At 68.8% G+C, this 55,290-nt stretch carries 53 protein-coding genes and 1 pseudogene (1 of these 54 only partly in view); 36 read left to right on the top strand and 18 right to left on the bottom strand.

From position 1 onward, the window contains the following. Both P2T65_RS19030 and P2T65_RS19035 read left to right on the top strand, forming a co-directional pair. Positions 1-289 (top strand): annotated as a pseudogene (locus tag P2T65_RS19030) (hypothetical protein); the annotation flags it as partial. Between the two features lie 172 nt (positions 290-461). After that, the gene (locus tag P2T65_RS19035) at positions 462-1,268 is read left to right on the top strand and encodes a TIM barrel protein (protein ID WP_055459356.1); all 807 of its coding nucleotides are present in this window, start codon (positions 462-464) and stop codon (positions 1,266-1,268) included. Between the two features lie 32 nt (positions 1,269-1,300). Here P2T65_RS19035 and P2T65_RS19040 read toward each other — a convergent pair whose 3' ends face one another. The 3 genes from P2T65_RS19040 to P2T65_RS19050 are packed head-to-tail and all read right to left on the bottom strand — an operon-like array spanning position 1,301 to position 4,441. Further along, a complete protein-coding gene (locus P2T65_RS19040; protein WP_055459355.1) occupies positions 1,301-2,407 on the bottom strand; it encodes an ABC transporter substrate-binding protein in 1,107 nt (368 codons plus the stop codon). Further along, entirely contained in the window at positions 2,404-3,777 is a 1,374-nt protein-coding gene (locus P2T65_RS19045; protein ID WP_276200485.1) for a sensor histidine kinase, read from the bottom strand. The genes P2T65_RS19040 and P2T65_RS19045 overlap by 4 nt, the downstream gene beginning before the upstream one ends. Next, positions 3,764-4,441 (bottom strand): response regulator transcription factor, encoded by a 678-nt coding sequence (locus P2T65_RS19050; RefSeq protein WP_055459353.1) that lies wholly within the window; start codon positions 4,439-4,441, stop codon positions 3,764-3,766. Before P2T65_RS19050 ends, P2T65_RS19045 begins: the two co-directional genes overlap by 14 nt. Before the next feature lie 107 nt (positions 4,442-4,548). Here P2T65_RS19050 and P2T65_RS19055 point away from each other — a divergent pair, with 107 nt between their 5' ends. The 3 genes from P2T65_RS19055 (at position 4,549) to P2T65_RS19065 (ending at position 7,580) form a co-directional block, all read left to right on the top strand. Then, on the top strand, positions 4,549-5,517 hold the full coding sequence (locus tag P2T65_RS19055) for a tripartite tricarboxylate transporter substrate-binding protein (protein ID WP_276200486.1): 969 nt from the start codon (positions 4,549-4,551) through the stop codon (positions 5,515-5,517). A gap of 66 nt (positions 5,518-5,583) precedes the next feature. Next, positions 5,584-6,051 (top strand): tripartite tricarboxylate transporter TctB family protein, encoded by a 468-nt coding sequence (locus tag P2T65_RS19060; RefSeq protein WP_245280526.1) that lies wholly within the window; start codon positions 5,584-5,586, stop codon positions 6,049-6,051. Between the two features lie 17 nt (positions 6,052-6,068). After that, a complete protein-coding gene (locus P2T65_RS19065) occupies positions 6,069-7,580 on the top strand; it encodes a tripartite tricarboxylate transporter permease (protein WP_276200487.1) in 1,512 nt (503 codons plus the stop codon). A gap of 332 nt (positions 7,581-7,912) precedes the next feature. On the opposite strand, the gene P2T65_RS19070 is transcribed toward P2T65_RS19065, so the two are convergent. The 5 genes from P2T65_RS19070 to P2T65_RS19090 form a co-directional block, all read right to left on the bottom strand. Further along, the gene (locus P2T65_RS19070; RefSeq protein WP_071923445.1) at positions 7,913-8,695 is read right to left on the bottom strand and encodes an ABC transporter permease; all 783 of its coding nucleotides are present in this window, start codon (positions 8,693-8,695) and stop codon (positions 7,913-7,915) included. 3 nt (positions 8,696-8,698) lie between these two features. Beyond that, positions 8,699-9,886 (bottom strand): ABC transporter permease, encoded by a 1,188-nt coding sequence (locus tag P2T65_RS19075; RefSeq protein ID WP_055459348.1) that lies wholly within the window; start codon positions 9,884-9,886, stop codon positions 8,699-8,701. Further along, positions 9,883-10,938: an ABC transporter ATP-binding protein gene (locus tag P2T65_RS19080; RefSeq protein WP_055459347.1), complete on the bottom strand. Its 1,056-nt coding sequence runs from the start codon at positions 10,936-10,938 to the stop codon at positions 9,883-9,885. The genes P2T65_RS19075 and P2T65_RS19080 overlap by 4 nt, the downstream gene beginning before the upstream one ends. Positions 10,939-11,055: 117 nt before the next feature. Beyond that, positions 11,056-12,108: an ABC transporter substrate-binding protein gene (locus P2T65_RS19085; RefSeq protein ID WP_055459346.1), complete on the bottom strand. Its 1,053-nt coding sequence runs from the start codon at positions 12,106-12,108 to the stop codon at positions 11,056-11,058. A 121-nt stretch (positions 12,109-12,229) separates the two neighbouring features. Continuing rightward, a complete protein-coding gene (locus tag P2T65_RS19090; protein ID WP_055459345.1) occupies positions 12,230-12,778 on the bottom strand; it encodes a cupin domain-containing protein in 549 nt (182 codons plus the stop codon). 129 nt (positions 12,779-12,907) lie between these two features. Between P2T65_RS19090 and hisD the strand changes: the two genes are divergently transcribed. Beyond that, entirely contained in the window at positions 12,908-14,206 is a 1,299-nt protein-coding gene (gene hisD / locus P2T65_RS19095; protein ID WP_063189373.1) for a histidinol dehydrogenase, read from the top strand. Positions 14,207-14,216: 10 nt separating this feature from the next. Here the strand turns inward: hisD and P2T65_RS19100 are convergent, their stop codons facing one another. Beyond that, on the bottom strand, positions 14,217-16,805 hold the full coding sequence (locus P2T65_RS19100; protein WP_276200488.1) for a hypothetical protein: 2,589 nt from the start codon (positions 16,803-16,805) through the stop codon (positions 14,217-14,219). A 306-nt stretch (positions 16,806-17,111) separates the two neighbouring features. On the opposite strand from P2T65_RS19100, the gene P2T65_RS19105 reads away from it, so the two are divergent. From P2T65_RS19105 to P2T65_RS19150, 10 genes are all read left to right on the top strand, one after another. Continuing rightward, a complete protein-coding gene (locus P2T65_RS19105; RefSeq protein ID WP_063189376.1) occupies positions 17,112-17,774 on the top strand; it encodes a peroxiredoxin in 663 nt (220 codons plus the stop codon). A gap of 163 nt (positions 17,775-17,937) precedes the next feature. Next, entirely contained in the window at positions 17,938-18,501 is a 564-nt protein-coding gene (locus P2T65_RS19110; protein WP_276200489.1) for an isochorismatase family protein, read from the top strand. Beyond that, a complete protein-coding gene (locus P2T65_RS19115) occupies positions 18,498-19,499 on the top strand; it encodes a helix-turn-helix domain-containing protein (RefSeq protein ID WP_276200490.1) in 1,002 nt (333 codons plus the stop codon). Before P2T65_RS19110 ends, P2T65_RS19115 begins: the two co-directional genes overlap by 4 nt. Before the next feature lie 258 nt (positions 19,500-19,757). Next, positions 19,758-20,591, top strand: a complete 834-nt coding sequence (locus P2T65_RS19120; RefSeq protein ID WP_063189382.1) for an ABC transporter ATP-binding protein — start codon at positions 19,758-19,760, stop codon at positions 20,589-20,591. After that, complete coding sequence (locus P2T65_RS19125) at positions 20,588-21,469, top strand: branched-chain amino acid ABC transporter permease (protein ID WP_063189384.1); 882 nt, start codon at positions 20,588-20,590, stop codon at positions 21,467-21,469. Before P2T65_RS19120 ends, P2T65_RS19125 begins: the two co-directional genes overlap by 4 nt. Positions 21,470-21,471: 2 nt before the next feature. Beyond that, positions 21,472-22,512, top strand: a complete 1,041-nt coding sequence (locus tag P2T65_RS19130; RefSeq protein WP_276200491.1) for a branched-chain amino acid ABC transporter permease — start codon at positions 21,472-21,474, stop codon at positions 22,510-22,512. Positions 22,513-22,596: 84 nt separating this feature from the next. After that, positions 22,597-23,757 (top strand): ABC transporter substrate-binding protein, encoded by a 1,161-nt coding sequence (locus tag P2T65_RS19135; protein ID WP_096335358.1) that lies wholly within the window; start codon positions 22,597-22,599, stop codon positions 23,755-23,757. A 23-nt stretch (positions 23,758-23,780) separates the two neighbouring features. Then, entirely contained in the window at positions 23,781-24,590 is an 810-nt protein-coding gene (locus P2T65_RS19140; protein WP_276200492.1) for an ABC transporter ATP-binding protein, read from the top strand. Between the two features lie 14 nt (positions 24,591-24,604). Continuing rightward, positions 24,605-26,431, top strand: a complete 1,827-nt coding sequence (locus P2T65_RS19145) for an AMP-binding protein (RefSeq protein ID WP_071923455.1) — start codon at positions 24,605-24,607, stop codon at positions 26,429-26,431. A 10-nt stretch (positions 26,432-26,441) separates the two neighbouring features. Beyond that, the gene (locus P2T65_RS19150) at positions 26,442-27,089 is read left to right on the top strand and encodes a TetR/AcrR family transcriptional regulator (protein ID WP_055459392.1); all 648 of its coding nucleotides are present in this window, start codon (positions 26,442-26,444) and stop codon (positions 27,087-27,089) included. 284 nt (positions 27,090-27,373) lie between these two features. Here the strand turns inward: P2T65_RS19150 and P2T65_RS19155 are convergent, their stop codons facing one another. Then, positions 27,374-28,252: an alpha/beta hydrolase gene (locus tag P2T65_RS19155; RefSeq protein ID WP_276200493.1), complete on the bottom strand. Its 879-nt coding sequence runs from the start codon at positions 28,250-28,252 to the stop codon at positions 27,374-27,376. Positions 28,253-28,367: 115 nt separating this feature from the next. On the opposite strand from P2T65_RS19155, the gene P2T65_RS19160 reads away from it, so the two are divergent. From P2T65_RS19160 to P2T65_RS19180, 5 genes are all read left to right on the top strand, one after another. After that, complete coding sequence (locus tag P2T65_RS19160) at positions 28,368-29,291, top strand: LysR family transcriptional regulator (protein WP_276200494.1); 924 nt, start codon at positions 28,368-28,370, stop codon at positions 29,289-29,291. Positions 29,292-29,383: 92 nt separating this feature from the next. Further along, complete coding sequence (locus tag P2T65_RS19165; protein ID WP_055459332.1) at positions 29,384-29,668, top strand: helix-turn-helix transcriptional regulator; 285 nt, start codon at positions 29,384-29,386, stop codon at positions 29,666-29,668. Positions 29,669-29,757: 89 nt separating this feature from the next. Beyond that, a complete protein-coding gene (locus P2T65_RS19170; protein ID WP_276200495.1) occupies positions 29,758-30,237 on the top strand; it encodes a hypothetical protein in 480 nt (159 codons plus the stop codon). A gap of 286 nt (positions 30,238-30,523) precedes the next feature. Further along, on the top strand, positions 30,524-30,886 hold the full coding sequence (locus P2T65_RS19175) for a DUF305 domain-containing protein (protein ID WP_276200514.1): 363 nt from the start codon (positions 30,524-30,526) through the stop codon (positions 30,884-30,886). Between the two features lie 59 nt (positions 30,887-30,945). Beyond that, positions 30,946-31,434 (top strand): DUF411 domain-containing protein, encoded by a 489-nt coding sequence (locus P2T65_RS19180; RefSeq protein WP_040405319.1) that lies wholly within the window; start codon positions 30,946-30,948, stop codon positions 31,432-31,434. Positions 31,435-31,443: 9 nt separating this feature from the next. Here P2T65_RS19180 and P2T65_RS19185 read toward each other — a convergent pair whose 3' ends face one another. Both P2T65_RS19185 and P2T65_RS19190 read right to left on the bottom strand, forming a co-directional pair. Next, positions 31,444-32,340 (bottom strand): omptin family outer membrane protease, encoded by an 897-nt coding sequence (locus P2T65_RS19185; RefSeq protein ID WP_055459329.1) that lies wholly within the window; start codon positions 32,338-32,340, stop codon positions 31,444-31,446. A gap of 195 nt (positions 32,341-32,535) precedes the next feature. Beyond that, on the bottom strand, positions 32,536-32,961 hold the full coding sequence (locus P2T65_RS19190; RefSeq protein WP_019404000.1) for an Lrp/AsnC family transcriptional regulator: 426 nt from the start codon (positions 32,959-32,961) through the stop codon (positions 32,536-32,538). A gap of 133 nt (positions 32,962-33,094) precedes the next feature. On the opposite strand from P2T65_RS19190, the gene rocF reads away from it, so the two are divergent. The 4 genes from rocF (at position 33,095) to sugE (ending at position 36,992) form a co-directional block, all read left to right on the top strand. Further along, entirely contained in the window at positions 33,095-34,093 is a 999-nt protein-coding gene (rocF, locus tag P2T65_RS19195) for an arginase (protein ID WP_055459328.1), read from the top strand. Continuing rightward, entirely contained in the window at positions 34,090-35,301 is a 1,212-nt protein-coding gene (rocD, locus tag P2T65_RS19200; RefSeq protein ID WP_071923459.1) for an ornithine--oxo-acid transaminase, read from the top strand. The genes rocF and rocD overlap by 4 nt, the downstream gene beginning before the upstream one ends. 259 nt (positions 35,302-35,560) lie before the next feature. After that, entirely contained in the window at positions 35,561-36,496 is a 936-nt protein-coding gene (locus tag P2T65_RS19205; protein ID WP_276200496.1) for an ornithine cyclodeaminase family protein, read from the top strand. Positions 36,497-36,668: 172 nt separating this feature from the next. Further along, on the top strand, positions 36,669-36,992 hold the full coding sequence (gene sugE, locus P2T65_RS19210) for a quaternary ammonium compound efflux SMR transporter SugE (protein WP_071923461.1): 324 nt from the start codon (positions 36,669-36,671) through the stop codon (positions 36,990-36,992). A gap of 168 nt (positions 36,993-37,160) precedes the next feature. Here the strand turns inward: sugE and P2T65_RS19215 are convergent, their stop codons facing one another. After that, entirely contained in the window at positions 37,161-37,835 is a 675-nt protein-coding gene (locus P2T65_RS19215; RefSeq protein ID WP_055459390.1) for a lactate utilization protein, read from the bottom strand. A 31-nt stretch (positions 37,836-37,866) separates the two neighbouring features. Next, complete coding sequence (locus tag P2T65_RS19220; protein WP_055459324.1) at positions 37,867-39,303, bottom strand: LutB/LldF family L-lactate oxidation iron-sulfur protein; 1,437 nt, start codon at positions 39,301-39,303, stop codon at positions 37,867-37,869. Positions 39,304-39,544: 241 nt separating this feature from the next. On the opposite strand from P2T65_RS19220, the gene P2T65_RS19225 reads away from it, so the two are divergent. After that, positions 39,545-40,291, top strand: a complete 747-nt coding sequence (locus P2T65_RS19225) for a carbonic anhydrase (RefSeq protein ID WP_276200497.1) — start codon at positions 39,545-39,547, stop codon at positions 40,289-40,291. Between the two features lie 346 nt (positions 40,292-40,637). Here the strand turns inward: P2T65_RS19225 and P2T65_RS19230 are convergent, their stop codons facing one another. Next, a complete protein-coding gene (locus P2T65_RS19230; protein ID WP_055459389.1) occupies positions 40,638-41,444 on the bottom strand; it encodes a (Fe-S)-binding protein in 807 nt (268 codons plus the stop codon). A gap of 199 nt (positions 41,445-41,643) precedes the next feature. On the opposite strand from P2T65_RS19230, the gene P2T65_RS19235 reads away from it, so the two are divergent. After that, positions 41,644-42,912: a DUF3422 domain-containing protein gene (locus P2T65_RS19235; protein WP_096335357.1), complete on the top strand. Its 1,269-nt coding sequence runs from the start codon at positions 41,644-41,646 to the stop codon at positions 42,910-42,912. 64 nt (positions 42,913-42,976) lie between these two features. Here the strand turns inward: P2T65_RS19235 and P2T65_RS19240 are convergent, their stop codons facing one another. After that, the gene (locus P2T65_RS19240) at positions 42,977-43,897 is read right to left on the bottom strand and encodes a LysR family transcriptional regulator (RefSeq protein WP_276200498.1); all 921 of its coding nucleotides are present in this window, start codon (positions 43,895-43,897) and stop codon (positions 42,977-42,979) included. 310 nt (positions 43,898-44,207) lie between these two features. Here P2T65_RS19240 and P2T65_RS19245 point away from each other — a divergent pair, with 310 nt between their 5' ends. From P2T65_RS19245 to P2T65_RS19265, 5 genes are all read left to right on the top strand, one after another. Then, entirely contained in the window at positions 44,208-45,644 is a 1,437-nt protein-coding gene (locus P2T65_RS19245; RefSeq protein WP_276200499.1) for an FAD-linked oxidase C-terminal domain-containing protein, read from the top strand. Then, positions 45,641-46,861, top strand: a complete 1,221-nt coding sequence (gene glcE, locus P2T65_RS19250) for a glycolate oxidase subunit GlcE (protein ID WP_276200500.1) — start codon at positions 45,641-45,643, stop codon at positions 46,859-46,861. The genes P2T65_RS19245 and glcE overlap by 4 nt, the downstream gene beginning before the upstream one ends. Further along, positions 46,862-48,181 (top strand): glycolate oxidase subunit GlcF, encoded by a 1,320-nt coding sequence (glcF, locus tag P2T65_RS19255; RefSeq protein WP_071923464.1) that lies wholly within the window; start codon positions 46,862-46,864, stop codon positions 48,179-48,181. Positions 48,182-48,330: 149 nt separating this feature from the next. After that, on the top strand, positions 48,331-48,996 hold the full coding sequence (locus P2T65_RS19260) for a DUF1326 domain-containing protein (RefSeq protein WP_276200501.1): 666 nt from the start codon (positions 48,331-48,333) through the stop codon (positions 48,994-48,996). After that, positions 48,993-49,943: a DUF2182 domain-containing protein gene (locus P2T65_RS19265; protein ID WP_276200502.1), complete on the top strand. Its 951-nt coding sequence runs from the start codon at positions 48,993-48,995 to the stop codon at positions 49,941-49,943. Before P2T65_RS19260 ends, P2T65_RS19265 begins: the two co-directional genes overlap by 4 nt. On the opposite strand, the gene P2T65_RS19270 is transcribed toward P2T65_RS19265, so the two are convergent. After that, complete coding sequence (locus P2T65_RS19270; RefSeq protein WP_276200503.1) at positions 49,944-50,399, bottom strand: nucleoside deaminase; 456 nt, start codon at positions 50,397-50,399, stop codon at positions 49,944-49,946. Positions 50,400-50,608: 209 nt separating this feature from the next. Between P2T65_RS19270 and P2T65_RS19275 the strand changes: the two genes are divergently transcribed. From P2T65_RS19275 to P2T65_RS19290, 4 genes are all read left to right on the top strand, one after another. Further along, positions 50,609-52,150, top strand: a complete 1,542-nt coding sequence (locus P2T65_RS19275; RefSeq protein WP_071923467.1) for a pseudouridine synthase — start codon at positions 50,609-50,611, stop codon at positions 52,148-52,150. An 11-nt stretch (positions 52,151-52,161) separates the two neighbouring features. Continuing rightward, positions 52,162-52,752 (top strand): 16S rRNA (guanine(966)-N(2))-methyltransferase RsmD, encoded by a 591-nt coding sequence (gene rsmD, locus P2T65_RS19280; RefSeq protein ID WP_055459314.1) that lies wholly within the window; start codon positions 52,162-52,164, stop codon positions 52,750-52,752. Between the two features lie 265 nt (positions 52,753-53,017). After that, on the top strand, positions 53,018-53,143 hold the full coding sequence (locus tag P2T65_RS19285) for a hypothetical protein (protein WP_276200504.1): 126 nt from the start codon (positions 53,018-53,020) through the stop codon (positions 53,141-53,143). Between the two features lie 62 nt (positions 53,144-53,205). Further along, on the top strand, positions 53,206-53,385 hold the full coding sequence (locus P2T65_RS19290; RefSeq protein WP_276200505.1) for a hypothetical protein: 180 nt from the start codon (positions 53,206-53,208) through the stop codon (positions 53,383-53,385). 448 nt (positions 53,386-53,833) lie between these two features. Here P2T65_RS19290 and mutL read toward each other — a convergent pair whose 3' ends face one another. Then, a protein-coding gene (mutL, locus tag P2T65_RS19295) for a DNA mismatch repair endonuclease MutL (protein ID WP_276200506.1) crosses the window boundary here: on the bottom strand, positions 53,834-55,290 show its 3' portion. Its footprint extends 379 nt past the window's final position; the window shows 1,457 of its 1,836 coding nt (coding positions 380-1,836); its start codon lies beyond the right edge, outside the window — the gene reads right to left on this strand; its stop codon occupies positions 53,834-53,836.

Consider the following 55,290-nt stretch of genomic DNA (forward strand, 5'->3'; position numbering starts at 1 on the left):
ACCCCGCGGCCGGGCGGTTGCGCAACGTAATCAGCTCCACCGCCCGGCCGCTACCGCCGGCGATGGAGATCAGCTACCAAACCCCTGGGCTCTCACAATGAATGAGGGACCGGCGGGGGGCAGGTCAGATACGCACAATCTGGCGGAAGGCGCCGGCGCGGCGGCGCTCGCCGCCCTCCTCAAAGAACGTCGAATCATGCGCGGCAAGGAAGTTGCGGTCATCCTGTCCGGCGGCAATATCGACCGTGACCTCTATCTCGAGATGATGGCACGCCAACCAGTACGCTGAGATGCGAGCCGCGCCGCGGGCCGACGGCATCGAAGAGGAGCGGGTGAAGGCGGTCTGCCTGATCCTCCTCCCGCCCGGCGAGGACTGGTTGCAGCGGGCGCCTTCGGCGAGAATGATGACGATCGCTCGCCGCCCCTGGCGATGCCTGACGATGCCCTTGACGGGATGCCCCATGACGACACCTCGCTTTGCCCTCAACCACATGGCCGCGCCCCGGCGCGACCTCGCCGGCTTCGTCGCGCTGGCGTGCGAACTCGGCATCGACGCGGTGGAGATTCGCAACGATCTCGATGACACCGCCATTGCCGACGGCACGCCGCCCGGGGTCGTGCGCGCGACGGCGGAGGTGGCGGGCCTGACGATCCTCTCGATCAACGCCCTGCAGCGCTTCAACGACTGGACGCCGGCCCGGGCGGCCGAGGCGGCGGTGCTTGCCGACTACGCCGCCGCCTGTGGCGCCCGGGGCATCGTTCTGGTGCCCGTCTGCGACGGCACGCCAAAGAACCAGGAAAAGCTCGAACGGGCGCTTTCCGCCCTGAAGCCGATCCTCTTGCAGCGCAACCTCACGGGCCTCGTCGAGCCGCTCGGCTTCGCCTTCTCGTCGCTGCGGTCGAAGGCCGATGCTGCCGCCGCCATCGCAGCCGTGGGCGGGGAGGGGGTGTTCCGCCTGGTGCATGACACCTTCCACCATTACCTCGCGGGCGAGTCTCAGCTCTTCCCGGAGCTGACCGGCCTGGTTCACATCTCGGGCGTTGCGGATGACGCGGTTTCGGTCGCGGATATGCGCGATGGGCACCGGGAGCTCGTCGCCGCGGACGATCGGCTCGACAACGTCGGACAGATCGCGGCGCTCGTCGCGGGGGGCTATGCCGGGGCATTGTCCTTCGAGCCCTTTGCACCCGGCGTCCATGACCTTGCCGATCCAGCCGCCGCGTTGCGCGAGAGCATGGCCTTCATCGGGGACCGCCTCAACGGATGAGGACGGGGGCTGGGGCATGATCGGCCCGGCCCCTAGGGCGTACTCATCTCGACGAGGGTGCGTCCCCAGTCGCTGATGAAGCGTCGGCGCCGCTCGTGATCCTGCACGGCGAGCAGCGCCGGGCCGATGGCAATGGGGCGGGCGATGCCCGTGCGCACGATGGAGGAGGCCCCCTCGACGCCCGGCGGCATCTCGCCGCCCGCGCCGAAGAAGAAGGCCTCGCGCCGCGACACCTCCTGCCCGCGAGAGGAGAGGAGGTAGTTGACGAAGCGGGTGCCGGCGTCGGCGCGCGGCGCATGGGCGGGCACCATGGCGCCACGGCTGAGCACCAGGGTGTAGTCGGCAGGCATGACGATGCCAAGGTTGGCGCCGGCCCTCACGCGCGCATAAGCATAGGATGCGAGCATGTTGTAGCCGATCGAGAGGCGGCCGGCTTCGAGCTCGTCGAGGATCTGACTTGTGCAGCAGCGGATCACCGCATGAGCGCGCCCGAGGCTCTCCAGCAAGCGGCCAAAAGTCGTCGTCGTCTCCTGGGAATCGTAGAAGGCGAGCAGGAAACCGATGCCCGATAGGCGGATATCGTAGGTGCCGACCTGGCCGGCATAGGTCTCTGGCTTGAGGCGCAGCAGGTCGGCGAGCTCGAGATGCGTCTTCGGGACGTCGCCCGCGGGCACCTTGCTGCGGTTGTAAACGAACACCACGGGCTCGAAGGTGAAGCCGAAGACGTCGCCGCGCCAGTTGGCCCAGCGCGGCGCCGCGGCCGTTTCGGGCGAGGCAATGCCGCGGGCGCAGCCGTCGTTGGCGAGCTTCACCAGATGGTCGACGGAGGAGGAGAGCAGCACGTCGCCCAGGGCCTTGCCCTGCCGGCAGGCCTCGGCCGCAGCGGCATAGAGGTCGTTGGTGACGTATTCGACGAATTCGATGCGGGTGTTGGGAAAAAGGGCCTGGAAGTCGCGGATCAGCGGCTCCATGGCCGACAGGTCGGTCGCGGCGTGGATCGACAACACCTCGATTTCCGCCGCCACCGCCGGGAAGGTCGTCGCCTCCTGCGCATGCGGCAGCGTGGCCGAGAACGGCACCGTCAAAATCGACAGGCAAAGCGTCGCGAGGCGATGACGCAGAATGGAATGGCGCTTCATGAGGCTCTTCCGGCAATGCGCATGACGACGGCGAAGCTGTTCTTGTTGTCACGGCGGAAGCCGAGACTGCCGCCGTGTGCGGCGAGCACGTCAGCGGCGATCGACAGCCCGAGGCCGGAGCCGCCGGGCGACGGGGCGCCGAAGCGCTCGACGACGCGCGGCCATAGCTCCGGCGCGATGCCCGGGCCATCATCCTCGACCTCGATCTCGACCGTGCCGTTCTCCTCGCGCAGGCGCACCGTCAGGCGCGTCGCGGCGCCGTGGCGCACGGCGTTGTCGATCACGTTCTTCACCGCCTCCTTCAGGCTGATGGCGTCACCGCGCACCTCGATGGGCTGCGGCGGCACCTCCAGCATGGTGAGGATATCGCGGTCGAGGGTATCAGGCACTGCCTCGCGGATGGCGCGGCGGACAGTCTCGGTGACGTCGACCGGGGCGAAGGGCACTGCACCGGCGCGATGGCTGATCATCGCATGGCTGAGCAACTGGCCGACGAGGCGCGACAACTGGTCGACCCGTTCCTCGACGCGCGCCAGATGCTGGCGCGCCTGCGGCTCTCCGAGATGGTGCGAGAGCAGGTCCACCTGAGATTTGAGGGCCGCCAGCGGTGTGCGGATCTGGTGGGCGGTGTCGGCGACGAATTGCTGCATCAGGTCCATGCGGCTCTTCAGGCGCGCGATGAAGGTGTTGATGGCGGATACGAAGGGTCGCAGTTCGCGCGGCGTGGCGACCGTTATGGGCGTGACGTCATGCGGGTCGCGCTCGCGCAGGACTGCGCCGACGCGCGCCATGGGTTTGAGCGCATGGCGGATGGCGAAGATGGTGCCGCCGAGGGCCAGCGTGCTCATGGCGAGGATCAGCCCCACGGCGCGCAGGGTGAGCTCGCGCGCGAGGGCTGTGCGCGCCTCGACGGTCTGAGCCACCACCACGTCGACGCGCCCCTGCACCGAGGGGTCGGCGAAGGCGCGCGATGCCCGGACAAGGCGCACCGGCGCGCCCATGAAGGTGCCGTTGCTGAGTGCCGGCCGGTCGGGTGCGGGGGGCTCGCTGCCGGGCAGCGGCAGATCGCCGTAGCCCGTCAGCGTGCGGCCGGAGGTGTCGACGATCCGATAGAAGATGCGGTCACGCTCGGACAGGGCGAGCAGTTCGAAGGCCGACATCGGCAACTCGACGGTCAGGGTACCGTCCTGCACATGCACTGCCTCGGCCATCTGGTAGGCGGCGCCGACGAGCAGCCGGTCGTAGGCCTCATTCGCCGCAGCCCTTGCGTAATACCAGGCGGCGGTGGTCAGCGCGGCCGCCCCGGTGGCGAGCACCATGGCGATGAGGACGATGAGGCGGGCGAACAGCGACGGTTCACGCCGGACCATCGGCCACCAGCTGATATCCGAAGCCGCGCACGGTGACGATCTGGGCCGAGGCGCCGTGCAGCTTCTTGCGCAGGCGGCCGATGTAGAGCTCGACGGCATTGGCCGACGGCGCTTCCTCGTCCCAGCCGAAGACCTGATCGAGCAGGTCGTCCTTACTGAACACGCGCCCCGGGCGGGTAGCGAGGATCTCGAGCAGTGTCACCTCGCGGCGCGTCAGATGAACCTCGCGCTGGCCGACGCGCACGGAACGGGCCGAGCGGTCGATGAAGATGTCGCCGCAGGCGAGCAGATTGGTGGCGTCGCCGTGGCGGCGGCGCATGAGGGCGCGCGCCCGGGCCTCGAGTTCGCGGAAGTCGAACGGCTTGACGAGGTAGTCGTCGGCCCCGATGTCGAGTGCGCTCACCCGGTCCTCGATCTCGGAGCGCGCCGTCAGCATCAGGACGGGTACCGTGCCGCCGGCATTGCGCAGCCGCTGCAGGACTGAGAAGCCGCTGCCGTCGGGCAGCATCACATCGAGGATGACGAGGTCGTAAAGCGCATCTTCGAGCGCCGCGACGGCGGCATCGACGCTCGTCTCCCAGTCCACAACGTGGCCGATGCGCGCAAAGCGCTCGATGATCGCCTCGGCGACGTCGCGCGTATCCTCGACCAGAAAGATGCGCATCCCTTCCGCTGCTCGCTGTGACAGGTGGATGACAGGTTTCGATCCTACCGTAACGGCCAAGCTCCGCACAAACAGAGCGTTACCTTGATTCCACAGGGAGGGAACTGATGAAGAAGATCCTCGTCAACGCGCTTGTCCTGGGCTTCGCCGGCTTCATGGCGGGTGCCGCCGTGGCCGCTCCGGAGAAGACGGAATGCCTGGCGGGCGCCAAGCCCGGTGGCGGCTTCGATCTGACCTGCCGTCTGGCCGGCAATGCGCTGCTCGCCGCCAAGCTGATCGACAAGCCGATGCCGGTGACCTACATGGAGGGCGGCGTCGGGGCCGTCGCCTACAATCATGTCGTCGGCAAGCGGTCGAGCGATCCGACGCTGATCACGGCGGCGTCGAGCGGCTCGGCCCTCCTTCTTGCGCAAGGCAAGTTCGGCCAGTACGACGAAAGCGCTGTGCGTTGGATCGGCGCGCTGGGCGCCGACTACGGCGTCATCGTCGTGGCCGCGGACTCGCCTTACAAGTCCCTGAAGGATCTCGTCGAGGCCTATGGCAAAGCGCCCGGCGATTTTCCCATCGGCGGCGGCGGCGCCGTCGGCAGTCAGGACTGGATGAAGGGCGCACTCGTGGCGAAGAGCGCCGGTCAGGATCCCAAGAAGATGCGCTATGTCGCCCTCGAAGGCGGCGGAGCGGTGCTGACTGCGCTCGAAGGCGGGCACATCAAGATCGCCGCCGGCGACGCGGCCGAAATGGCCAAGCATCATGCCGCCGGCAAGGTGCGCATCCTCGCCGTCATGGCGCCGGAGCGTCTGCCGGGCGATCTGAAGGACGTGGCAACCGCCCGCGAGCAGGGGCTCGACATCGACTGGGTGGTGTGGCGTGGTTTCTACACAGGCAAGAACATCACCGACGCGCAGTATCAGGATTGGGTCGAGACCTTCCGCAAGCTGTCGCAGACGCCCGAATTCGCGCAGGAGCGCGAGGCGCGCGGCCTCTACCCCTACACGGTCCTCGGCGCCGATTTCGAGCGTGACGTCAGGAAGGACGTGGAGCGCTTCAAGGCGCTGGCGGCCGAAGCCGGCCTCTGATCGCCAATTCACCATGTGGCGGCCTTCCCGCAAGGGGGCCGCCCTTTTGACATCGGGATGAAGCCCATGACCTCTTCGACCGGTCCTCGCGGGGCGGGCAGGAGCGATCGCGTCGGCGCCATCGTCCTCCTGGTCTTCGCTCTCCTCTACGGCTTCGAGGCGAGCCGCATCGCCTATTCGTTCTCGTCGGATCCCCTCGGGCCGCGGGTCTTCCCAATGATGCTGGCAGGAGCGCTGGCGCTCCTGTCGGTGATCTATCTCCTCAGACCGGGTGGGGCCGAGCCGTGGCCGCAGGGCCGGCTGCTCGCCCAGTCGCTCGCCATCCCGGGCCTGGTGCTCGCCGCCGCGCTGCTGCTGGAACCGCTGGGTTTTGCTGTCGCCGTCACGATCCTGGTGACGGGTGTCGGCCGCCTCTTCGGGGCCTCATGGCGCCTTGCCATTCTCGGCGGCCTCGCGCAGGCGGCGCTGTGGTTCGCCGTCTTCCGCTATCTGCTCGAGGTCTATCTGCCGGGCGGTGCCGTCTTCGGCATGTGAGTTGAAGGAGTGCGAAGATGGATCTGAGCTATCTCTGGGCAGGCTTCTCTGTCGCCCTCAGCCCGCTTAACCTCGCCATCGGCTTTACCGGCTGCTTCCTCGGCACGCTGATCGGGGCTCTGCCGGCCATCGGGCCGATCAACGGCATCGCCCTGCTTCTGCCCATCGCCTATACCATGGGTCTGCCGCCCGAGAGCACGATGATCCTGCTCGCCGGTATCTATATGGGCGCCGAATACGGCGGGCGCATCTCGTCAATCCTGCTCAACGTGCCGGGGGATGCCGGCGCTGTGATGACGGCGCTCGACGGCAACCCGCTCGCTCGCCAGGGCCGGGCTGGCGAGGCCCTGATGATCAGCGGCCTCGCTTCCTTCGTTGGTGGCACGCTCGGCGTCGTGGGCCTGACCTTCTTCGCGCCGCTGCTCAGCACGCTCGCCATCGGCTTCGGCCCGGCCGAATATTTCGTGCTCATGATTTTTGCCTTTGCCACCCTCGGCTCCATGGTGGGCAGCCAGCCGGTCAAGACGCTGATCGGCTGCGTCATCGGCCTGATGCTGGCGACCGTCGGGCTCGACGCGACCTCGGGCGCCTACCGCTTCACTTTCAACGAGCCGGAGCTCGGCGACGGCATCGAGTTCGTCGTACTGGTGATCGGGCTGTTCTCCATCTCGGAGGCGATGTTCATGCTCGAGCACCAGGCGAAGGGCGGCAGCGTCATCAAGGTCGCCGGCCGCACCTTCGCCCGCTGGGCCGACATCGTGCGCTGCATCGGCCCGGCGCTGCGCAGCTCGGTCATCGGCTTCACCGTCGGCGTCCTGCCGGGCACCGGCGCCTCCGTCGCCAGCGCCGTCTCCTACACCACAGAGAAGCGCCTCTCGGACCGGGAGGGCACCTTCGGCAAGGGTGACGTGCGCGGCCTCGCCGCGCCGGAAGCAGCCAACAACGCGACGGCGGCGGGCGCCTTCGTGCCGATGCTGACGCTCGGCGTGCCGGGCAGCGGCACCACGGCGGTGATGCTCGGCGCGCTCATGCTCTACAACATCCAGCCCGGGCCACAGCTCTTCGCCGAGCGGCCGGAGCTGATCGGCGGTCTCATCGCCTCGCTCTACATCGGCAACATCCTGCTGCTCATCCTCAACCTGCCGCTGGTGCGCGTCTTCTCGCGGGTGTTGCAGTTGCCGAACTGGGTTCTGGTGCCGGGCATCCTCGTCTTGTCGATTGTCGGCGTCTATTCGACCCACGCCAGCGTGCTCGCCGTCGTGATGATGCTCGGCATCGGGATTGTCGGCTGGCTGCTGCGCAAGCTCGGCTTCGACATGGCGCCCATCATCCTCGGCTTCGTCCTTGGGCGTGTGATGGAGGTGAACCTGCGCAACGCCCTTGCCATCAGCGGCGGCGACCTGTCGATCCTGTTCCAGAGCACCATTTCCATCGTGCTGTGGATCATGGCCGTGGCCATGGCGGTGCTGCCCTTCGCCATCGGCCGCCTCGCCCGGCGCGCGGCCGCACCGTCGCCGCAGGTCTCCTAGAGAGCGGGCGCTATCGCCGGATCACGCCCGAGCCTGGCGGAAGGAGCCATCTTCGCCGGCCCGGGCGTGCTCTTTCACACGACCGGGCGCTCAAGCCGCCCGGGCGTGGCCTCAAAGGCAACCTTGCCCAGGCGCTCGAGCAGCCGATGCGTGCGCTCGATCCGGATCGCGCCGTCGCGATGACGGGAGCGCGGCCACGGCCGCGGGAAGCCGCTCGCCAGAGCGACCTGCCTTTGGACGATGCAGCGGTCGCCTGTTCCTTGCCGGCGACCTCCTGCGCCATCAGGGCGTGGCGCGCGTTCTGAGCCTGCATCCGGCAGGATTGGTGTCCATCACGCCACCGCAGGTTTCTCGCGGCGGCGCAGAAGGGCGGCGAGGGCCGCGAGGCACAGCGTGCCGACGATGAGGAGGAGCGCGGCCGCCGCCACCGTCGGGCTGATGTTCTCGCGGATGCTCGAGAACATCTGCCGCGCCAGGGTGCGCTGGTTGGGGCCCGCCACGAAGAGCGTGATCACCACCTCGTCGAGGGAGGTGGCGAAGGCGAAGACGGCGCCGGACACGACGCCCGGCACCGCAAGCGGCAGGGTGACGCGGCGGAAGACCGTGATGGGCGGCGCGCCCAGGCTCATGGCCGCCTTCTCGACCGCCGGATCAATGCCCTGCAGCGCCGCCGAGACGCTCACCACGACGAAGGGCACGCAGAGCACCGCATGGGCGATGATAACGCCCGGATAGGTGCTGGCGAGGCCGAGACGGACGAGGAAGATCTGCATGCCGACGCCGAGGACGACGGCGGGAACGACCATGGGCAGGAGGAAGAGCGTCCTCAGGAGCCCGGCGAGGGGCAGGGCGCTGCCGCGCAGGCCGAGCGCCGCGAGCGTGCCGAGCACGGTCGAGAGAAGGGTCGCGCCGCCGCCGACGATCAGGCTGTTGACGATGGACAGGCGCCACACATCGGCGGTCACGAGTTCCTCGAACCACCGCAGCGAATAGGAGGGGATGGGGTAGGTGAGGAACACGCTCGACGTGAAGGCGAGCGGCAGGATGGCGATGATCGGCAGGATCAGGAAGGCGACGACGAGACTGCCGAAGACGATCTGGAGCGCGCGCAGCATGGCTCAGGCCCCCGGCAGTTGCGGCGAGCGCGAGAGCCGCCCGTAGACGAGGTAGAGCAGCAGCGTGACCGCGAGCAGGATGAGGCCGAGGGCCCCCGCCATGCCCCAGTTGGCGGTGCCGAGCGCATAGAAGGCGATGACCGAGGAGATCATCTGGTCGTTGGCGCCGCCGACGAGCGCGGGCGTGATGTAGTAGCCGATGGCCACCATGAAGACGAGCAGGCAGCCCGACATCAGGCCCGGCATGGCGAGCGGCAGCAGTACGCGCCAGAAGGCGCGGATCGGTCCTGCCCCGAGCGAGGCGGCCGCCGGCATCAGGTTGCGCGGCACGGCGATGAGAACGCTGTAGATGGGCAGCACCATGAACGGCAGCAGGACGTGCGTCATGGCGATGATGACGCCGAGCCGGTTGAAGATGAGCGGCAGCGGCGCGTCGATGAGGCCGAGCGCGGCGAGCGCGCGGTTGATGAGGCCCTCCTGCTGCAGCAGGATGAACCAGGCTGCGGTGCGCACGAGAAGCGAGGTCCAGAGTGGCAGCAGCACGGCGAGCAGCAGGAGGGCGCGCATGACGCCGCTCGCGGCGGCGGCTAGCATTGCATAGGGCAGGCCGATCGCCGCACAGGCGAGCGTCACCGAGCCGGCAATCACGAAGGTCCGCAGCATGATGATGCGGTTTGCCGCCGCCCCCGGCTCCTCCGCGACGATGCTGCCGCCGGCGTCGCGCCTGAGGTCGAGCGCAGCGAGCAGATTGCGGTCGGTATAGGGGGGCACAGCCTCCTTGATAGCGCGCCAGAAGCGGGGCTCGCTCCAGCGCGGGTCGATGGTGGAAAGATCGAGCGTGGCCGGGTCCGACGCCTCGCGCGCTGCCGTCACGGTGCGGGTGAGAAGGGTACGGAAGCCGGAGACGGCGCTGTTCAGCCGGCGCACTGCCTCGCCGAGGGCCTGCTGGTCCTGCACCGTCCGCAGGTCTTCCGCGAGCGCGCCATGCACGGCCGGCGGCGGCAGGTCGCTTCCGTCCCAGTCGGCCATGGCGGCGGCGGTGCGCGGCAGCACCTTCGTCACCGCGTCGTCGACCACGGACGCGGTCACCATGGTCCACAGCGGCCAGACGAAGAAGAGGGCGAGGAAGAGGATGAGCGGCGCGACGAGCGCGAAGGCCCGCGACCTATCCCGGACAGAGGCGCGGCTCATGAAGCGAGCACCGTACAGTCCTGCGGGTCGAAGGAGGCGACGGCCTCGGTGCCCACCGCCCAGTCGCCAGCCAGGCGCTCGGCCCGCGCCACAAGCTCGAGCGGCCCGCTTTTCAGCACGAGGCGCATGTGATCGCCGTGGTAGATGCAGTCGGCGACGGTAACGGGTAGGGCATTGGCCGCGGCCGGCTCCTTGCCGAGCCGGATCCGTTCAGGGCGCAGCGACAGCGACACATCCCGGCCGGCGGAGACCTCTCCCGAAACGTTGAGCGCAGCCTCGCCCACGCGCACCACGGCCTGCTGCGCCCCGGCCTCCACGACCTTGCCCTCGACGAGATTGGTCTCGCCGATGAACTCGGCCACGAAGCGGGTGCGCGGGCGGTCGTAGACCGCCTGCGGCGTGTCGATCTGCTCGACCTTGCCGGCGTTGAAGACGGCGATGCGGTCCGACATCGTCAGCGCCTCCGACTGGTCGTGGGTGACGAAGACGATGGTGAGCCCGAGGCGCCGGTGCAGGTCGCGGATCTCGAGCTGCATGTGCTCGCGCAATTGCTTGTCGAGGGCGCCGAGCGGCTCGTCCATGAGGATGACGTCCGGCTCGAAGACGAGGGCGCGGGTCAGCGCCACCCGCTGCTGCTGCCCGCCGGACAGCTGCGACGGCTTGCGGTCCTTGAGGGGGCTGAGCCGCACCATGTCGAGCGCCCGCTCGACGCGCCGGGTGATCTCGGCGCGCGGCACGCGCTGCATCTCGAGCGGGAAGGCGACGTTCTCCGCCACGGTCATGTGCGGGAAGAGGGCGTAGTTCTGGAACACCACACCCATCTGCCGGCGATGGGGCGGCAGATGGGTGATGGGCCTGTCCGCAAGGAGGATGCTCCCGCTGCTCGGGCGCTCGAAGCCCGCGAGCATCATCAGGATGGTGGTCTTGCCGGAGCCGGAGGGGCCGAGAAGGCTGAGGAACTCGCCCTTGGCGATCTCGAGATCGAGGTGATCGACGACCGTGACAGCTCCGAATTTCTTGGTGACATCTTGAAACGCGATGAAGGCGCCCATTGCTCCGCCCATGCCGTAGGCCCGGCGGCACGCGAAGCATGCGGCCGAGGCCGGACGAAAAGGAAATCCGGGCCGGACGGCGGCGCCCGCCCCGGATCGGTCAGCCGGCTGCCGCCCTCACTGGGCCAGCCAGGCGTTGAAGCGCTTGTTGAGTTCCTCGATGTTGTCCACCCAGAAGTCGGCATCGAGCGGGATCGCCCCGGCGAGGTTGTCCGGCGCGGTCGGCAGGTCCGCCTGGAGATTGGCCGGTACGGCGCCGGCCGCTTCCTTGTTGGGCAGCCCGTAGGCGATATATTCGGGCAGCTTCACCTGGTTCTCGGGCGCGCTCGCGAAGGCGATGAAGTCCATTGCGGCGTCCTTGTTGGGGCTGTTCTTAAGGATCACCCAGCTGTCAATGGCGTAGATGCTGCCCGGCCAGACGACCTTGAAGTTCTTGCCCTCGGCCTTGTTGATGCCGGAGATGCGGCCGTTGTAGGCGCTCGTCATCACCACCTCGCCGGAGGCGAGGAGTTGCAGCGGCTGGGCGCCCGATTCCCACCACACGATATGGGGCTTCAAGGCGTCGAGCTTCTTGAAGGCGCGGTCCACCCCGGCGGGCGTCGCGAGCTCCTTGTAGACATCGGCCGGGGCGACGCCGTCCGCCATGAGCGCGAATTCGAGCGCGTATTTCGGCCCGCGCCTGAGGCCGCGCTTGCCGGGAAACTTCTGAACGTCCCAGAAGTCGGCCCAGGAGGCCGGCGCCTCCTTCAGCTTGTCCGCGTCATAGCTGAGCGCCGTGCTCCAAACGATGGCGCCGACACCGCAGTCGCTCACGGCGGCCGGCAGGAACTTGTCCTTTCCGCCGAGTTTGTCCCAGTCAAGCTGTTCGTAGAAACCGTCGGCACAGCCGAGAGCGAGTTCCTCAGATTCCACCTGCACGACGTCCCAGTTCGGCACGCCGGCCTTGACCTTGGCGGCGATGACGCCGATGCCGCCGTCCCAGCTCTCGTCGAGCAGCGGCTTTCCGCTCTGCTTCGCGAAGGGCTCGAAATAGATCTTGCGCTGGGCGTCCTGGTAGTTGCCGCCCCAGGACACAACCGTGAGGTCGCGCGCCTCGGCCCCGATAATCCCCCATGCGCCGACGACGGCCGACAGGCAGCCGACGAGCGCAAATGTCCTCACCGATCGCATGACTTTCCCCTCTGTTGTTATCCCCGAAGGCAAGCATATTTCGGGGGACTTGAAAGCTCTCGACCGTCCGGCGGTGACGATAATCACCACGTTGGTGCAACCGGTCAACAGCAAGGCAATTCTAATAGGTCGGCGGCGTGACGGCGCTCACGATCTCGCTCTCGCCGTCCGAGACGTTGCGGAAGCGGTGCGGCAGGCGGCTGTCGAAATAATAGCCGTCGCCCCGGTGCAGCACGCGGCTCTCGCCGCCTACCGTGAGCTCCACGGCGCCGCGCGTCACCATGCCGGCCTCCTGGGCGGAGTGGGCGAAGGCCTCGCCCGAATCCGCCCCGCGGGCATAGGTCTCGTGCAGCATCAGGATCTGCCGGTTGGGGTGGTTGATGCCCACCATGCGATAGGAAACGGTCGCGGCCTTGCCGATCTCGATCCATTCGTGCGCGGCGTAGAAGGGAGAGTGCGGAACGCTGGAGTAAAGGTCCGCGAAGAAGCCCGGCAGCGTCGTGCCGAGCGCATCGAGGATGGCGCTCAGCGTGTCGACCGACGGGCTCATGCGGTCGCGCTCGATGAGCGAGATGGCCGAATGGGAGATGCCCGAGCGCAGCGCGAGCTCGCGCACGCTCAGGTCGCGTCGGCGGCGCAGCTCCTTCAGGTGCGATCCGATCTGCGGCATGGCGGCTCCGGTTGCAACGGGCCCGGCGAGCCTAAGAGTGTTCAGAATCCTGAACAAGGCCCCTCGGGGCCGTTGAGTAAGGGTCAGCCTTCCCGGATGGTCGCGCAAGCCAGTTGCGAGAGGTGAGCGATGCCCGACCTGCCGTCAGAACTCCGTGCGAACTTGGTTCACGTGAAGGCGCCCAAGCAGGCCGAGGGGCCGGACGGGCGCGCCGTGGAGGCGACCGTCCGGCAGGTCCTCCATGCGGTGCGCATGCAAGGCGACGCGGCGCTGCGCATCTATTCCGCGCGTTTCGACGGCATGGTGCCAGAGCGTTTCGAGGTGAGCGGCGCCGAGCGCGCCGAGGCGCTTGCCAACCTCGACCCGCAGACCCGCAATGACACGGAATTCGCCATCGAGCGCGTGCGTGCTTTCGCCGAGGCCCAACTCGCTACCTTGCTGCCGCTCGAGGTGGAGGCGCTGCCGGGCCTTCACCTCGGCCATCGCGTCATCCCCATCCGGCGGATCGGGGCTTATGTGCCGGGCGGGCGCTATCCTCTCCTGTCGGCACCCATCATGACGATCGTGCCGGCCAAGGTCGCGGGTTGTGCCGAGGTCATCGCCTGCCTGCCGCCCACGGCCCATCCCGCCATGATCGCCGGCTGTCATCTCTCCGGGGCGGATCGCATCTTCCGCGTGGGCGGGGCCCAGGCGATCGCCGCCATGGCCTTCGGCACCGAGACGATCCCCGCGGTCCACAAGATCGTCGGCCCCGGCAATGCCTATGTGAACGAAGCCAAACGCCAGGTTTTCGGCGCCGTCGGCATCGACCAGCTCGCCGGTCCGAGCGAGATCTACGTGCTCGCCGACGAGACGGGCGATCCCGCCATGATCGCCACCGATCTCCTCGCCCAGGCTGAGCATGACGTACACACGCGCGTCGGCCTCATCACGACCTCGCGCGAGCTCGCCGACGCCGTGCTTGCCGAGGTCGAGCGTCAGCTTGCGGACCTGCCGACCGCCGCCGTCGCCGGCCCTGCCTGGCGCGACAACGGCGAGATCGCCGTGGCCGCCAGTGAAGAAGCGATGATCGCCTATTCCGACATCATCGCCGCGGAGCACCTTCAGGTGCATACGGCCGATCCGCACGCCACCGCGAAGAAGCTCTCCAACTACGGCTCGCTCTTCATCGGGCCGCTTGCGAGCGTCGTCTATTCGGACAAGTGCTGCGGCACCAACCACACGCTGCCGACGATGGGTGCCGGCCGCTACACAGGCGGGCTCTGGGTTGGCTCCTATGTCAAGGTCGCCACCCACCAATGGCTGGACGCGCGCGGCGTCATGGCCGTCGCGCCGCCCGCCTGCCGCCAGAGTCGCAGCGAAGGCCTCGAAGGTCATCGCCGGGCGGCGGCCCTGCGCCTCAACATGATCGAGGGGACGGCAGGCTAAGGCCTGTTCGCTATGGGCGCCCGATGAAGGGCGCGTAATGGCCGGGATTGTTGCGGATTTCCTGCGCGGCGAGCCGTCGCAACCCGGCCACGGCCCCATCCGAGACTGCCCCGTTCTGGTTCATGCTCGCCAGCGCGGCGCGGAAGAGACAATCGCCATCCCCTTGGATCCGGTGCAGTTTGCCCGCGATATAGGCATCGTAGTGGCCGGGCGAATAGACGAGTTCGACGGCGGGGCCCGACACTGGGCCATGCGGGACCACGGACAGGCTCTTTCCGCTCGCGGGATAGTCGCGCAGCACAAGTTCCCGACCCAATGCATTGGCAATCGCCGTCGGCGCATAGTCGCCGGCTGCCGCGTTCCAGTTGCCTGGCACCTCGAGGAAGTCGGCGATCTGCGTGACCGCTGGAAGGGCTCCTCCGTCCGCCGGGCGGACGCCGGCTACGGGCGTGGAATCGGCGGCGTACCGGCGCGCGTCCGCCAGGGGGCGAGGCAACGGCTTGGGGCCACGCAGCCGCGTCCAGTCGGCCGGAATGCTGCCGCGGACGAAGAAGACTTCGTCCTCCCACTGGTTGGTGACGGTCAGCCCCACTGCCTTCGCCAGGACCTGCTTGGAGAGTTTGCCGTCCCGGACCAGCCTGGGGCCATCGTTCTTCAGGATGTCCTCGATCGTCCGGAAATCCCGCGGGCTGGGCCTGGTGTCGACGACCCACACTTTCGCGTCGGGCCTGCCGCGCGCAAAATACTCGGCCGTTGCTTCGGTCATCGTAAGGGAGGGCACCTTGCCGTGCTCGGCGCCGCTATAGCTCCCGGCGTGCTCGATGATGGCGGCCAGGTATCGGTCCTGTGCATCCTCTCCGCTCCAGTCGAACGTGCTCGTGATGCCCGATCCGGTCTGTCCCCTGTAGAGCCTGTCGGGGATGGGCCTGTTCGCTCGCCGGTCGATGATGCGGGCGATCTCGTCGGCGCTCAGCACGCGGCCGCTGCCTTGGCGTATCCGCCCGGCTGTCTCATAGGTCTCCCGCAGGATGCGAGCGGGATCCGCTCGGCGCGCTCCCGGCGCCGTCGAGCCGGGCGCCGCGCCGCTCCCGCCGGTGCGCAACCTGACAAAATACCTTTGGCCGCGCTTCGTCACCTCGATCCGGCGCCGCAGGTGCTGCTCCATGTCGATGACGGGCGATGCCATTCCGTTCGCCTTTGCCAAGGCGTCTCGCGTGTCGGCGAGCCGCCCCGCCCGGGCGGCGTCCACGACCGGATCGGCTTTCCCGATCCTGCCCGCCGCCGTCTTCACCCCCTTGGCCCCCTTTCCAATCTGGGTCAGGGCGTCCGCCTGGGTGCCGATCGTCCTGGCCACCGTCGCGGGCAGGCGCAGCTTGCCCGCCATCTCGAGGACGGGTGGGGCGGCATCCAGGGCACCGAGGGCGACCGCGGTCTTGTGGTTCCCCTGCTGCCATTCGCGCACTGGGTCATAGCCGGGAATGGTGCCGCCGCGCGCGGCGTGGACCAACTGCTCGTATGTCGTTTCAGCGAAAGCCTCGTTCTTCAGCGGCAGCAGCAGATCCTCGAAGATGCGCAGGCTGCTGGCGGCGACGGCCTCGCGCAGGGTGATGCCGCTGTCGACCTCCTTGAGGACGTAGTCGGTCAGCGGATCCAGGGGGGGCACAGGCTTCTCGAAGAACTGGCACATATGGCCCGAGAGCCAGCTTTTCTGGCCTGCATGGTCTGCGGGCATACGCAGGATCAGGGCAGGATCACCCGGCACAACGGCAAGGAACAACGGCTCGGCGTCGGCCGCGACCTTCAGGACATATCCTCGCGAGGCGTGTTCGACGGAAACGCCAGGCCTCAGCCCGCCGTGCTCCCAACCCATCCGTTTCACGTCAAAGGACAGCACGGACGCCTGCGTCCTTTCGACATCCATTCCCGCCGCCGACAGCGTGTCCGTGATCCTGGCGGTAGCATTGGCGGCTTGCTCGACGATATGCTCCGAAAATTCTTCCTCGAAGCGGCTGTCGAGGTCGGGGAGATTCTTCAGCTCCTGCGGGAAGTCGCGGCTGAAGAAGGGCAGGGCCTGGATCTGCGCCTGCATGTAAAGGTCGACGAGGCGCTGCTTGCCTCTGATGGTGGCCCCGCCGATTCCGACGATGACGGGATCGGAAAAGGCATATTCCCTTTCCGGGTCGAGGCCGGCCCGCTGCAGGATCGCGAGCGCGACCCCCAGCCGCGTCGGCATGTTCTGCCGTGCGTCCGCGAGCAGGTTCGCGCCACGGCAGGGCGCCGCGTTGGAGCCATACTGTCCGCTGCGGCGCGATCGCGCGGAAGGCGTTGCGGTGGCCGGTTGTTCCGGTGGTAGCTCGTCCCCGCTGGACGGCGTGCGCCGCAAATCGGGGAACATCGCCTCCATCTGCTGCTGCGCTTCCGCGATCAGCCTCTCCGTCATCGCCACCGTTCTCGCATCAGGTGGGCGGAAAGCCGGCGACCGCCAGTTCGGGCGTCCGAAACCGGTGGAATCGTCGGGCCGAAACACCGGTGCGTCCGCTGCGGGGGCGGAGTTGTTGAATGTCGCAAGATCGTGCGGCGTATATCTGCCGATGGGCATCAATATATGTCCTTCACGCAAGTATTGTTTGCATAATGGATTGCAAGTCGGCTGTTTTGTTATTGATGTGCGTCGGCGTCCCGGCATGCAAGGGCGCCAGCAAGCCAATCCAAGGCTCTTCCGTAAATTCGGTCTTCTCGCCTGGCGCGGGTCGAACGAAAGGCGGACAGCCGCGGCAACCGAAAGGTCCTCACCGGCGCGCCGAGGCGGCGGCCCGGGCGCTGCTCCAACGCCTCGGCTTTGGGGGTAGCGGGGTGTATATTGCCTCGCGTGGCAGGGGGGCTTGTTGATGGGGAGGGATGCTCCATGACACGCATGATCGGTGACGTCGCGCCGGATTTCGAGGCCGAGACCACTGAAGGCCGTATCCGCTTTCACGACTGGATCGGTGATTCCTGGTGCGTGCTGTTTTCCCATCCGAAGGACTTCACGCCCGTCTGCACGACCGAACTCGGCTACATGGCCAGGGTCAAGCCCGAGTTCGACCGGCGCAACGTCAAGATCATCGGGCTGAGCGTCGATCCGGTCGACAGCCATGCCCGCTGGGCGAACGACATTCGTGACACGCAAGGGCATGCCCCGAACTTCCCGATGATCGGCGATCCTGATCTGTCGATCTCCAAGCTCTATGGCATGTTGCCGGCGAGCGCCGGGAGCACCTCCGAGGGCCGCACGCCCGCGGACAACCAGACGGTGCGCAACGTCTTCGTCATCGGGCCGGACAAGAAGATCAAGCTCATCCTCGTCTATCCGATGACCACCGGCCGGAATTTCGACGAGGTGCTGCGCGTCATCGACTCGCTTCAGCTCACCGCCAAGCACCGGGTGGCCACGCCGGTGAACTGGAAGGCGGGCGACGACGTCATCATCGCCGGCTCGGTGCCCGACGAGGAGGCGAGGACGATCTATCCCGACGGCTGGACCGCCCCGCGGCCCTACATCCGCATCGTGCCCCAGCCCCGCATGTGACGGGCCCGTCGCGGTGCCCGGCATCGCCGTCCGGGCGCCGACCTCCCGCCGCCGCGGCCACGAAGTCCATGGCGCGAATTGTCCCTCTTTCGTCCGGGGCGACCATTTCGCTCCGCCGGATGGGCGCTATTGTCGCGTCATGATCAGCTCAGGAGACAGCGAAATGGCTCGCGATACGGCACTTCTCCTCGTGGACGCCCAGGAATCCTTTCGGCACCGGTCCTATTTCCGCGAGGAGGGCCTGCCGGCCTACATCGCGCGCCAGCAGGCGCTGATCGATGGCGCGAAAGCGGCCGGCATGCCCGTCGTCCAGATCTTCCACGTGGAAGGGATGGGGGTCTTCTCGGAGGAATCGGGTTTCATCAGGGCCCTCGCGCCGCTCCAGGTCGCGCCGGATATTGTCTTCCGCAAGCGGCGCCACAGCGCGCTCGTCGGCACCGGCCTCGACGTATGGCTGACCGAGAACGGCATCCGCCGGGTGATCGTCTCCGGCATCCGCACCGAGCAGTGCTGCGAGACGACGGCGCGCCATGCCTCGGATCTCGGCTATGCGGTCGATTATGTCGGCGAGGCCACGCTGACCTTCCCGATGACCGATGCGGCGGGCCGTGAGTGGAGCGCGGCGGAGATCCGCGCCCGCACGGAGCTGGTGCTGGCGGGGCGTTTCGCCCGCATCGCCACCGTCGAGGAGGCGCTCGCCGGCCGGACGGACAAGGCGGCGGCATGAGCCTCACCGGGCAGCCGCGCATCGTCCCCGTCATCGTGGTGGTGCCGCCACGGACGCTGCTGCTCGACATCGCCGGGCCGATGGAGGTGCTGCGGCGGGCGAATATCGATCAGGCCGCCGTGCGCTTCGTGGTCAGCTATGTCGGCCCGGCGCCGTGCGTCACGAGTTCGGTGGGGCTCGATGTGGCGAATGTCGCGCCGCTGCCCGACGGCCTTCCCGACGATGCCCTCGTCGTCATCTCCGGATCGGCCGACGAGCCCCTCGGCGCCCCGGCCGGTTCGCGTGCCGATGACGCTCCGCTCGAGGCCGAGATCGTCTCCTGGCTGCAGCGCGTGATCCGCCCGGGCATCCGCCTCGTCTCGATCTGCTCCGGCGCGCTGCTCGCCGCCCGCGCAGGGCTGCTCGACGGCCATGAATGCACCACGCACCATGCGACGCTTGGCGAGCTGATGCGCCTTGCCCCAAGGGCGCGGGTCAGGGAGAACCGGCTCTATGTCGAGGATGGCGAGCGGCTGACCAGCGCCGGCGTCACGGCCGGCATCGACCTCATGCTGGCGCTGGTCGCCCGCGAGGCCGGCCATGCGGCGGCGCTCGCGGTGGCGCGCGATCTCGTTGTCTACCTGCGCCGTGCCGGCGGCGATCCGCAGCTGTCGCCCTGGCTGGAGGGGCGCAACCATCTCCATCCGGCGATCCACCGCGCGCAGGATGCGGTGGGCGCCGATCCCGCCCGGGACTGGTCGGTCGAGGCGCTGGCGGAAGTCGCCGCCACCAGTCCGCGCAACCTGTCGCGGCTGTTCAACGACCACGCCGGCATGAGTGTGACCGACTATGTCAACCGGATGCGCATCGCCCTCGCGCGGGAGCTGGTGATCGGCTCGCGGCTCGAGATGGAGAGCGTCGCCGAGCGCTCAGGATTCTCCTCGACGCGCCAGTTCCGCAGGGTCTGGAACCGGCTGCACGACATCTCGCCGGCCCGTCTGCGCGCTTCGTTCCGCTAGCTCCACCGGCGCAGCGATGGCAATCCTCGGCTGGGCATCCGCGCACGCGGCGGAGCCGTTGACGCTACTCGTGAGTAGCCTCATGATCCTTCGGTAACGTAGCTACCGGCGGCGCATAACGATCGCGGGAGCCACGGCGGGAGGAGATCCGATGGAGCAGGCCGAGAGGCCGGTCCCGCGGGCGACGGTGTGTACCACCGCTGTCATCGCGCTGAGCCGGCCGTGCTTCCCCGATGCGATCGGCGAACGCGCGCTGCGATGCGAGGGCTGCCCGTGACGGAGGCGGCGCGCGACGTGATCCTCGACGTCGAGGGCGTGTCGCTCGCCTTCGGCGGCGTGCGGGCACTGACCGACGTCTCCTTTTCGGTACGGCGCGGGTCGATCACCGCGGTCATCGGCCCGAACGGCGCCGGCAAGACTTCGCTCTTCAACACCATCTCGGGCTTCTACCGCCCCCGCTCCGGCAACATCATCTTCGAGGGCAGGAGCCTTGCCGGCACGGCGCCGCCTGAGCGCGCGCGCCTCGGCCTCGCACGCACTTTCCAGAACATCGCGCTCTTTCGCGGCATGACGGTGCTCGACAACATCAAGCTCGGCCGCCACGCCCATATGCACACCGGCCTTCTCGACGCGCTCGTCTACCGTGGCCGTGCGCGGCGCGAGGAGCTGGAATTGCGGGCGGAGATCGAGGAGCGCATCATCGATTTCCTCGAGATCCAGCACATCCGCAACGCGCCGGTGGCGACGCTGCCCTACGGTCTGCGCAAGCGGGTGGAGCTTGCCCGTGCCCTCGCCATGCGCCCGCGCCTGCTGATGCTCGACGAGCCCGTCGCCGGCATGAACCGCGAGGAGACGGAGGACATGGCCCGCTTCATCCTCGACGTGAAGGAGGAATGGGACGTCACCATCCTCATGGTCGAGCACGACATGGGCATGGTCATGGACATCTCCGATCACGTTGTCGTGCTCAATTTCGGCCAGGTGATCGCCGAGGGCGGCCCGGCCGCGGTCCAGGCGGATCCGGCGGTCGTCGCGGCCTATCTCGGTGCCGGCGACCTCGGCCGCCGCCTCAGCGGACCGGAGGCTGCATGACGGACTGGCTCTTCCTCGCCGAGGTGTTCCTGGCCGGGCTCGGCTCCGGCGCGCTCTATGCCGTGACCGGCGTCGCCTTCGTGCTCATCTACAAGGCGACGCGCGTGGTCAATCTCGCCATCGGCGAGATCCTGATGCTCGGCGGCTATGCCTTCTTCGGCGCGGCCGCCGGCTGGCACCTGCCCGCCTGGGTCGCGCTGCCGGCCGCCATCCTCGCCGGGGCGCTGGTCGGCGCCGTCGTCGAGCGCGGGCTGATCCGGCCGATGCTGGGCGAAAGCCCCATCTCCGTCTTCATGGTGACGATCGGCCTCGGCTCCATCCTCGCCGGCTTCGTGCAGATCGTCTGGGGCGCCGATCCCCTGCGCCTGCCGGAATTCCTGCCAAGCGCGCCGATCTTCATCGGCGAGGCCTATGTCGCGCCCAAGGTCGCCTACGGCTTCCTCGCCGCGATGGTCGTCGTCACGGCTTTCGTGCTGGGGCTGCGCTTCTCGCGTGGCGGCGTGGCGCTCAAGGCGACGGCGGCGGACCAGGCGGCGGCCTATTCGGTCGGCATCGACGTGCCGCGGGTCTTCTCGCTGAGCTGGATTGTCGCCTGCGGCGTCGCCGCCGGGGCGGGCGTCCTCGTCGGGGCCATCGGCGGCATCTCGCCGACCATGGGTGTCTTCGGCCTCTCGGTGCTCGTCGTCGTCATCGTCGGCGGGCTCGATTCCATGGCGGGCGCGCTCGTCGGCGGGCTCTTCATCGGCGTGGTGGAGGCCTTTGCAGGCACCTTCCTCGGGGGCGAGTACCGGTTCCTCGTCACCTTCAGCATCCTGATCCTCATCCTGATGATCCGACCCTACGGCCTCTTCGGCACGCACGAGATCGAGAGGCTCTGACGATGCGCATCGGCACGCTGAAAACGAGCTATGCGGCCGACGAGGCGCTGTTCGACACCCGCCTGCAGAAGCTCCTCATCCTCCTTGCCTGCGCCGCCGCCGTCCTCTTCCCCTTCGTCGCCAGCCCCTACTGGCTGTTCCTCGCCTGCCTGTGCGCCATCAATGTCGCGAGCGCGACGGGGCTCAACATCCTCACGGGCTATACGGGCCTCGTCAGCCTCGGCCAGGCGGCCTTCATGAGCGTCGGCGCCTATACGGTCGCCGTGCTCGAGATCCATGTCGGCACGCCCTTCCTCCTCAATCTGCTCGTCGGCGGGCTTCTGACGGCGCTCGTCGGCATCGGCGTCGGCATCCCGAGCCTCAGGGTGAAGGGCCTCTATCTCGCCATCGCCACCATCGCCGCCTCGGTCGTCCTCCACTTCGTCTTCGCGCATTGGCCGCTCACGGGCGGCATGCAGGGGCTGTCGATGCCGCCGGCCCGCCTCTTCGGCCTGGCGCTCGACCAGCCGTTCCAGCTCTACTGGCTGGTCCTGCCGGTGACGGCGCTCATGGTGCTCGGCGCCGCCAATCTCTTCCGCACGCGCGTCGGCCGGGCCTTCATCGCCATCCGCGACCGTGACATCTCGGCCGAGGTGCTTGGCATCCCGCTGCTGCGCTACAAGCTGATGAGCTTCGCCGTCTCGTCCTTCTACGCCGGGCTCGCGGGCGGGCTGTGGGCCTATTTCTTCCGAGTCGTGACGCCGGAGAGCTTCCCGCTCGTCAATTCGATCTTCTACCTCGCCGCCATCATCGTCGGCGGCATGGGCACCATCCTCGGCGGCATCCTCGGCGCCGTCTTCATGACCATGGTGCCGGAGCTGCTGAAGTTCGTCGCCGGCCTGGTCACGCCCTTCTATCCGGATGCGCTCGCGCTGCTCGCGCCGGTGCGCACCATCGTCTTCGGCGCGCTCATCGTCGGCTTCCTGATCTTCGAGCCGCACGGGCTCGCGGAAATCTGGCGCCGCATCCGCCGCTTTTTCCATCTCTGGCCCTTCAGAACCTGAGGAGCCGGCAATCTCGCGTGGAGCCGCCGGCAAGAGCGGCCAAGGATAGGGAGGCAGAAGATGAGGGATTGGACGAGAAGACATGTGCTTTCGGCGGGTGCCATAGCGGGGGCCGGACTCGCCCTCGGCATCCGGCCGCTCGCCGCGCAGGTCGCGGACGAGATCGTGCTCGGGGGCTCGATCCCGCTGACCGGCGTCTTTGCCTTCGCGGGCATCGGCATCCACGCCGGCATCCAGGATTACCTGAAGATCGTCAACGACGCCGGCGGCGTCGAAGGCCGCAAGGTGAAGTACGTCGCCGAGGACACGGGCTACAAGGTCGATGCCTCGGTGGCGGCCTTCAACAAGATCACGAGCCAGGAGAAGGTGTCGCTCTATTACGGCGACTCGACCGGCTTCTCGAAAACGATCAACCCGGAGCTCGAGCGCCGCGGCTCCATCCTCATGGCCGGCGCCTCATTTGCGAGCGAGCTCAACGATCCCAAGAAATATCCCCTGCAGTTCATGGCCGGACCCGACTATTCGGAGATGTTCGGCATCCTCCTGCGCTACATCGCCAACGAGAAGGCCGGTGCCAGGCTCGCCTTCGTCTATTCCGACACGGAGTTCGGCCGCGATCCGATCGTGCCGAGCGAGGCGCTCGCCAAGACGCTCGGCCTCGAGGTCGTGGAGAAGATCGTGACGCCGCCGGGCAGCGTCGATGTCTCCACCGAGGTGCTGAAGCTGCGCCGGGCGCGGCCGGATTTCACCATCTTCCACGGCTACGTGCTGGCGCCCATACCCGAGTTCATCGCCCAGGCCAAGCAGATGGGCCTCGCGAGCCGGTTCATGGGCACCTTCTGGAGCATGGACAATTCCACCGTCGAGCGCATGGGCGAGGCGGCCGATGGTTTCATGGGCGTCATGCCCTATCGCTACTACTACGACACCGAGGGTGAGAGCCCGATGCTGGAGAAGATCCGGCAGATGCGGCCCGAATACCAGTCGACGGCCTATCTGCAGGGTTTCGTCACCGCGCTCCTGATGTGCGAGGCAGCGAAACGCACCCTCGCCGCTGGCAAGGAGCTGACCGGCGCCAATCTCAAGGCCGGGCTCAACAGCATCAAGGATTTCGACACCGGCGGCCTCTTCGGCGTGCCGATATCGATCCCCGGCAATTCCGTGCCGATCGGGCGCATCTATGCCTTCGACGGCAAGGCGAAGCAGATGAAGCCGGCCTCCGACTGGATCCGCCTCGAGGCGTGACGGCAGCACGGAGACAAGAAGCCATGGCCGCGCCGCACCTGCTCGAGGTCGACAACATCGAGGTCGTCTACAACCGCACGATCCAGGTGCTGCGCGGCCTGTCGCTCGTCGTGCCGAAGGGGCGCATCGTCGCCCTGCTCGGCTCGAACGGCGCGGGCAAGTCGACGCTCTTGAAGGCCGTCTCCAACCTGCTCGCCATCGAGGACGGGGCGGTGACGAGTGGCGCCATCCGCTTCGCCGGAGAGGACATCGCTGCGCTCGCGCCGCACACGCTGGTGCGGCGCGGGCTCTTCCACGTCATGGAGGGGCGCCGCATCTTCGAGGATCTCACCGTCGAGGAGAACCTGACTGCCGCGACCTTCGCCCTCACCGGGCGCGGCGCGTCGAAACCGTCCTTCGAGCGCGTCTACAGCTATTTCCCGCGCCTCCACGAGCGGCGGAAGGGGCTCGCCGGCTACCTCTCCGGCGGCGAGCAGCAGATGCTCGCCATCGGCCGGGCCCTCGTCGCCGAGCCGTCGCTGATCCTGCTCGACGAGCCCTCGCTCGGCCTCGCCCCCAAGATGATGGAGGAGATCTTCACGATCATCGCACGCATCAATGCGGACGAGGGGGTCTCCATGCTGCTCGTCGAGCAGAACGCGACGGTTGCCCTCGCCGTGGCACACCAGGGCTACATCATGGAGACGGGCAAGCTCATGATCGAGGGATCGGTCGACAAGCTCATCCACGATCAGGATGTGCGCGAGTTCTACCTCGGCTTCGGTGGCGGAGGCGACGCCCGGAGCTACCGCGACGTCAAGCACTACAAGCGCCGCAAGCGCTGGCTGTCGTGAGAAAGGTTGCCGAGATGCCGCCCGCTCCCGAACTGCCGTCGCTGACCTTGCCGCAGATGCTGCGCGAGAACGCGCGAGCGATGCCGGACCGCCTGGCCCTCAGGCAGAAGGACTTCGGCATCTGGCAGCCTATCACCTGGGGCGGTTACTACAGCCGCGCCGCCCATGTCGGGCTCGGCCTCAGGGCGCTCGGCCTCGGCGAGGGCGGTCATGTCGGCATCCTCTCCGAAAACCGCGCCGAATGGGTGCTGGCGCAACTCGGAGCCGGGCTCGTCGGCGCGGTCACCATCGGCGTCTATCCAACGAGCCCGGCGAACGAGGTCGCCTACGTCCTCGGCCATGCCGGCGTCGAAATCGTCGTCTGCGAGGACCAGGAGCAGACCGACAAGGTGCTGGAGCGCCTGGACGAACTGCCCCAATTGCGGCGCATCGTCGTCATCGAGCCCAAGGGCCTGCGCCACTATCCTCAGGACCGGATCACGACCTTCGCCGAGCTCGAGCGGCTGGGGGCGGAACAGGGGCGTTTGGAGCCCGGCAAGATCGATGCCTGCCTTGCCCGCCAGCAGCTCGGGGACACGGCCCTCATCGTCTACACCTCGGGCTCCACCGGCAAGCCCAAGGGGGCAATGCTCAGCTACCGCAACATGCGCGCCGAGGCGGCCGGCACCATCGAGCGCCTTGGCTTCGACGCAGCGACGACCAACCTGTCCTACCTGCCGCTGTGCCATGTCGCCGAGCAGATGCTGAGCACCATGGCGCCGATCTATGCCGGCTCCTGCGTCTCTTTCGGCGAGTCGATCAGGACGGTGCAGGAGGATTTGCGCGAAGTCGCGCCGAGCCTCTTCCTCGGCGTCCCGCGCATTTGGGAGAAGTTGCACTCCGCCATCCACATCAAGCTGGCCGAGGCCGGCGGCTGGCGCAAACGCCTGTTCGAGGCCGGCATGCGCGCCTGCGAGCCCTTCGCGGAGAAGCCGAAGGGCAAGAGGAACTGGCGCGAGCGGGCCGTCTTCGCGCTCTATTACGCGCTCATTTTCCGCGCGCTGCAGAACTTCATCGGGCTGCGCGAGGTGAAGGTGGCGCTGACCGGCGCCGCGCCCATCCCGCAGCGCATCGTCCGCTTTTTCCGCACGCTGGGCGTGCCGCTGGTCGAGGTCTACGGCCTCACCGAGACCTCCGGCATGGTCACCGGGCAGCGGCTCGACCACCTTGTGCCGGGCGCCGTGGGCGAGCCCGTCGCCGGTGCCGAAGTTCGGCTCGGCGAGGCCGGGGAGTTGCTGGTCCGGGGCGATCTCGTCTTCGAGGGCTATTACCGCAACGAGGAGGCGACGCGCGCGGTGCTGCGCGACGGCTGGCTGCATACGGGGGACGTGGCCGCCTTCGTCGACGGACAGGTGCGCATCGTCGACCGCCTCAAGGACATCATGATCACGGCGGGCGGCAAGAACCTGAGCCCGTCGGAGATCGAGAACACGGTCAAGACGAGCGCCTACATCAAGGAATGCATCGTGGTGGCCGACGGGCGCCGCTACGTCACCGCGCTCATCCAGATCGACGGCGAGACGGTGGCGCAATGGGCCGAGAGCCAGCGCATCGGCTTCAGCAATTTCCGCAGCCTCGCCGAGCACCCGCGCGTGCGCGAACTCGTCACCCTGGAAGTCGAGCGCGCCAATGCCGAGCTCGCTCCTGTGGCGCAGATCAAGCGCTTCCACCTCCTCACCAAGGAGCTCGACCACGACGACGACGAGGTGACGGCGACGATGAAGGTCCGCCGTGCCAATATCGCGAGGAAATACGCCGCCGAGATCGAGGCGCTCTATGCGCCCGCGGCGCGCGTGGCATGAGAGGGCGGCCATGACCAGCACAGGGCTGTCCCCCTGGAAGACGCGGAAGGAGCGCGAGCGCGACCGCGAGATGAAGCGCGAGGCGGTGCTGCGCGCGGCCGCGCGCGCCTTCAACGAGCAGGGCTTCCACAAGACCTCGCTCGACGATGTCGCCGAGCGGCTGAACGTCTCGAAGCCGACGATCTATTATTACGTCAGGAGCAAGGACGAGATCCTCTTCGAATGCGTGCGCATTGGCCTCGAGCGTCTCGACGCGGCGTCCCGCACGGTGCTGCCGGGCGGCACCGGCCTCGCGCGGCTGATCGCGCTGTGGACCGAATATGCGCGCATCGTCACGGAGGATTTCGGGCGCTGCCTGATCCTCGTCGGCGAGGACCCGCTGCCGGTGGAGACGCGGCGGCAGCTGCGCGCTCTCAAGAGCAAGATCGACCATCGCTTCCGCAGCGTCGTGGAGGATGGCATCGCGGATGGCTCCATCCGCGCCTGCGACCCCAAGCTCATCGCCTTCGCCGGCGCCGGCGCGCTCAGCTGGATCGCCCGCTGGTATAACCACACCGGACCCCTTGACGTCGATACGGTCGCCCGGCAGCTCATCGACGTCCTCGTCCACGGCATCGCCAATCCGCCTGCAGCGGCCGGAGCGCTTGCCGCGCCCTGAGGCAAAGCGCCGGCACGCCTCACACCAGCTTCGGCGTGGATCCTGTTCCACGACGAATCGGTGCGCTGCACCCCCATGAGGTCCGGGCCTATCGCCCGGATGCGGAGTGGCTTCCGCCTACTCTGCCTGTTGCCTCACTTGCCCCGCCCGGCCGCCCGGCCCGGCGGGGCACTTTATCTCTGCCCGCTTGCCCTTCACCCGTAAGAGCTCCACGCCGGGCCGGGGCGCCGGGACGCAAGTTCCCTGGTCCCGGGCAGTCTCGACCTTTGGGGCCTGCGCGATCGTCAGCTCCGCGGAACGCTACGCTCCAGGAACCGCCGGATGAAGGTGGCGATCTCCTCGGCGTGGGTTTCGAGCGCGAAATGCCCGGTGTCGAGCAGATGCACCTCGGCATTCGGATTGTCGCGCTTGTAGGCCTCGGCCCCCGGCGGCAGGAAGAAGGGATCCCAGCGTCCCCACACCGCCAGGAACGGCGGCTTGCGCGCGGCGAAATAGGCCTGAAACTGGGGGTACATGGCGACATTGTTGGCGTAGTCGCCGAACAGGTCGAGCTGGATCTCGTCGTTCCCCGGGCGGCTGATCTGCGCGTAATCGAGCCAGTAGGCCTCCGGTGCGACCTGGCTGGCATCGGGCACCCCGTGCACATACTGCCACTTGACGCCGTCGAGCGTCAGCATGGGGCGGAGCGCATCCCGGTTGTCCTGGCTCGGGTCCTGCCAGTAGCGGCGCACCGGCGCCCAGTCCTCGCCGAGGCCCTCCTCATAGGCGTTGCCATTCTGCGAGATGATGGCGGTGATGCGCTCGGGGCGGGCGAGCGCCAGGCGAAACCCCACCGGAGCACCGTAGTCGAAGACGTAGATCGCATAGCGGGTGAGGCCGATGGCATCGGTGAAGCGCTCGACGACCTGCGCCAGGTTGTCGAAGGTATAGGCGAACTCGCCGCGCGGCGGCGCCGACGTGTAGCCGAAGCCGGGCAGGTCCGGCGCGACGATGTGATAGCGGTCGGCGAGCAGCGGGATCAGCCGGCGGAACATGTGCGACGAGGTCGGGAAGCCGTGCAGCAGCAGGAGCGTCGGGTTCCGCCGGTCGCCCGCCTCTCGGTAGAAGACCGTCACCGGCCCCACATGGGCCGTGCGCAGGGCGATGGGAGGGGCGCTGGTCATCGTTTTTCTCCGGTATCTGCCGGGCCAAATGCCCGTTGCCGCCACCTTCCATCATTGCGGCTTTCGTCGGAATGCACGACAATAGGCGGTCACTCTTCCGCGTCTCGGAATGGCCATGGATCGCATCGACGCGATGAGGGTGTTCGTCGCCGCCCTCGACGAAGGCAGCCTTGCCGGCGCCGGGCGGCGGCTCGGCCGTTCACCGGCCGCCGTGAGCCGTGCGATCAGCTTTCTCGAAGGCCATGTCGGCGTTCCTCTCCTCCACCGCACCACCCGCTCCATCCGGCTGAGCGAGGCGGGCGAGCGCTATGCCGCCGCCTGCCGGCGCGTGCTCACGGACCTCGAGGAGGCCGACATGCTGGCCGCGGGCGAGCGCTCGGCGCCGCGCGGCACCCTGGCCGTCACGGCGCCCGTGGTGAGCGGCGAGGAGGTGCTGCGCCCCGTCCTCGACGGCTTTCTCGACGCCTTCCCGGAGGTCTCGGCGCGGCTCGATCTGCTCGACCGTCCGGTCAACCTCATCGACGAGGGGATCGACGTCGCGCTGCGCATCGCGCATCTGCCCGATTCCTCCATGGTGGCCGTGCACATTGGCGAGGTGCGCCGCGTGGTCGCCGCCGCCCCGCGCTATCTTGCGGCCCACCCGCCGATCAGGACCCCGGCCGACCTCGCCGGGCACCGGATCGTGACGGTGCCGCTCGGCGGGATCGATTCCTGGAGCTTTCCGCCGGCCGGCCGGTCCGGCCTGCCCCGTGCCGTTTCCTTCGCGCCGCGCCTGGTGGTGAACAGCGTCCGTGCCGCGGTCGCCTCGGCTGCCGAGGGGCGGGGCATCGTGCGGCTTTTCTCCTATCACGTGGCCGAGAAGGTGCGGGCCGGGGAGCTCGCGATCATTCTCGAGGCCGACGAGCCGCCACCGCTTCCCGTCCACCTCATCACCCCCGAGCGCCGCCTTTCGGTGCCGAAGGTGCGCGCCTTCGTCGATTTCGCGATCCCGCGCCTGCGGGCCGCCTTTGCGCGCTTGAAGGCGGACGTCGCGTCCTGAGAGGGCCTTCGACAATCGGGCGCGGGGCGGAACCGTTGGCCTAGGACGACGGTTTTCGTTATCATGATCGGAAATCGTCACGGAGGGCTCCGATGACCCCAGCCCAGTGCCGCGCGGCACGTGCCATGGTGGATCTGTCCCAGGAGGATCTGGCGAAGGCCGCTGCCGTCGGCCTGTCCACGGTGCGCAACTTCGAGACCGGCCGCACCCTGCCCATCGTGAACAATCTCGCCGCCATTCGGCGGGTGCTGGAGGAGGCGGGCATCGTCTTCCTCGACGACGGCGCGGCAACCGTCGGCGGGCCCGGCGTTCGCCTCAGGGCACGCCGCAACGAGTTCATTCCGCCGGACGAACTGACCTCGGAGACGGACAGCTGAGCGCCGGCGTCGAGAGATGTGAGCGGCGCATCGCTCCCTGCGGCGCGGAAGCGCGATGACCGGGCGAGGCGCTGTGCTAAGATGATCCCATGTTGAAGCTGCTGCGCGGCGCCCGCTCCCTTGTGCTCCTCGCCTCCATGGCCGTCCTTCTCGGCGGCCTCGCGGGGGGAGGTCGCATGGCTGAGGTAAGGGCCGGCGACGCGGGGCCCGGGCAAACGGCGCCCGAAGCGACGACCTCGGCGCATGCGGGTCACCGGGCGCATGCCGGCCATTCCGCCGGCACCGTCCGGCCGGCTGAGCACGACGTCGGGCGCGAGCACGCGATGGCGATCGAGGCAGCGGCGAAAGAGGCCTCGGTGGACGAGGGCTGCTGCCCCGGCCATCCGCCGGCCGCGGCCGGGCGCAACTGCCTCGCCGTTTGCCTCATGTCGGCCTGTTCGACCTCCGTGCTACCGTCGGTCGGCACGCCCGCGTTCTCCGCTTGCCCGGGCGGCCCGTGGCCCTGGATGGCTGCGGCCCTCCCGGAGGGCATATCGCCGGAGACGGCAACACCTCCTCCTCGCGCCTGAAGGCGGCCGCGGGCCATGTCCTGCGGCACTAGGCACATCGATCCGATCGAGGAGAAGAATGATGAAGATTTCCATGATTGCGCTCGCGCTCGCCGTGGGCATGGCCGCACCTGCCTTTGCCCAGCAGCCCCCGGATGCCGGGCACGGCGCCCACCACGGCGCACCTGCCGAGAGTGGACAGGCCACGGCGCCCCAAGTCCAGATGCCCCAGGCCCAGGCGCCCGCGGCGATGCCGGGCATGGGCATGATGGGCGCCGGCCAAGGCGGCTGCCCCATGATGCAAGGCATGATGCAGGCCATGATGGGCCGCGGCGGCATGGGCCACGGCATGGGTTCTGGCATGGGCCAGGGCATGGGCTCCGGCATGGCGGGAACGCCCAGGGGCGACCAGAGCGTCGCCTCCCTCGCGTTCAATGCCGTCAACGAGCGGATGCACCGCGACATGGACGTGACCTTCACCGGCGATGCGGATGCCGATTTCGTGCGCGCCATGATCCCGCACCATCAGGGGGCCGTGGACATGGCCAAGGTGGTCCTCGCCTTCGGCAAGGACCCCAAGATCCGCGAGCTGGCCGAGAGCGTCGTCCAGGCGCAGGAGAGCGAGATCGCCATGATGAAGGCCTGGCTCGAGGCCAACGAGAAGAAGTGACGGCAAGGGCGGGGCGGCCGTGCCGCCGCCCCGCCTTCCCGTCAGAAGGGATATCCGACATGACATCGAGAACGATTGACAGGCGCGGCCTTCTTGCGGGCCTCGCAGCTCTTGCTGTCGTCGCCCGTCTCCCGGCCGCCGCGGCGGAGGCGTTGCCGCCCGTCACGGTCAGCCGCGATCCGGCATGCGGCTGCTGCGAGGCCTGGGTGGAGCACATGCGCGCAGCCGGCTTTCGTGTAACGGTCGTCGAGACGACCGCGATCAACCGCGTCAAGGCGCGCCTCGGCGTGCCGCAGGACCTCGCCTCCTGCCATACGGCGGAGGTTGCCGGCTATGTGCTCGAAGGCCATGTGCCGGCGGATGCCGTCGTCCGCCTCCTTGCCGAGCGGCCGGTCGGCACCGGCCTTGCGGTGCCGGGCATGCCGGTCGGCTCGCCGGGCATGGAGGTGGAGGGCGTCGCGCCCGATACCTACGAGGTCCTGCTGTTCGGCCCGGCCGGCCAGCGCGCCTTCGCCCGGTACGAGGGCGGCCGCCTGCTCAAGGGCTGAGGCGCGGCGTCAGAACGAGGCCTTGAGGCCCACCGTCAGGGTGAGGGCGGAGAGATCCCCGCTCTGGGAGGCTGCGACCGTGCCGCAGCAGGCCCCCTTGATGGTCGCCTTGTCCTTCCTGGCCTCGTAGTACTGGTACTGGGCCTTGCCGGTCAGGGCCAAGGCATCGGTGAGGCGGACTTCACCGCCGATGGTCGCGCCGACCATCCAGGTCTGATAGTCCGCCTCCGAAATATAGTTGCTGTAGTAGATGAAGTTCGGGTCGGCCGTAATGCTGTTCATCCGTGCCCTGTCGCTGGCGAAGACGATGGGGCTGCCGATGACCTCCGCCATGAGCCGGTAGCCACCGCCGTCGTAACCGACGCCGATGCCAATGTACGGCGTATGCCACCACTGGTCGTAGGACGACGAGAGAGGCAGGTCGGACAAGTCGCCGAGCACGTCGTTGAACAGCGCCCGGCTGCCGCGATCCTTCAGTCCAACCCGCAGGTAGCGGTAGCCGGCCAGCCCCGAGAGGGTGAAGCTCGTATCCTGATAGATGTTGATGCCAATGGATGCATCGATCTGATACATCGTCGGCAGCTTGGCCTTGTCGTTGCGCCAGTTCACCCGCGTCCGGCAGCCGAGGTCGCAGATGATGGCATCGGTGAAGGAATCGGAGGAATTGCCGGACCATGCCACGGTCCAGCCGGAGAGGCGCAGGTCGAGCCAGTCCCAGCGATAGCCGAGGGTCGCGCCGACGATGCCGGCATTATCGATCTTCCACTTGGTATGGGCGAATTGCTCCCCGCAGCAGTTGTAGGCAGCCTGCTCGACGGTGCCTGTCAGGTAACCAGTGAATACCTCAAGGGAAAAATTTGAGCTGAGCGGCGCCTGTGGGCGTGGCTTTTCCGTAATCCACGGCAAATCGGCTGCGAGCGCTGTGCTAGGAAGAAGTACAACTGCTGCAACACTCGAGAGAAATAGTTTTCTTTCACGTGATGTGAGCACTGAAGCCTCCCGCTGCACCAAGTTCTTTGCAGGCTAGGAGGATTGGCTGAGTCGGTACAATCAGAAGTTGTCTGTTGATATGTTGTGCATATTAAGGCTGCGGATGGGCAGCTAAAGCTCCGTCAGCAGGATATTCGTTTCCGTATGGGTGACGCCCCGGATCGAGCGGATTTCCGTCAGCACGCGGTCGAGCGTCGCGAGGTCGCCGGCGTTGATCTCCACCACCACGTCCCAGCGTCCGTTGGTGGAATAGATGCGCGCCACCTCCGGGATGCGGCGGATGGCGGCGATGACCGGCCGGTTGTCGGTGGCGCGCGCTTCCAGCATCGTCAGGGCCCGTACGGGCACCGTCTCGACGTCGCTGCGCAGCCGCGCGGTGAAGCCGACGAGCACCCCCCGACTCATCAGGCGGTCGATCCGGTTCTGCACCGTCGCGCGCGACACGCCGAGGATGCGCGCCAAGGTTGCCGCCGGCATGCGCCCGTCCTTGCGCAGGAGGTCGATCAGGCGGCGGTCGGTGTCGTCGAGGTCGGCCATCTGGCGAAATGCTCTCTTGTCCTAGCGATACGCTCGCTTGGTGGCATATCGTAACACATTGCTGCCTTTTCGTTAGAGGTCGTGGTCCCCATCCTCTCGCGACGCATCAGCTTCTGGCGAAGGGACGAGGCGGGTGAAGGACATTGCAGGGCCGCGTGACATCGGCCTTCTCGGTATTCCGCTCGAGGCCGGCGGTGCCGTCGCCGGCACGCTGATGGGGCCGGCCGCCCTGCGCACGGCCGGGCTTGCGGCGCGGTTGACGGGGCTCGGCCATCGCGTGCACGACCACGGCGATGTGACGCCGGAGACGGTCGCCGACCATGACCTGCCGGCGGAAATCGCCGCGCGCTGCCGCAGCGCCGGCACCGTCGCGGGCTTCGTCCGCGCTGCCCACGAGCGGGCGCTCTCGATCCTCGAGGCGGGGCAGATGCCGGTCTTCATGGGCGGCGACCACAGCATCTCCATGGGCACGGTGAGCGCCGTCGCGCGCCACTGCGCCGCGACGGGGCGTGACCTCGTGCTGCTCTGGCTCGATGCCCATGCCGATTTCAACACGCCGGCGACCAGCCCGTCCGGCAACATCCACGGCATGCCGGTGGCCATGCTGTGCGGCGACGAGAGCCTGAAGCCGCTCCTCGGCAAGCATCGCTTCCCGCCGCTCGCGCCGGAGAACGTGCATCTCTTCGGCCTGCGCTCGATCGACCAGGAGGAGCGGCGGGCGATCGCGCTCAACGGCCTCGACGGCATCGACATGCGCCTCGTCGACGAGTTCGGCGTCTCGGTGCTGCTGCGCCGCATCCTCGCCGATCTCGATCCGGCGCGGACGCACCTGCACGTCAGCCTCGACGTCGATTTCCTCGACCCCGCGGTGGCGCCGGGGGCCGGCACCCCGGTGCCCGGCGGCGCGACCTATCGCGAGGCCCATCTCGTCATGGAGATGCTGCACGACAGCGGCCTCGTCGGCTCGCTCGACATCGTCGAGCTCAATCCCTTCCTCGACGAGCGCGGCCGCAGCGCCGTGGTGCTCGCCGAGCTGACGGCGAGCCTCTTCGGCCGCTCGGTGCTCGATCGTCCCGCCGGCCAGCGCGGCATCGCCCGCGCCGCCGCGACCTTTGCGGAGACCACCTCATGACCATGCTCTCGGCCGATTTCATCGCCCTCGAACAGGCACTCGGCGCCCACAATTACAAGCCGCTCGACGTGGTGCTCGCGCGCGGCGAGGGCGTCTGGGTGTGGGACGTGGAGGGGCGGCGCTATCTCGACTGCCTGTCCGCCTATTCCGCCGTCAACCAGGGGCATTGTCACCCCAGGATCCTCGCCGCCATGGTCGAGCAGGCGAAGAAACTGACGCTCACCTCCCGCGCCTTCCGCAACGAGCAGCTGGCGCTGTTCTACGAGGAGGTCGCGACGCTCACCGGCTCGCACAAGGTGCTGCCCATGAACAGCGGCGCCGAGGCGGTGGAGAGCGCCATCAAGGCCGTGCGCAAGTGGGGCTACGAGGTTAAGGGCGTGCCGGAGGGCCAGGCCGAGGTCATCGTCTGCGCCAACAACTTCCACGGCCGCACCATCACCATCGTCGGCTTCTCGACGGACCCCGACGCGCGCGGCGGCTTCGGCCCCTTCGCGCCGGGCTTCCGCGTCGTGCCCTTCGGCGATGCGGCCGCCTTCGAGGCGGCGATCACGCCCAACACCGTCGGCTTCCTCGTCGAGCCCATACAGGGCGAGGCCGGCGTCGTCATCCCGCCGGCCGGCTATTTCAAGCGCGTGCGCGAATTGTGCACCGCGCACAACGTTACCCTGATCCTCGACGAGATCCAGACCGGCCTCGGCCGCACCGGCAAGCTGCTGGCCGAGGAGCACGAGGGCATCGAGGCGGACGTCACCCTCATCGGCAAGGCCCTGTCGGGCGGCTTCTATCCGGTCTCGGCCGTGCTCTCCAATTCCGAGGTGCTCGGGGTCCTGAAGCCCGGTCAGCACGGCTCGACCTTCGGCGGCAATCCGCTCGCCTGCGCCGTCGCGCGCGCGGCGCTCAAGGTGCTGACGGACGAGGGCATGATCGAGAACTCGGCTGTGCAGGGCGCCTATTTCCAGCAGGCGCTCGCCGGCCTGCGCAGCAACATCATGCGCGAGGTGCGCGGGCGCGGCCTCATGATCGCCGTCGAGCTCCATCCGGAAGCCGGCGGCGCCCGCCGCTACTGCGAGGCCCTGCAGGCACGCGGCGTCCTCGCCAAGGACACGCACGGCGACACCATCCGCCTCGCCCCGCCGCTCGTCATCGGTCGCGAGGAGATCGACTGGGCGATGGAACAGATCGAGCCGGTGCTCACCGGCGCGGTGTGAGGGGAGGGCGCGTCGCGGCGCCCTCGTGCCCCGGATGCGCTGCAGCATGAAATGCTGCGGTGCTGATCCGGGGCTCATTCGTCGCGGGATATACGGCGCCTTCGGCGAGTCCTCACGCTGGTTCCGGGGTCGCATTCCGCTCGCGCTGCATGCGCCCGGGAAACGAGGTCGTGTGTAAAGGCAGGGGCCGACGGCGGTTGCCGCCCGCCGCCGTTTCCGCAAAAGATCGCGTGAGCGTCAACCGGGATTCGATCTGACCATGCAGATGTTTGATGCCGCCGCGGTCCGTGCCGCCCTGCCGTGGCCGGGCCTCATCGCCGCCCTTGAGGAGATGTTCGCCAGAGGCGCCGACGTGCCCCAGCGCCAGAGCCTCACCATCGCGAACCCGAAGGGCGACGACGGCACGCTGCTCCTGATGCCGGCCTGGATCGGCGGCGACAGCATCGGCGTCAAGGCCGTCACCTTCTTCCCGGGCAATACGGCCCTCGGCCTCGCTACCATCAACGCCGCCTACCTCCTCTTCGACGGCGCCGACGGGCGCCTCAAGGGCGTCTACGAGGGCGATGAACTCACCGTCCGCCGCACCGCCGCCGCCTCGGCGGTCGCGGCCAAACGCCTCGCGCGCGCGGATGCGCGGCATCTTCTCGTCGTCGGCACCGGGCAGCTCTCGGCCAACATGGCCGCGGCCCATGCGAGCGTGCGCCCCTTCACCCGCATCGAGATCTATGGCCGTAGCCCCGACAAGGCGGCTCAGGTCGTCGCGGCCCTCGCGGAGGAGGGGCTGACGGCGCAGGTCTGCGAGGACCTCGCTGCAAGCGCCGCGGCGGCGGACGTCATCTCCTGCTGCACGAGCGCGACCCAGCCGGTCGTGCGGGGCGCATGGCTCAAGCCCGGCGCCCATCTCGACCTCGTCGGCGCCTTCAAGGGCGACATGCGCGAGGCCGACGACGAGGCGGTGCGGCGGGCGAGCCTGTTCGTCGACCTGCGCCCCGGCGCCATCCTCGCCGGTGATCTCGCCCAGCCGCTGGCGGCCGGCATCATCGCCGAGAGCGACATCCGCGCCGACCTGAAGGAACTCGTCACCGGCGCCCATCCGGGCCGCACCGGCGAGGACGAGATCACCCTCTTCAAGTCCGTCGGCTATGCGCTGGAGGATCTCGCGGCCGCCCGCCTCATCGCGGGGCAGGCCGGCTGATCACCACGTCCGCCGGCCCTTGACGACCGGCAGTCGGTGTCCCACCTCTCGCGCCGTGGGGACGACCCTGCCCCGGCGCAGGCCGGGTTTTCTCCCGGCCGGGACGACCCTGCCGCCGCCCGGCCCCGATGGCATTCAGCGTCCGGCGGGCACAACGACAGGATCGTGCGTTATGGCTTGGGCCTATCTATTCCTTGCCGGCCTCTTCGAAGTGGGCTGGGCCGTCGGCCTCAAGTTCACGGATGGTTTTAGCCGGCCGCTGCCGACGGCACTCACCGTCGCCTCGATGATCGTGAGCCTCGGCCTTCTCGGCCTCGCCCTCAAGAACCTGCCGCTCGGCACTGCCTATGCTGTCTGGACCGGCGTCGGCACGGTCGGCACGGTGATGCTCGGCATCATGCTGTTCGGCGAGGCCGCCGACGCGCTCAGGCTCGCCTGTATCGGCCTCATCGTCGCCGGCATCGTCGGGCTGAAGCTCGTCACGCCGGCGGCCTGACCTGGGTTAGGGGCGGGGAAGTGCAACCGCTCTCGTCATGGCCGGGCTCGTCCCGGCCAGCCACGCCTTCGACGTCGCGCAGCCTTTAAGGGCGTGGATGCCCGCGACGAGCGCGGGCATGACGTGTGACAAAAGAGCCGCCGGTATCGCGTCCGAGCACCTCCTCCTTCACCCCTCCACGACGACGATATGCACGCGTCGCGGGCCGTGGGCGCCGAGCAGCAGCGTCTGCTCGATGTCGCCTGAACGGGAAGGGCCCGTCACGAAGTTCACGGTGCGCGGCATCTGCCCCTTGCCGTAGGTGAAGCGGATGCGGCCCCACATCTCCTCGTAGTCGCCGGCGAGGTCCTTCGCATTGACGACGACGATGTGATTGTCGGGCAGGAAATTGAGCGTCGTCGGATTGTCCTCGCCCGAGACGAGGACGAGCGTGCCGGATTCGGCGATACCGGCGAAGGCATGGCTGACGCCGTTGAGGTCGCGCCCCTCGCTCGCTCCTCTCGTAATCTCCAGCGCTGTCTCTCCCCACGGCATGCTGGCGAGGCGCGCGTCCGCGCCCATGCGCACCGCGGCCGGCAGGTTGTGGTCGCGCAGATAGTCGGCAACCGCCGCCGGCACCGCATCCGCCGAGGAGACCATGGCGACACTCGCCTGTGCCCGCTCGGCCTCGGCCTTGAACAGGGCGATGCGCTCGGAACCGGTCACCTGACCGCGGCCGGGAATGAGCCCCTTGGGCGCGCGCTCGATGCGGTCGTCGACCGCGTCGCGGCGCGGCGCCTCAGTGCCGGTGACGCCGAGCGAGCGGCGGATATTGGCGAAGATCTCGGCGCGGGCGTTGCTCATGGCGGAATCGTTTTTGGGATTGCCGCTCATCTCAGGCCACCTTCCGGTTGGCGCGCTCCTTGCGCCAGCGCTCCTGGAAGGAGGCGCCCTGCGGGGCGGGGAAGTCGCGATAGCGCGTCCAGCCACCGGCGCCCGGCAGCCAGCGCAGGCGCCCCTTGCCGCCGCCGGCGAAGGCGAGGGCGCGCATGGCAAGGCCGGTCGCGAGCCGGTAGAGCGTCGGCCGCCGGGCGAAGAAGCCCCATACCGAGAGGCCCGAGCGGACGGTGGCCGGTGTCAGATGCCGCTCGAACTCGCGCTCGCGCCAGTGGCGCATCATCTTGGGCAGCGGGATGCGTACGGGGCACACGCTCTCGCAGCGTCCGCAGAAGGTCGAGGCATTGGGCAGGTGCCCGGCCTTGTCGACGCCGATGAGGCTTGGCGTCAGCACGGCGCCCATGGGCCCGGGATAGACCCAGCCGTAGGCGTGCCCGCCGACGGCGTGGTAGACCGGGCAATGGTTCATGCAGGCACCGCAGCGGATGCAGCGCAGCATGTCCTGGAAATCCGTGCCCAGCATCGCCGAGCGCCCGTTGTCGAGGATGACGACGTGGTATTCGCCCGGCCCGTCCGGGTCGCCCGGCCGCCGCGGCCCGGTGGAGAAGGTGGTGTAGACCGACATGTCCTGCCCGGTCGCCGAACGGGCGAGCACGCGCAGGATTTGCGACACGTCCTCCAGCGTCGGCACCAGCTTCTCGATCGAGGCGAGCACGATATGCGCCTTGGGCAGGGTCTGTGTCAGGTCGCCGTTGCCCTCGTTGGTGACGATGATGGAGGTGCCTGTCTCCGCGACGAGGAAGTTCGCGCCCGTGATGCCGACGTCGGCAGCGAGGAAGCGCTCGCGCAGCACCTGGCGCGCCTCGCCGAGGAGCGTCACCGGCTCGGTGAGGTCGCGGTCCTTGTCGAGCCCCTTGTGCACGCGGCGGAAGTCCGACGCCACCTGCTCCTTGGTGAGGTGCACGGCGGGGGCGATGATATGCGAGGGCGGCTCGTTCCTGAGCTGGATGATGTATTCGCCAAGGTCGGTCTCCACCGGCTCCATGCCGAGGCCCTCGAGATGGGCGTTGAGCCCGATCTCCTCGGCGATCATCGACTTGCCCTTGGTGACGGTCTTCGCCTCGAGGCGCCGGCAGATCGCGCCGACGATGTCGCAGGCCTCCTTCGCCGTGCGGGCGAAATGGACATGCCCGCCGGCCGCGGTCACCGCCTGCTCGTAGCGCTCCAGGTAGAGGTCGAGATGGGCGAGGGTGTGGTTCTTGATGTCCCGCGCCGAATCCCGCAACGCCTCGAACTCGGGCAGCCGCTCGGCCGCATGCACGCGCTTGTCGATGAAGCCCTGCCGCACATTGCCCAGCGCCTTCTGCAGCTGCGTGTCGCCGAGCGCCTGATGGGCGTTTTCCTTGAACTTCGGAGAGGTGGGATGAAGCGTCATGTCTTTGTCGTCCCTCGGGCGGTCAGCATATCAGGAGGACGGGTCCCGCGCGTCAAGTGCGACGGGCGAGGCCAACCGCGGTGGGGCAGCGTTTCGCCGGCGCACGCTGCTGTCCTTCCGTGCCCGCCGTGCAAGCAATGGCGGAGCTCCCTGAAGTAGAGTCCGGCAATATCAATCCGGCTATCGCAGAGAAAGTCGCCCTGTCCGAATACGATGCTCGTTGATTATTTGGAGATCTTGCATGGAACGCCGTTCTTTCATCAAGGGTTTTGCCGGCCTGGCGCTTTGCCCGGTCTGCGCTGGTGCCGCCGCGGCGGGCGAGCCGCATTGGGGTTATGAGGGCGGCGAAGGGCCGGAATACTGGGGCAAGCTGTCGGAGGAGTTCAGGGCCTGCGCCATCGGCCGCGGCCAATCGCCCATCGATCTCGATCATCCGCAGCGCGCCGATCTGCCGAAGCTCGATCCGCGCTATGCTGCCGGCTTCCCGCGCATCGCCAACAACGGCCATACGGTCCAGGTCGATGCGGCACCGGGCAACAGGCTGGTCGTCGGCGAGGATGTCTACGACCTCATCCAGTTCCACTTCCACCACCCGAGCGAGCACCGCCTGCGCGGCAGGCGCTTTCCCCTCGAATGCCACTTCGTGCATCGCGGTACGGACGGCGGCCTCGCCGTGCTCGGTGTTCTCCTGGCGCGCGGGCGAGCCAACGGGGCCTTCGAGACGATCCTGGCGCATGCGCCGCAGCAGGCTGGCGCTTCCGCCGCCCTGACGGGCCTCGATATCTCGGGCCTTCTGCCGGATGCCGGACGCTATGTGCGCTATAGCGGCTCGCTCACGACGCCCCCGTGCAGCGAGGGTGTGGACTGGATCGTGCTTACCACGCCCGTGGAGGTGGCCGAGACGCAGGTCGCCCGCTTCGCGGCGCTCTATCCGAACAACGCCCGCCCCGTTCAGCCGCGCAATCGCAGGATCCTGCGCGAGACGTGACGCGCCAAAGAGGCCGAGCGTCATCCTCGGAACCTTCCGGAAGAGGGACGGGCAACGTGTGGGAGCAAAGGCGAGGCGCAACTTCCGGCGGCAATGGGCAGGCGAGCGGCCGCGCACGACCTCTCGCCTGCCCGGTGGCGGTTTGCCGCTCCCCTCTTGGAGCTTGTGGCCGACAGCCGTCCGCGCGTTGTCTTTGTTGTTATCGCCCGGCCGGTGCAGGATGTGCTCCCGCATCACGCCCATCGATCCGCAGGAATCGAAGACGGCAGCACGGGGCGATGAGGCACCACGGGACGGCATCAGGGGCAATTCGCCTTTAGTCGAATGCGCCGTGGTGTGCGCGGGCTCACGCGCTCCCGCTCCGCTGCGCCGCTGCAGCCGCGATGGGGGCCTCGTCCGTCATGCCCGCGAGCACCTCGGCCACGTGCCGCACCTTCGTCGCCTTGCCTTCGCGGGCGAGCTTGCCCGCCATGTTCATCAGGCAGCCGAGGTCGCCCGCAAGCAGGGTGTCGGCCTCGGAGGCCGCGATGTTCTCCGCCTTCTTCGTCACGATGGCGTCGGAGATTTCCCCGTATTTCACGGCGAAGGTGCCGCCGAAACCGCAGCAGACGTCGCTCTCCTGCATCTCGACCAGCTCGAGGCCCGCGACCGTCTTCAGGAGCTGGCGCGGCTGGCGGGCGACGCCGAGCTCGCGCAGGCCCGAGCAGGAATCGTGATAGGTCACGCGCCCCTCGTAGCGCGCCTCGACGTGCCGCACCTTGAGCACGTCGACGAGAAAGCTCGTCAGTTCATGGGTGCGGGCGGCGAGATCGCTGGCCCGCGGAAGCCAGTTGGGGTCGTCGTGGAAGAGCTCGGGATAGTGCTTCCTGATCATGCCGGCGCACGAGCCCGAGGGCGCCACCACATAGTCGAAGCCGCGGAAGTTCTCGATGACCTGCTCGGCGAGGGCGCGGGTCGTGCCGCGGTCGCCGGAATTGTAGGCGGGTTGGCCGCAGCAGGTCTGAACCGGCACCTCGACGATGCAGCCGGCATCCTCCAGCAGCTTCACCGCGGCAAAGCCGACCGAAGGCCGCATGAGATCGACGAGGCAGGTGACGAAGAGGCCGACGCGCGGCCCGGGGTGGGCGACTTCGGGGGCGGCTTCGGCAGTCACGGGCGGATGTCCCTCACGTGCGGTCTCCCGGCGGTTCAGCTTCAAGATTTTCTAAACGGTTCGAGAACATGACGAACCGTTGCGCCGGTTGCAAGCGGCCTCGACGCGGGGCACGGCAGCCATCCTGCGGTTGCAGGGCTGCGCGCCGCCGCGCATGCTGGGGCACAGGGCGAGCCGGGATATCTTGGCCGGAGGGGCGATGCAGGAGCATCCGTTACGGGCGGCGGTTCTGGGCGAGATGCATGCGCGGCCCTTCGTGCCGCTCGCGACGCCGGCGCGGCTCATGCATTTCGCCTTCATGGCCGATGCGGCGGCATGCCGCGAGGATCGTGAGCGCCTCGGCGCCTTCTGTCTCGCTCGCGGCGTGGCGGGACCGCAGCCGGATACGCGCTTCCACCACGTGCCCCTGTCCGGCGGCGAACTGCGCTGGGAGCAGCACAGCGAGTTCATCACCTACACCTGGCGCATCGCCTGCGACCACAGGACGCCCTTTGCCGCCGTCGAGCGGCCGCATGCCCCGATGAGCGGGCTCCCCGCCCCGGGCCCGCTGCTCGTCGCGCTCGACCTGCATCTCCTGCCCGAGGCGGCGGCCCTGTCGCTGGAGGACATCTTCGACCGGGCCTCGCTCGCCGCCTCCATCATGGACGGCGGGGCGGCGCTGGCGGCGACGGATTTCCGCCCCGACGAGCGCGGCGCCGTGCGCATCCTGGTGCTCGATCTCGACCTGAGCCCCGCCCGCGCCGGTGCGCTGACCCAGCGGCTCATCGAGATTGAGACCTACCGCACGCTCGCCCTGCTCGGCCTGCCCGAGGCTCAGCGCCTTGCGCCCGGCCTCAGGCAGATGGAGGAGGAACTCGCGCGCATCACCCGTGCCATGCGCGAGACGGTGGGGGCGACCGCAAACTCCGCCCTGCTCGACGAACTGACGGCGCTCGCTGCCGTCTCGGAGGCCGAATCCGCCTCGTCGAGCTACCGCTTCGGCGCGAGCCGCGCCTATGACCGCATCGTGCAGCAGCGGCTCGACGTCATAGGAGAAGAGCCCTACGAGGGCCTGCCGACCTGGGCCGCCTTCCTCGCCCGACGCCTTGCACCGGCCATGCGCACGGTCCAGACGCTCGAGGAGCGGCAGGCCAACCTCTCGCGCAAGCTCGCCCGCGCGGCGACGCTGCTACGCACGCGCGTCGATGTCGAGATCGAGCAGCAGAACCGGGACCTTCTCGTCGCCATGAACAACCGCACCCGCCTGCAGCTGCGCCTGCAGCAGACGGTGGAAGGGCTCTCGGTCGCGGCCATCAGCTATTACGTCGTCGGCCTGCTCGGCTACCTCGCCAAGGGTGCCAAGGAGGCCGGCCTGCCGGTACCGGAGCCGGGCCTTGCCACTGCAGCCGCCGTGCCGCTGGCAGTGCTGGCCGTCTGGCTCGTCGTGCGCCGCATCCGCCGCCGCCATGCGGGGGAGGATCATCCTTGATTGATTGCGTTTGGAAGGCCGCGGCTCATTCCCCTCGCCGCAAGGGGGAGGGGAGAAATGTCGCTCATGCCGCTTCGTCGGGCAGGCCGAGGCCGGCGTCCCAGTAGGGCCGCGGCCCGTAGAGCGCGGCGAGAAAGTCGATGAAGGCCCGCACCTTCGGCTGCAGATGGCGGCGGCTCGGATAGACGGCGTAGATGCCGACCCGGCTCACTCCGCGCCAGCCGGGCAGCACGGCTTCGAGCCGTCCGTCCTCGAGTTCGGGGCCGATGTCCCAGGTCGAGCGCAAGGCGATGCCGATGCCGGCCAGCACCGCCTCGCGCACCACCTCGCTCGAATTGGTCCTGAGCGGGCCGGTGACCTTGATAGAGACGAGGCCCTGCGGCCCCTCGAGCCGCCAATGGTCGGTGTTGTGGGCGAGGAGCGTATGGCGGGCAAGGTCCTCCACGCCCCGCGGCCGCTCGTGCACGGCAAGATAGCCGGGCGTGGCGCAGAGCAGGCGGTGGTTCGGTGCCAGCCGGCGGGCGACGAGGCTCGAATCGGCGAGGTCGGCGATGCGCACGGCAACGTCGAACCCTTCGGCCACCACATCGACGAAGGCGTCCGACAGCTCGAGGTCGACGGTCACGCCCGGGTGCTCGTCGAGGAAGCGCTTGACGTGCGGGGCGATGTGCATGCGCCCGAAGGAGGTCGGCGCCGAGACGCGCAGCACGCCCCGCGCCGTCTCCGCGCCGCTCGTCGCCCAGCCCTCCGCCTCCTCCACCGCGGCGAGGATGGCGACGACCCGCTCGTAGAAGCCCTGGCCGATGTCCGTCAGCGCGATCTGGCGCGTCGTGCGCTGCAGGAGACGCACGCCGAGCCGCTCCTCCAACCGCCGGATGCGCTTGGAGATGACGGCCGGCGACAGGCCGAGCTCGCGGCCGGCCGCCGACATGCCCCTGGCCGCGACGACGCGGGCAAAGACGTCGAGATCACCGAGATGGTCCACCGCACGCCCCCACTTTTTCTGAAAGCGAAACAATCTTGCTGCTTTCGGTCGCGCTGGCAAAGGATTGTCAATCGATTAAAGTGATTCTCGATAAGGTTTGCTGTGCAGATTGTACGGAGCAGGTGGGCTTGATCCCTCCTCTTGAGGGGAAGGTGGATCGGTCCGAAGGACCGAGACGGGTGGGGCCTAGTCGGGAACGGCGCTCACCGTCTCGGGCGCTTGGCCCCCTCCGTCGCTGCTGTGCAGCGCCACCTCCCCCGTGCGAGGGAGGATCAAGATGGTGCTCTCTCGGGCACGCAGGGAGGATGCCGTGACGACCATCGCTTTTCCCGCGCCGGATGCGGCGGTTCTGGGACGGCGCGAGGCCATCATCGCCGGCCTTGCGCGCCTGTTGCCGGCCGAGGCGGTCATCACCTCCGAGGACGAGCGGCGTGCCTTCGAGACCGATGCGCTCACGGCCTACCGCCAGGTGCCGCTCGCGGTCGTCCTGCCGTCGACGACGGAGGAGGTCGCGGCCGTGCTGCGCTTCTGCCATGTCGAGGGCGTCAAGGTGGTGCCGCGCGGCGCCGGCACCTCGCTCGCCGGCGGCGCGATCCCGCAGGAGGATGCGGTCGTTCTCGGCATCGCCAAGATGAACCGCGTGCTCGACATCGATTTCGTCAACCGCACGGCGCGCGTCCAGGCCGGCATCACCAATCTCGCCATCAGCCAGGCGGTGGCGCACGAGGGCTTCTTCTATGCGCCGGATCCCTCGTCGCAGCTCGCCTGCACGATCGCCGGCAACATTGCCATGAACTCGGGCGGTGCCCACTGCCTCAAGTACGGTGTCACCACCAACAACCTGCTCGGCGTCACCATGGTGCTGCTCGACGGCACGGTGGTGGAGATCGGCGGCGCCCATCTCGACGCGCCGGGCTATGACATGCTCGGCCTCGTCTGCGGTTCGGAAGGCCAGCTCGGCGTCATCACCGAGGCGACCGTGCGCATCCTGCGCCAGGCGGAGGGCGCGCGCCCGGCGCTGATGGGCTTCGATTCGGTGGAGACGGCGGGCGCCTGCGTCGCGGCCATCATCGGGGCCGGCATCATCCCCGTGGCGCTCGAATTCATGGACCGGCCGGCCATCAAGGTGTGCGAGGCCTTCGCCCATGCGGGCTATCCGCTCGACGTCGAGGCGCTGCTCATCATCGAGGTGGAGGGCTCGGAGGCCGAGATCGAGGACGCGCTGAAGCGCATCGTCGCCATGGCCGAGCGCTTCTCGCCCAAGGCGCTGCGTGTCTCGCGCTCGGAGGCCGAGAGCGCCGCCATCTGGAAGGGCCGCAAGTCCGCCTTCGGCGCCATGGGCCGCATCGCCGATTATCTGTGCATGGACGGCACCATTCCGACCGGCCAGTTGCCCCATGTGCTGAAGCGCATCAGCGAGATCTGCACCGGCTACGGCCTCGGCGTCGCCAACATCTTCCATGCCGGGGACGGCAACCTGCACCCGCTCGTGCTCTACGACATCAACAAGCCGGGCGAGCTCGAGAAGGCGGAGGCGGCCGGTGCCGACATCCTCAAGCTCTGCGTCGAGGTGGGCGGCTGCCTCACCGGCGAGCACGGCGTCGGCATCGAGAAGCGCGATCTCATGCGGCACCAGTATTCCGAGGTCGATCTCGTGCAGCAGATGCGCATTCGCGGCGTCTTCGATCCGGCGTGGCTGCTCAATCCGGCCAAGGTCTTCCCGCTCGACGGTCGGGTGGTGCAATGACGTTGCCAAGGTCCGCCACCATCTCCGATACGGTGCTGACGCCCGAGAGCGAACAGGAGGCGGCCGCGCTCGTCGCGGCCTGCGCGGCGGCCGCTCGCCCGCTCGCCATCCGCGGCGGCGGCACGAAGGCGGCCGTCGGCCGGCCGGTGAATGCCGAGGCGACGCTGTCGACCAAGGCGCTCACCGGCATCACGCTCTACGAGCCGGCCGAGCTCGTCATCGCCGCCCGCGCCGGCACGCCGCTCGCCGAGGTCGAGCGCACGCTGGCGGAGCGCGGCCAGATGCTGCCCTTCGAGCCGGCGGATGCGCGCGTGCTGCTCGGCAGCGAGGGCGAGGCGACGGTCGGCGGGCTTGCCGCAACCAATCTCTCCGGTCCACGCCGCATCATGGCCGGGGCCTGCCGCGATGCCATGATCGGCGTGCGCTTCGTCAACGGGCGCGGCGAGGTGGTGAAGTCCGGCGGGCGGGTGATGAAGAACGTTACGGGCCTCGATCTCGTCAAGCTCGCGGCCGGCTCCTGGGGCACGCTCGGGCTGCTGACGGAAGTAACCTTCAAGGTGCAGCCCAAGGCGGAGCGCTTGGCGACCCTCGTCATCGAGGGTCTCGACGATGCGCGCGGTGTGGAGGCGCTCAATGCGGCGCTCGGCTCACCCTTCGAGATCACCGGCGCGGCGCACCTGCCGGCCGGCCTCGGCGGCGAGCGGGCGCGCACCGTCCTGCGCATCGAGGGCTTTTCGCCGTCGGTGGACTACCGTGTGGGCGAACTGCGCCATCTGCTCGCGCCCTACGGTCCGGCCGAGCGCATTGTCGATGCTGGGGAGGCGCGGCGCCTGTGGCAGGATGTGCGCGACGTACGCTTCCTCGCCGAGCCGCAGGCGCATGCCGTCTGGCGGCTGTCCACGGTGCCGACGGCCGGCCCGCGCGTCGTCGCGGCCGTTGCCGGCCTCGCCGAAGCCCGCTTCTTCTACGACTGGGGCGGCGGCCTCGTCTGGCTATCGGTGCGGGCGGAGGGAGACTGCGGGGCCACGATGATCCGCGAAGCGCTTGCCCCGCACGGCGGCCACGCCACCTTGTGGCGCGCGCCGGCCGATATCCGGGCGGCGCTCCAGCCCTTCCAGCCGCTCGCCGCGCCGCTGATGCGCCTGAGCGAGGGCGTGAAGCGCGCCGTCGACCCTGCCGGGATCTTCGAGCCCGGCCGCATGTATGCCGGGATCTAGATGCAGACCAACTTCCGCCCCGAGCAACTGACGACCCCTGAGATGCAGGAATCCGAAAAGATCCTGCGCACCTGCGTGCACTGCGGCTTCTGCACGGCGACCTGCCCCACCTATCTCCTGCTCGGCGACGAACTCGATTCCCCGCGCGGGCGCATCTACCTCATCAAGGAGATGCTGGAGAGCGGCAAGCCGGCGAGTGAGGAGGTAACGAAGCACGTCGACCGCTGCCTGTCGTGCCTGTCGTGCATGACAACCTGCCCCTCGGGCGTCCATTACATGCACCTCGTCGACCACGCCCGCGCCCATATCGAGGAGACCTACCGGCGCCCGTGGCACGACAGGCTGGTGCGCACGCTGCTCGCAGCTGTCCTGCCCTATCCCGCCCGTTTCCGCGCCGCCCTGATCGCCGCGCGCCTCGCAAAGCCCCTGCGCGGCACCGTCGCGCGCCTGCCGGGCGTCGGCGCGAGGCTTTCGGCGATGCTGGAGCTCGCGCCCGCCGCCTTGCCGGCCGGGGAGAGAGAATACCGCACCGTCCATCCGGCCGAGGGACCGCGCCGCGGACGGGTCGCCCTGCTGTCCGGCTGCGCCCAGCCGGTGCTCGACCCCGGCATCAACGCCGCCGCCATCCGCCTGCTCAACCGCCACGGGGTTGAGGTGGTGCTGGCGGAAGGGGAGGGCTGCTGCGGCGCGCTCGTCCATCACATGGGACGCGAGGCGGCGGGTCATGCCTTCGCACGGCGCAACATCGACGCCTGGACGCGCGAGATCGAGGAGGGCGGGCTCGACGCGATCATCATCACGGCCTCGGGCTGCGGCACCACGATCAAGGACTATGGCTTCATGTTCCGCAACGATCCGGCCTATGCCGACAAGGCACGCCGGGTGTCGGGGCTCGCGAAGGACATCACCGAATATCTCGCCGCGCTGCCGCTCGCGCCGCAGACCGATGTGGGCAATCTCACTGTCGCCTATCACTCCGCCTGCTCGATGCAGCACGGCCAGCAGATCCGCGAGGAGCCGAAGAAGCTGCTGCGCAAGGCGGGCTTTGCCGTGAAGGACGTGCCGGAAGGCCACATCTGCTGCGGCTCGGCCGGTACCTACAACATCCTGCAGCCCCAAATCGCCGGGCAGCTGCGCGAGCGCAAGGTCGACAACATCGAGAAGACCGGCGCGACCATCGTCGCCACCGGCAACATCGGCTGCATGACGCAGATCGGCAAGGGCTTCGCCGACCGCGGCCGGCCGGTTCCCGTCGTGCATACGGTGGAGCTCATCGACTGGGCGACCGGCGGCCCACGCCCGCGTGCGCTGGCGGGATGAAACCACTTGGGCGCGCAAACCCGGCCTCTCGTTTTCGTTACCGGGTGCCGCCAGTGTTTCGGGCTTCGTCTTGCCGGCTGTCTTCTGTCGCCGGGCACAATTTATGTTAAAATAAATAAAAACTAGAGGGCTGCGACCGGGAGGGTGCGATGGCTGGCGCCGTCGAGTGGTCGATCAGGGCTCGTTTCTTCGTGAACTTCAACTGCGCCCACGACTGCCCCTACCAGTTCGACATGCTGCCTTCTCACGGCCCATGCCGTGGCGTGGCTGCCTTCGAGATCGACGAAGGCCGGTACGGTTCCGTTGCGCTCGACCGTCTCAAGGCCGTCGTCGCCTTCTCCTGGCCCGGCGCCATCAGCGAGGGCGGCGGCCAGGTGCTCACCGTCATCGACGAGCGGGCCGTCCCCGACCAGCGGGCCGCCCTCCTGCGCATCATGAGTGGTGAGGATGCCGGCCCCGGCGCCGATTTTTTCCGCATCTTCGCGGCCACCGTCGACATGCGGCACGGGCCATTGTTCTCGGCCATCGAGTTCGAGATCGATATCGATCAGCGCCGCGCCGCCGTCGTCGTTCCGGGCGTCATCGACAGCCGGGGCGAGCCGCTCCACGACGGGTCGGGCCGTATCCGCCGCGTGCGCGTCGACATGCCGGAGGGTTTCGAGCGCCGGCAGGCCGAGGTCGGGCGCGGCTGGACGCGGATATCCGGCCCCATGCCCATGCGCCTCACGGATGCCCACGGCCTTTTCGCCCGCCTCGCCCTGTCCGCTGACCCTGCCCCTCGCCCCGTCCCGACAGTGGCCGAGAGCGCGCCATGAGCAACGGACGGATGGTCTCCCTCGAGGCCGTGCTGAAGCGCGACAGGGCGGTCGTCATCGCCACCCTCACGGTCATCATCCTCCTCGCCTGGGCCTATCTGGCGTGGCTGGCGGCGGCCATGGATCATCGCGGCGTGGATCACGCCGGCATGGATCATGGCAACATGGACCACACCATGCCCGCCGCGCCGGGCACGGAGGCGCCGACGGGCGGCCACGCCGGCATGGACATGACCGGCACCATGGACAAGACCATCGATAAAACCATGGACATGGGCGGCATGGACATGGGGACGCCGAAGGCGCCGCTCGCACCCGCCCTCGCGCCGTGGCGTCCGGGCGAGGCGGCGCTGATGGCCACGATGTGGTTCGTGATGATGGTGGGCATGATGCTGCCGTCGGCCGCTCCCATGCTGCTGCTCTATACGCGCGTCGGTCGGCAGGCCGAGGCCTCGGGCAAGCCTTTTGCTGCCACTGGCTGGTTCGCGGGCGGCTATCTCGCCGCCTGGGCGCTGTTCTCGCTTCTCGCCACGACCGCGCAATGGACGCTGCAGAGCCTGGCGCTGCTCACGCCGATGGCGGCGCTGGCGAGCCGCGGCATCGGCGGGCTCGTGCTGATCGCGGCCGGGCTCTACCAGTTCACGCCGCTGAAGGGCGCCTGCCTCAGCAAATGCCGCTCTCCTCTCGCGTTCATCCAGTCGCACGGCGGCTTCCGGCGTGATCCCGGCGGGGCCTTCGCGCTCGGGCTGCGGCACGGCCTCTACTGCATCGGCTGCTGCGTGGCGCTGATGGTTCTCCTGTTCGTCGGCGGCGTGATGAACCTGCTGTGGGTGGCGGGGCTCGCCATCCTGGTGCTCGGCGAGAAGGTGCTGCCGTTCGGCACCTTGCTGGCGCGCGTGGCCGGTGCGGCCCTTATCGCAGCGGGTGCGTGGCTGCTCGCGACCTGATCAGCGCCGTTCGCGAAAGAAGTCCCTGAGCAGGCGCGCGGCCTCGCTCTCGCGGATGCCGCCGTAGACCTCCGGCGCGTGGTGGCAGGTGGGGGAGGCGTAGAGCCTGACGCCGTTCTCGACGGCGCCGCCCTTCGGATCGCCGGCGCCGAAATAGAGCCGCCGGATGCGCGCGAAGGAGATGGCGGCCGCGCACATGGGGCACGGTTCCAGCGTCACGTAGAGGTCGCAGCCGGTGAGCCGCTCGTCGGCCAGCACGCCGCACGCCTCGCGGATGGCGAGCATCTCGGCATGGGCGGACGGGTCGTTGAGCTCGCGCGTACGGTTGCCGGCGCGGGCGAGCACGAGACCGTCGCGCACGACGACCGCGCCGACCGGCACCTCGCCGCGGCCCGCCGCCGCCTCGGCCTCGGCGAGGGCGATGGCCATCGCATCCGTGCGCGCGCTGTTATTCATGTCGAAGCCTGATGCTCCTCCTCGCTTCGCTGCCTGCACTCTGCTATCACCGCGCCATGAACGACAAGTCTGATGATCATCGCGGCCCGCGCCGCACCGGCGGCAAGGGTCCGGCCGGGAGGGGCCCGGCGGGCAAGAGTTTCGCTGACCGGGGAGCCGGCGGCAGGGCGCCTCGCCGCCCCGCCGGTGAGGAGGGCGACCGCCCCCTGATGCGCAAGGCGCGCCCCGGACGCGAGGAAAGGCGCGATGCCGCGCCGCGCCGGCCGGCGCGAGCCGCGGCCCAGCGCGAGGTCCTGCCCGATCGCGACGGGCGCCAGCGCATCGCCAAGATCATGGCACGCGCCGGCGTCGCCTCGCGCCGGGATGCGGAGGAGATCATCCGCGCCGGGCGCGTGGCCGTGAACGGCAAGGCCATCGACACGCCGGCGACGCTGATCGGCCCCGAGGACCGGGTGACGATCGACGGGACGCCGATGCCGACGCGCGAGCGCACGCGCCTCTGGCTCTATCACAAGCCGCGCGGCCTCGTGACGACGGCGCGCGACCCGGAAGGACGGCCGACGGTCTTCGACGCCCTGCCGCAGGATCTGCCCCGCGTCGTCGCCATCGGCCGGCTCGACATCAATACCGAGGGTCTGCTGCTCATCACCAATGACGGCGGCCTCGCGCGCGTCCTCGCCCATCCCGACACCGGCTGGCTGCGGCGTTATCGCGTGCGCGCCTACGGCGAGACGGACCAGGCGGCGCTCGACCGTCTCGCCGACGGCGTCACCATCGAGGGCATGCATTATGGCCCCGTCGAGGCGCGGCTCGAGCGCCAGCAGGGCGACAACGTCTGGCTGACGCTCGGCCTGCGCGAGGGCAAGAACCGCGAGGTCAAGCGCATCCTGGAGCACCTCGGGCTCAGGGTGAACCGGCTCATCCGCGTCTCCTTCGGCCCCTTCCAGCTCGGCGACCTCGGTGAGGGGGCCGTCGAGGAGGTGCGCACGCGCGTACTGAAGGACCAGCTCGGCGACAAGCTGGCGGCGGAAGCGGGAACGGACTTCGAGGCGCCGGTCTTCGCGCCGGACACTGATATCCTCGAGCGGCCGGGGCGAAGCCGCAGGCCGGCGGAAGCCCGTCGCGCCTCCGCGGCGGAGCCGAAGGAGGCTGCACGGCGGGAGGAGACGAAGGGCCGCAGCGTGTGGCGTGCCGACGAGGGCACGAGCGGCCGCGCGCGCCCGCCGCGCCGCGGCGCCGACCCCAAGGCCGAGCGCCAGGCGAGCGCGGAGAAGGAACATGCCCGTGCCGGCCGCATCGCCGATGCCCGCGGCCGCAAGGTGCTGGTCGAGCGCATCGTGAGCCACGCCGAGGAGCCGGCGCGCGAGGCACCCCTGCCGCGCCGCCGCGGGCCGGCGGAGGGCGGACGCGCAGGTCGCGGTGGTGCCGACCGGGCATGGACCGACGACAGGCCGCCGCGTCGTCCCACCGGTGACCGTCCCGCCCCGCGCGGCCGCGCCGGCCCGGCTGGGCGGTTCGACAGGAGCGGCGACGAGCGGTCCGACAAGCCGGCTGGCGGAAAGCGGCCGGGCAAGTTCGGAGCCAAATCCTTCGGAACCAAGCCCTTCGGCGGCAAGCCTTCGGGTGCCAGGCCCTCCGGCGGCAAACCCGCTGGCGGCAAGCCGGCCGGTGGAAGGCCCGGCGGCAAGCCCGGCGGGCGTCCGCCGCGTCCCGGCGGCCCGCGCAAGCCGTCCGGCCCGCGCAGGGGCTGAGGGGCGGCGCCATGCGCATCGTCGCCGGGCGGTTCAAAGGCCGCGCGCTCGCCGGACCGAGGAGCGAGGCCATCCGGCCGACCTCCGACCGGCTGCGCGAAGCCCTCTTCAACGTGCTGACCCACGCCTATGACGACCCCGTCGCGGGGGCGCGGGTGCTCGATCTCTTCGCCGGCACCGGCGCCATGGGGCTGGAGGCCGTGTCGCGCGGCGCGGCCTTTGCGCTTCTCGTCGACAACGGCGCCGAGGCGCGGGGCGTGATCCGCGCCAATGTCGACGCGCTCGGCGCTGCCGGATTGACGCGCATCTTCCGGCGCGACGCGACGAAGCTCGGTCCCGCAAAGCCCCTCGAGCCCTTTTCGCTCGTCTTCTGCGACCCGCCCTATGGCAAGGGCCTTGCGGAGCGCGCGCTGACGAGCGCTTGCGAAGGCGGCTGGCTGGCGCCGGACGCGCTGGTGGTCGTGGAGGAGGCAGCATCGTCGCCCTTCGTTCCGCCGGAGGGTTTCGAACTTCTCGAGGAGCGGCAGTACGGCGATACCAAAGCGCTCGTCATGCGCTTTGCCGGCGGGGTCGGGGAATCAGGCAACATCGCGGGCGCGTGAAGCAGCGGCCTCGCGCTCCGAAGGACTTCCAACGACCGCACCGGCGCGTCGCCTCAGGACGAACAGCAAGAAACGACGCACCGGCCGTCGCTGTCCTGCGACGGCCGGCGCGTCGTGCCGGCGTGATCACCGAGGCGGAGCTCGGCTCGGCGGCCGGAAATCGTCCGGAGCGGGATCTGTCCCGCTCCGGAGGAGCAATGTCTTACGCCGAAAGCCTCAGGCCGATGAGGAGCCTCGCGAGGAGGTTGCCGATGTCGTTCTTGTTATGGTGATCGCACTTGTTGTGGCACTTGCGACCATTGCCCTTGCCGAAGAGGTCGGCGAGCTTCTCGGAAAAGTCGCTGAACTCCTTTCTGAAGTTCTCGAGCGTATTCTTGATATCATTCTGTAACTTCTTGAGGCCCTTGTCGTCACAGCCGCAGTTCTTCGGCGGGCACGGCTTGGGCGGCGCCGGTGGGCACTGCGGCTTCGGCGGGCATGGGCACGGCTTGGGCGGCGGCGGCGGTGGTGGCGGCGGCGGTGGCGGCGGCGGCGGAGGAGGAGGAGGCGGCGGCGGTGGCGGCGGTGGTGGCGGCGGCGGAGGAGGAGGAGGCGGCGGCGGGCACTTGGGCAGGCACACCGGCGGGCACATGACAGGCGCAGGACGGCAAACTCTGATGCAGCAACCCATGGTAATTTCCTTTCGATTATATGTGTTTGTAATATTGAAATAGATAAAGAAGTTAAGTATTCAAATATTATTCATGAAAGTAGAGCGTTGTATTGCGTTATTCGTTCTCATATAAGTAGTATATCGCGCTTCGACGGGGTGGAAACTAGCAGAGATATGCGGTTTGTCCAGACGTTGCTCATGCTCGATCGGGAAATGTATTATTTCCCCATCGGGGAGCTGGCGTGCGAGATGTCGGAGGATCGGCGAACGATCGTCCCTGCGCCAGGGACCGGTGAATGCGGATGGGGCTGGATAAGGCCGCAGGCTGTCGATCGATGTTGCGGCGTTGCCGGTCGTGCACGCGAGGCGGGGACCGACGGCAGGCCCCGGCGGGACCGGTGCCGTCACTGCGATGGAAGCCGATTGTGCTCAGCGGCGGCCGAAGAGGCGCTCGATATCGGCCAGCTTGAGCTCGACATAGGTCGGCCGGCCGTGGTTGCACTGGCCGGAATGCGGGGTCGCCTCCATCTCGCGCAGGAGGGCGTTCATTTCCTCCGCGCGCAGCCTGCGGCCCGAGCGCACCGAGCCGTGGCAGGCCATGGTGGCGAGCACATGGTCGAGGCGCTCTTCGAGCGCACGCGCATCGCCCCATTCCGTCAGGGCGTCGGCGACATCGCGAACGAGCGGCTTGATCGCCCCGCCGGCGAGCGCCGCCGGCACCTCGCGCACGGCGACGGCGCCGTGCCCGAAGCCCTCGATGACGAGGCCGAGCGCCTCCAGCGTCTCGGCATGGGCGATGAGCCTGTCGGCCTCGACGGGGTCGAGCTCGACGATCTCGGGGATGAGGAGCAATTGCCGCGTGATGCCCGTGGCGGCGCGCTCGCGCTTAAGCCGTTCGTAGACGAGCCGCTCGTGCGCCGCGTGTTGGTCGACGATGACAACGCCGTCCTGGGTCTGCGCGATGATGTAGTTCTCGTGCAGTTGCGCGCGGGCGGCGCCGAGCGGCTGCGCCAGCGCTTCCGCCTCCGGCGTCATGGCATCCGCCCGCGCATCGGCGGACGGCCCGGCGAGGTCGCCCAGCGTCGGCTGTCCCGGTTCGTCGAGCCCGGCGAGCGGGGCCTGCCAGCCGCGCCAGGCGGCGGGGGCCGGCTCGCGCTGCTGCAGCGCGGGGGAGGGGACAGCGCGCGGCAGCACGCCGACAGGCGGTAGGCCGACTGCGGGCCGCACCGCCTCCAATGTCCGCAGGCCCCCGGTGGTCGTCGCCCGGTGGCCGGCGCGCGTGAGCGCCTCCTTCAAGGCGCCGACGACGAGGCCGCGCACGAGGCTACTGTCGCGGAAGCGCACCTCCGTCTTGGCGGGGTGGACATTGACGTCGACGGCGCGCGGATCGCAGGTGATGGCGAGCGCCAGTGCCGGGTGCCGGTCGCGCGGCAGGAAATCCATGTAGGCCCCGCGGATAGCGCCGAGGATGAGCTTGTCGCGCACCGGCCGGCCGTTGACCGTGGTGTGGACATGCGTCGCCGTGCCGCGGTGGTAGGTCGGCAGGCTGACGAAGCCCTCGAGGTCGATGCCCTCGCGGCTCGCCGCGACGGGCAGGGCGTTGGGCGCGAAATCGGGGCCGATGAGGCGCGTGATGCGCCTGAGGCGTGCCTCCGCGTCATCCCCCTCCGCCGGCAGGTCGAGCGGCGAGAGATTGTCGCCGGCGAGCACGAAGCGCACGTTGGGGTGCGCCATGGCGAGGCGCTTCACCGTCTCGGCGACGGCCTGGGCCTCCGCCCTGTCGGTCTTGAGGAACTTGAGGCGGGCCGGCGTGGCGGCGAAGAGGCCGGTGACCTCGATGCGCGTGCCGCGCACGGCGGCGGCGGGCCGCGGCTCGTGCTTGACGC

It is taken from the genome of Chelatococcus sp. XZ-Ab1 (assembly GCF_029309855.1).
Classification (GTDB): Bacteria; Pseudomonadota; Alphaproteobacteria; order Rhizobiales; family Beijerinckiaceae; genus Chelatococcus_A; species Chelatococcus_A sambhunathii.

Bases quoted from the DNA above. Each gene is read 5' to 3' on its own strand.
- P2T65_RS19035 (WP_055459356.1), top strand. From the start codon at position 462: ATGACGACACCTCGCTTTGCCCTCAACCACATGGCCGCGCCCCGGCGC.
- P2T65_RS19040 (WP_055459355.1), bottom strand. From the start codon at position 2,407: ATGAAGCGCCATTCCATTCTGCGTCATCGCCTCGCGACGCTTTGCCTG.
- P2T65_RS19045 (WP_276200485.1), bottom strand. From the start codon at position 3,777: ATGGTCCGGCGTGAACCGTCGCTGTTCGCCCGCCTCATCGTCCTCATC.
- P2T65_RS19050 (WP_055459353.1), bottom strand. From the start codon at position 4,441: ATGCGCATCTTTCTGGTCGAGGATACGCGCGACGTCGCCGAGGCGATC.
- P2T65_RS19055 (WP_276200486.1), top strand. From the start codon at position 4,549: ATGAAGAAGATCCTCGTCAACGCGCTTGTCCTGGGCTTCGCCGGCTTC.
- P2T65_RS19060 (WP_245280526.1), top strand. From the start codon at position 5,584: ATGACCTCTTCGACCGGTCCTCGCGGGGCGGGCAGGAGCGATCGCGTC.
- P2T65_RS19065 (WP_276200487.1), top strand. From the start codon at position 6,069: ATGGATCTGAGCTATCTCTGGGCAGGCTTCTCTGTCGCCCTCAGCCCG.
- P2T65_RS19070 (WP_071923445.1), bottom strand. From the start codon at position 8,695: ATGCTGCGCGCGCTCCAGATCGTCTTCGGCAGTCTCGTCGTCGCCTTC.
- P2T65_RS19075 (WP_055459348.1), bottom strand. From the start codon at position 9,886: ATGAGCCGCGCCTCTGTCCGGGATAGGTCGCGGGCCTTCGCGCTCGTC.
- P2T65_RS19080 (WP_055459347.1), bottom strand. From the start codon at position 10,938: ATGGGCGCCTTCATCGCGTTTCAAGATGTCACCAAGAAATTCGGAGCT.
- P2T65_RS19085 (WP_055459346.1), bottom strand. From the start codon at position 12,108: ATGCGATCGGTGAGGACATTTGCGCTCGTCGGCTGCCTGTCGGCCGTC.
- P2T65_RS19090 (WP_055459345.1), bottom strand. From the start codon at position 12,778: ATGCCGCAGATCGGATCGCACCTGAAGGAGCTGCGCCGCCGACGCGAC.
- hisD (WP_063189373.1), top strand. From the start codon at position 12,908: ATGCCCGACCTGCCGTCAGAACTCCGTGCGAACTTGGTTCACGTGAAG.
- P2T65_RS19100 (WP_276200488.1), bottom strand. From the start codon at position 16,805: ATGCCCATCGGCAGATATACGCCGCACGATCTTGCGACATTCAACAAC.
- P2T65_RS19105 (WP_063189376.1), top strand. From the start codon at position 17,112: ATGACACGCATGATCGGTGACGTCGCGCCGGATTTCGAGGCCGAGACC.
- P2T65_RS19110 (WP_276200489.1), top strand. From the start codon at position 17,938: ATGGCTCGCGATACGGCACTTCTCCTCGTGGACGCCCAGGAATCCTTT.
- P2T65_RS19115 (WP_276200490.1), top strand. From the start codon at position 18,498: ATGAGCCTCACCGGGCAGCCGCGCATCGTCCCCGTCATCGTGGTGGTG.
- P2T65_RS19120 (WP_063189382.1), top strand. From the start codon at position 19,758: ATGCGAGGGCTGCCCGTGACGGAGGCGGCGCGCGACGTGATCCTCGAC.
- P2T65_RS19125 (WP_063189384.1), top strand. From the start codon at position 20,588: ATGACGGACTGGCTCTTCCTCGCCGAGGTGTTCCTGGCCGGGCTCGGC.
- P2T65_RS19130 (WP_276200491.1), top strand. From the start codon at position 21,472: ATGCGCATCGGCACGCTGAAAACGAGCTATGCGGCCGACGAGGCGCTG.
- P2T65_RS19140 (WP_276200492.1), top strand. From the start codon at position 23,781: ATGGCCGCGCCGCACCTGCTCGAGGTCGACAACATCGAGGTCGTCTAC.
- P2T65_RS19145 (WP_071923455.1), top strand. From the start codon at position 24,605: ATGCCGCCCGCTCCCGAACTGCCGTCGCTGACCTTGCCGCAGATGCTG.
- P2T65_RS19150 (WP_055459392.1), top strand. From the start codon at position 26,442: ATGACCAGCACAGGGCTGTCCCCCTGGAAGACGCGGAAGGAGCGCGAG.
- P2T65_RS19155 (WP_276200493.1), bottom strand. From the start codon at position 28,252: ATGACCAGCGCCCCTCCCATCGCCCTGCGCACGGCCCATGTGGGGCCG.
- P2T65_RS19160 (WP_276200494.1), top strand. From the start codon at position 28,368: ATGGATCGCATCGACGCGATGAGGGTGTTCGTCGCCGCCCTCGACGAA.
- P2T65_RS19165 (WP_055459332.1), top strand. From the start codon at position 29,384: ATGACCCCAGCCCAGTGCCGCGCGGCACGTGCCATGGTGGATCTGTCC.
- P2T65_RS19170 (WP_276200495.1), top strand. From the start codon at position 29,758: ATGTTGAAGCTGCTGCGCGGCGCCCGCTCCCTTGTGCTCCTCGCCTCC.
- P2T65_RS19175 (WP_276200514.1), top strand. From the start codon at position 30,524: ATGATGCAGGCCATGATGGGCCGCGGCGGCATGGGCCACGGCATGGGT.
- P2T65_RS19180 (WP_040405319.1), top strand. From the start codon at position 30,946: ATGACATCGAGAACGATTGACAGGCGCGGCCTTCTTGCGGGCCTCGCA.
- P2T65_RS19190 (WP_019404000.1), bottom strand. From the start codon at position 32,961: ATGGCCGACCTCGACGACACCGACCGCCGCCTGATCGACCTCCTGCGC.
- rocD (WP_071923459.1), top strand. From the start codon at position 34,090: ATGACCATGCTCTCGGCCGATTTCATCGCCCTCGAACAGGCACTCGGC.
- P2T65_RS19205 (WP_276200496.1), top strand. From the start codon at position 35,561: ATGCAGATGTTTGATGCCGCCGCGGTCCGTGCCGCCCTGCCGTGGCCG.
- sugE (WP_071923461.1), top strand. From the start codon at position 36,669: ATGGCTTGGGCCTATCTATTCCTTGCCGGCCTCTTCGAAGTGGGCTGG.
- P2T65_RS19215 (WP_055459390.1), bottom strand. From the start codon at position 37,835: ATGAGCAACGCCCGCGCCGAGATCTTCGCCAATATCCGCCGCTCGCTC.
- P2T65_RS19220 (WP_055459324.1), bottom strand. From the start codon at position 39,303: ATGACGCTTCATCCCACCTCTCCGAAGTTCAAGGAAAACGCCCATCAG.
- P2T65_RS19225 (WP_276200497.1), top strand. From the start codon at position 39,545: ATGGAACGCCGTTCTTTCATCAAGGGTTTTGCCGGCCTGGCGCTTTGC.
- P2T65_RS19235 (WP_096335357.1), top strand. From the start codon at position 41,644: ATGCAGGAGCATCCGTTACGGGCGGCGGTTCTGGGCGAGATGCATGCG.
- glcE (WP_276200500.1), top strand. From the start codon at position 45,641: ATGACGTTGCCAAGGTCCGCCACCATCTCCGATACGGTGCTGACGCCC.
- glcF (WP_071923464.1), top strand. From the start codon at position 46,862: ATGCAGACCAACTTCCGCCCCGAGCAACTGACGACCCCTGAGATGCAG.
- P2T65_RS19260 (WP_276200501.1), top strand. From the start codon at position 48,331: ATGGCTGGCGCCGTCGAGTGGTCGATCAGGGCTCGTTTCTTCGTGAAC.
- P2T65_RS19265 (WP_276200502.1), top strand. From the start codon at position 48,993: ATGAGCAACGGACGGATGGTCTCCCTCGAGGCCGTGCTGAAGCGCGAC.
- P2T65_RS19270 (WP_276200503.1), bottom strand. From the start codon at position 50,399: ATGAATAACAGCGCGCGCACGGATGCGATGGCCATCGCCCTCGCCGAG.
- P2T65_RS19275 (WP_071923467.1), top strand. From the start codon at position 50,609: ATGCGCAAGGCGCGCCCCGGACGCGAGGAAAGGCGCGATGCCGCGCCG.
- rsmD (WP_055459314.1), top strand. From the start codon at position 52,162: ATGCGCATCGTCGCCGGGCGGTTCAAAGGCCGCGCGCTCGCCGGACCG.
- P2T65_RS19285 (WP_276200504.1), top strand. From the start codon at position 53,018: ATGGTGATCGCACTTGTTGTGGCACTTGCGACCATTGCCCTTGCCGAA.